The sequence below is a fragment of the Paenibacillus sp. JJ1683 genome, from assembly GCF_053006485.1.
Window position 1 is genome coordinate 519,044 of sequence record NZ_CM129820.1, and the last position, 57,671, is coordinate 576,714.

Below are 57,671 nucleotides of genomic sequence, written 5' to 3' on the forward strand. Positions count from 1 at the left end.
AATGCTGGCAACCTTCACACATATGCTTGAGGGCACGCCTTATATTTATCAGGGTGAAGAGATTGGGATGACGAATATTGCCTTCCCTTCGATTGATGATTACCGGGACGTAGAAACATTGAATTATTATGAGCAGCAACGAAAGATCGGTGAGCCGGAGGAGCAGATTATGGCCGCGATCTGGCGAAAAAGTCGGGATAATGCCCGCACTCCCATGCAGTGGAATGCCGGACCTGCAGCCGGATTTACCGATGGAGAGCCGTGGATGAAAATTAATGATAACTACACGCACATTAATGCAGAGGCGGAAAGAAATAATCCGAACTCGATTTATCACTATTATCGCAAGTTGATTGCTCTGCGCAAACAACATGAGGTCATAGTCTATGGCGAATACAAGCTGTTGTTGCCACTTGATACAGAACTGTATGTATTTGCGCGCATGCTGGGACAAGAGCGTTTGCTAGTCATTCTGAATTTTTTTGACCGTGATCCAGTGTTCCACTGGCCCGACGGTGAGGAGTTTCCTATCGCCAAGGCGGAGTTGCTTCTCTCCAACTATGAACCGGTAAAAGGAGAAAATTTGCACGCTTTGAAGCTGCGCCCTTATGAAGCTAGAGTGTATAAGCTAACCTTAAAATAAATGTTTGTCATCCTTAAGATGCTAAAAAGAAGGGGAGGCTCATAGAGGAGCCTCCCCTTCCTTAGCGTTGGACTACACAGTTACTGTTTCAGCCAATTCGCGTATTTTGACGATAATCCGTTCTTCTTGATTTTCCCCCTCATTAGGAATAGATTCAGTCGCGTAGGCAGCCAGTTCAGCATGATGATGAATCATGACGGCATGGTGTGCCTCTTTGAACATTGGAATATCATTCGCATCATTACCAAAGGCGATAAATTGACGAGGCTGCACACCTAGCTTCTGAAGCGCGTTCCATTTATGGATATTCTGTGGGCTAATGTCCAGTACCTGTTCATTGCGGTGTTGATGAATGACCACACCCAGCGGTAGAAGCTTAGCAGCCAAGCCTTCCATATCGTCAGCAGTTAAAATGAGTATTTTTACAATAGATTTCAGGGCCGCCAAAGGCAGCTTTTGCGCCAACTTGCTAACATCCACATTGTTGAGTATGGGATGATCAGCTGGGCCTGTATACGCATAATCCCACTCACTGTCAATCAAGTAGGTAGCTTGGTGTTCCTCCAGCAGTGGGAGCAGAGCATTCTGTACTTCCGGAAGAAAGGACTCTACGTATTTTACACTGCCATTTTGGGAGATCATTGAGCCGTTACCGCCAATCAGGGTATAGTTGTGAAAGCGTTCAGGAAGTAGAGGCAGCATGTCGCGGATTGGTCGTGCCGAGGCAAAAATGACTTCATGTCCCGCTTGAGTTAACTGTTCCAAACAGCCTGCAATCTTATCCGACACACACTGCCCCTTGAAGCAGATCGTCCCATCCAAATCAAATACAAAGTGCATAATTTATGTACCTCCAAAAAAGTGCTCTCCAAATCGTTTCTTACGTCATTATATCCATGACCTTCCTTATTCGTAAACTAAAAAGCCCGATTCACACTGTCTGCTAGAGCAGATGTGGATCGGGCTGATGACGGTATTAAGTCATTAAGTTAGAGCTATTTTTAGTGATAATGCTTAACTTTAAGGTCATCCAGGCTTTTGAACTCATATCCTTGCTTACGAGCCTCGTCAATGATCGAGCCAAGTGCCTCGGCATTATCCTTGGATACAGAATGGAGTAAAATGACCGCTCCAGGGTGGAGCTGCTGCATGACTTGGCGATAGGCATAGTCCGTTCCTCGCTGAATATTCGTGTCCCAATCCTTGTAGGCTACCGACCAGAACACACTCGTATATCCGGCTTCTCGACAGGATGCCAATGCTTTTTCATTAAAAATGCCGCGTGGTGGCCGGACATATTTCATTTCCTTTTGCCCGGTCAGCTCTGCAGATGCAGTTCGTACCCGATCCAGCTCAGATCGAATCTCTGCCGAAGAGATGGTGCTCATATCAGGATGGCTCCATGAATGGTTTCCGATGATATGGCCTTCACTCGCCATGCGGCGCATCAAATCTGGTTGGTCTTTTACAAAATGCCCAGTAACAAAGAAGGCGGCCGGAACCTTTTTTGCTTTCAATACATCCAGTACCTTGGGAGTATATCCATTTTCGTAACCGTTGTCGAAAGTAAGAAATAATTCTTTCTTAGTCGTATCCCCCAAAAAGATGCCGCCTTGTCTTTCAATCAGGTGCATAAAGCCTTCTTGTGCGATGGAGGGCAGCTCGCCGCCCTTGCTTTTTTTAAACCCAAAATGATACGGTTGTCCGTCCACAGCTTGGGTAGCTGATGCCGATTCTCCCATAACTGTGGACATTCCCATCATTGCAATGCATAGCCACAAGGTCAATATTCGCTTCATCTATGTTCCTCCGCTTCCGCCCCGGTTCGGGCAAGATGTGTATACTTCGGCATATTCCATACCATCTGCAATATCATGTTCATTTATGCAAAGAAAGAAATGCTTGCACCAAACTGTTAAACACATATTGACATCAATATAAAATCGAAGTAGTATACTCTATAAAACTTACTAAAATACTCGGATTTAATTCGAGTATTCATGCCATAGGAAAGAAATCAACTCAGAGAGATCTTACATACTTGATGGAGCGGAAGGAGTTAGGAGCTATGATTGAACTTAGGAATGTATCCAAAACCTATGTAAGAAAAGGCTTAAGCATTCAAGCGTTAAAGAATATAAATATCACAGTAGATAAAGGAGATATCTTTGGTTTTATCGGATTTAGTGGTGCAGGGAAAAGTACGCTTATCCGTTTGGTCAATCGTCTGGAGAAAGTAACGACTGGTGAGGTTCTTGTCGAAGGGGAGAGCTTAAATGCCTACTCGACCTCCGGGCTGCGAAAAGTAAGGAAAAAGATCGGAATGATTTTTCAGCATTTTAATCTGCTGGAATCGAAAACAGTATTCGAAAACATTGCCATTCCATTGGTGTTGCTCAAGCGCAACAAGCGGGAAATTGAGAGGCGTGTAACAGAGTTGCTGGCATTCACAGGATTATCGGATAAGGCAAATAGCTATCCCAGCGAGCTTTCCGGCGGGCAAAAGCAGCGTGTCGGGATTGCGCGGGCGCTTGCGAGCAACCCGTCCATTTTGCTCTGTGATGAGGCAACCTCGGCACTTGATCCGCAGACCACGCAGTCTATTCTTGATTTGCTTCGCAAAATCAACAAGGAATACAAGATCACCATCTTGATCATTACCCATGAAATGTCGGTGATTCAGCGGATTTGCAATAAGGTGGCCGTCATGGAAAAGGGAGAAATCATTGAGCAGGGCAACGTGCTGGAGGTATTCGGACAGCCGAAGCATCCAACGACGCAAAGCTTTGTACGCACAGTTATTCATGATCAAGTGCCGGATAGTGTGCTGCAAACGTTCGAGCAACAAGAATCGCAACGCATTTACAAGCTGGAATTTATCGGACAGGCAGCTTCCGACCCAGTGGTTCATGAATTGATTCGGAAGCACGATATCCATGTGAACATTTTGTTTGCCAACATGACGGAGATTCAAGAAACGACGATTGGCTATATGACACTCCAATTGCGCGGTGAGCAGCATGCCGTTCAGCAGGCTGTTGATTTTATCAAGAGCAAAGGAGTTCATATTCAGGAGGTGGAGAGTCTATGATGATTACAGGTACCACGATAACTTGGGATCAACTGTGGGAAGCTTTGTATGAATCCGTGCTCATGGTCAGCATATCATTATTTATTGGCGCTCTAATTGGTATCCCTATCGGTATTTTACTCGTCGTCACCCGTCCAGGCGGAATTTTGGAGAACAAATGGCTATACAGTATTTTGAATCCGATCATTAACATTGTTCGTTCCTTACCGTTTATTATTTTGCTAATCGCGATCATTCCGTTAACCCGTCTAATTGTGCATACATCCATTGGGACCAGTGCGGCAATTGTCCCCTTAATTATTTATATAGCACCTTATATCGGTAGGTTGGTCGAAAATTCGCTGTTGGAGGTCAATCCGGGGATATTGGAGGCAGCAGATGCGATGGGAGCGACTCCGTTTCAGGTCATTCGATACTTTTTGCTGCCCGAGGCATTCAGTTCTCTGATTTTGTCGTTAACGACAGCCGCCATTGGACTGATTGGTGCAACGGCTATGGCTGGTGCGGTCGGCGGCGGCGGCATTGGCGATCTGGCGATAGCGTATGGCTATCAACGTTTTGATACGTTAGTTATGCTCATAACCGTCGTCATTCTAGTCGTGTTTGTACAAGGGGTTCAATCCTTGGGCAACCTGCTCTCTCGCAAAGCACGCAGGGGTTAATGAACAAAACGGATATTCAACATATGTAGTTGGCATGTTAGGTTTTAGCATTATTCCATTATCCAAGAGCATCCTCGCTCACTATGAGCAAATTGCAAATATTTAGATTTCACCTCCTCATTTCTGATCAAGAACGCCCTATATCAATGGATAGGGCGTTCTTGTCATTTCTTATATTAGAACGGTCATAGTCATTTTCTACCGCCTCACCCATCCTCGCTAGTTCTGTCTAAATAACCATTCGCAGCAATAAATTAAATGAATACAAGCAGATTAGGCCATGTGTAGTTAGCTCCAAGTCAAGCAATATTCTACGAAACACGTTGTATAGGTCTAATTGTTCAGAATCGGTTCAGTGGGATTTCATATAATTCTTTTAGCATAGTTCCTTGGTTGCATAAATCGTAGAACTAAACATGACTAAAGCCTTTGATATAACAGGATATATGCCAATAAATAGCGTCTAGGAGTGAAAATATTGAAACTTGTAAATCGAAATAAATGGATTGCATCTGCAATGGTGCTGGGGATTGCTTCAGGCTCCATTGTATCTCTGCCTTGGATGGGTGGCGCCCAGACTGCTTATGCAGCGACAGCAGATACGCAAAGTGAAACTGGATTTGTAGCACAAGCTCGCACTTTGGGTTTGATGACAGGTGGTAATCAGGGCGATTTTATGGCACAAAAGAATTTGACCCGCGCCGAAGCGGCTAAGATTTTGTGCAGTCTGTTCCAGTTGGAAGTTAACAATCAGCCGCAAACTTCTTTTATGGACGTATCCTCGGATGCATGGGGTGCTCCCTATATTGAGGCTGTACGTGCAGCCGGGTATATGACAGGCAACGGAGAACTGTTCCGTCCGGGGGATGCCATTACCAAGGAAGAACTGATCGTATCGCTAGTACGCGCAATGGACTTGCAGGATGCAGGTAATGCGGACGCACAGCAAAATGCAGTTCAGGTAGCTCGCAATTATGGTCTATTATCAGAGGATGCTTCTGCAACAGATTTGAAAAATCCGTTGAACCGGGAGAGTGGTGCGGAAGTATTTGTTAGCCTGTTGGATCATCCAGTAGGGGAAGTGAAATCAGAGGGCAATACGGTTCGAATCGGAAATATCCCTTACCAGCTGGAAGGATCTTTGCAAGGTTTGTTCGGTGAAAATAATAAAGCGGTATTAAAAGGGGCAAAAATCGATCTTAACCGTAATTTGCGTACACTCACAGGTGTAAATAAGCTGGAAATTAACGCAGACGGTGGCGTATTTGACGGTAAGGGTGTGTCTTTTGATGGACGCCTAATCGTCAATGGTTCGGTAACCTTGAAAAACATGTCCTCCACAGGCGTATTAGAAATCAAAGGCTCAGGTACCCAGCCGGTATCAGCCATTTTGGAAAATACGACATGGTCTGGTGTTGAGCTTGGCTCTCAAGATGCACAATTGACAGCAACCGGGACGACAAAGATTGACAACTTGACGCTGAAAAATGATGCATCGATCGTGACCGAAGGTAATGCCGCGATTAGTCGTGTTTCATTGCAACAGGGACTTGGCAAGCTGTTGGTTAACGGTAGTATTGGTTTGCTGGATGCATCTCAATATGTGGGCGTTCCTTTTATTACGTTGGCTAAGGGAGCAGCAATCAGCCAGGTTAACCTGCCGGAACAAAAACAGCCACAGGATGTTATTATCAACTATAATGCGATGAAAGAAGCTGTTAGTCTCGTGAATGGTACGACGAAATCGTCCTCTACTGGAGCGGTTGTCACGGATACAGACAGCAAAGATAAGAAAAAACACAACAGTGACATTATCAGCGTAGACCGCAGTCGGCTGGAGACAGAAGTCCATGCAGCCAAAGAACTGCTGGAGCGTGCAGGCGAGGGTGGAACGGATCAAGCACTTTACCCAGCCGGAGCGAAGGAAAACCTGTCCATAGCCATCCATCAAGCTATGCTGGTACTAAACAATACAGCAGCTACACAAGTAGAAGTAGATCAAGCGCTCAGCACATTGAAACAGGACGTTTCTGTGTACACAGCCTCAGCCACAGAACCGATGATTGGAACACAGGAATTAACTAGACTGATTCAGTTAGCTTCGACTACCCTTGAACAAAACCGAATGATTGGTGACGAATTTCCGCCTCTCTGGGATGACTCACTAAGTCAAGCGATTCGATTTGGCAACAATGTGTTGGAAGGGAATGCGCCTCAGAATATTGTGGATCGGGAAGTAGAAAGCTTGGGTCGAGTAATCAAGGTATACAAAACATCAGTAAAACTCAGAGATGCCTATCTGCATTTTCTCGATGTAACGGATCGTGTGGAGAATTTGAAAACGGACAAAGCGCGTTACAAGTCCATAGTGAGGGAAGGATCAAAAGTATATCTGAATCCATTATCTACAACTGAGCAGTTGGAGGAATGGACACAAAAAATAGAAGGTGCCACAGAATCATTCCTGGCACTGCAAGCAGCGGACTTCTCAGTGCTTAAAAATACTTTACAAGAAGCGCAGGTTATCTACGATCAGAGTGGTTCTCAAAATACTGAACTAGACAACCTCATTCAGGAATATACAGAGAAGATGCACACCGCTATGACGCAGCTGGATGTATTGAACTTGAATATGGAGCTGAGTCAAAGGCTTGCGGAATTCACTGCGCCAGTGCCTGCTACAACTCGGGAAAAACTGCAGCAGCTGGTTCAAGATGTTCAACTCAAACTGCTGTCTGACCCTGTGGCTCGTAATTACTTGAATACGGAAATGATGCTTTTAGATCAACAAACAGTACAAGCCCACTTTGCACTCATTATGCCGTTTACTCCTGAGGAACAATTGGTGATCTCTTATAATCAATTAAGTCAGGCTAAAGGGACCTATATTGAAAAATATAACGAGAAAAGACTACAATTGAGAGATAAAGTCATAGAAATGCAGACAGCGATCAATGGAATTTTGATGCAAAATTCAGGCGCATTAAGCGCTGAGGCTCAGCAAGCCTTGTCTTCTGCTTCAGAGCATGCCTCCATCTTCTTGGGGTTGCCCAACTTTGAATTGCAAGACGTTGTCCCTGTATATGAGGAGTTGCAACAGGTACAGAGCCAGTATACTGCACCTATAGCGGTGGATACTATGTTGTTGAATTACAATATCAATTTGGCTAGTAACGAAGTTTTGACGTACGGCCGTCATTATACCGAGCAAGATAACGAAGAACTTCAAGGGCAAATTAATCTGGCAAACCTTGTGCTTAATAATCCGGATAGCACACAGCTGCAGGTAGACCAGGCTAACACAGATTTGATTACAGCGTTTGTGAACTACCAATCCAAATGGATCGTAACTGATCTTGATATCAATGAGATCAAGAACATTGCGAACAATCTGCTTACAGTAAATGGTACAGATCCTACGACGGTCTACTTTCACAGAGTAGTGGATGCATTCAATCGTCTGGACCCGTATTATCCTATGCCGGAAGTTAAGAAAAATTATATGAATCTGGAAGATGCGATTCAGGAGTATAAAGATTTTATAGACAGCCAGCAACAAAGTAGTGGTGGAGCAACGCCGCCAAGCGATAGCAGCGGAACAGGAAGCGGCGACAGTAGCGGTGGAGCAACGCCGCCGAGCGATAACAGCGGAACAGGAAGCGACGACAGCAGCGGTGGAGCAACGCCGCCGAGCGATAACAGCGGAACAGGAAGCGACGACAGCAATGGTAGAGCAACGCCGCCAAGCGATAGCAGCGGAACAGGAAGCGGCGAGAGCAGCGATGGAGCAACACCACCAAGCGATAACGGCGGAACAGGAAGCGACGACAGTAGCGGTGGAGCAACACCGCCAAGCGATAGCAGCGGAACAAGCAGCGACGACAGCAATGGTGGAGCAACATCGCCAAGCGATAGCAGCGGAACAGGCAGCGGCGACGGTTCAGGGTCGATTCCTGGCGGTGGCAATGATGACGGTTTGATTCCTTAATAGGAAAAGTTAGGAACTACAAGGATGTATAGAAGGGGACGATTCCGCACAGATTTTATCTGCGGCGGGCGTCCCTTTTTGTATGGACAACGCTTCTAATGTAGCTGGATAGAATAACCGATACAAAAAGATAGACGTTATTGAAAAGAGCGGGGGATTTATGAAAAAACAGGGTGTTTTATTTTTTATTATACTTCTGCTTGCGGTTGCGTTGCCGGTGTATCCGTTAGTGTCGGGTGTATTATCCGGAAACAGTCATTGGAAAGCTCACAACGGTGTTATTGATTTGCGTAATTGGGACCCCGACAAGGAAGGCGCTGTACAGTTGGGAGGAGAGTGGGAGTTTTATCCTAATCAACTTTTGCAGCCTTCATCTTTTCAGGAGACGCGAGATCAGGATTGGGAAAATCGTCGAAACTCCTCCAAATTGGGATCAGGCACCGGATCTTCCGCCAAAATTGTGGATGTGCCTGGTAGATGGAATCAGTGGATGCCTGGGGGACAGGCGACTGGATATGGAACCTATCATGTTCATGTACTGTTACCTGAAAAAGTGGAGAATCTGTACGGCATCCATATGCAAAATATTCGCAACTCTAGCCGAGTATGGATTGATGGAGCAGAGGTGGGGGCAAGCGGTATTCCCTCTGTTTCGGCCGAAAAAGGCAAACAGGGCAACGCCCCCTTTGTTGGATTTGCTGCAGTAGATGGACATGCGGCTGATATTACCGTGCATGTGGCTAATTACAGCTATTCCTCCGGCGGGATCATTTATCCGCTGCTGTTTGGGGATTATGCCAGTATTACGCATAGCCGGGAAGTAGCGATGGCGGAGGACACCGTACTGGTCGCTGGATTTTTTATCCCTACTGTATTTTTTATCATGCTGTACCTTTTGCGTAAAAAAGAGAAGGCCTTGCTTTACTTAGCATGCTTTTGCGTCGCGGCAATATTTTACATTCTGACACATGGAGAGAAGCTGCTAGTCTGGGGAATGCCGGATTTGCCTTATGAATGGATATTGAAAATTCAATCGTTCTCTTCGACGCTGTTCTACTATTTTCTGATTCGGTATGTTCATCTTACGACACAGATTGTTATGAATCGGATCGTGCTGCGTCTCTATAGTATTACAACCGCACTGATGCTGGGTATGGGGCTATTGTTGCCTACACTGGTACTCTCATCCTTTGAAACGTTTATCCTTCTTTTTGGTGTAGTCAGTGTGGGATATGTATTACTGATCCTGATTCGTGGACTTGTTCAACGTACGGACGATGCTGCACTGCTAGTCATTAGTATTATGAGCATTCTTATGATTGTGGTGACCAGTTTTGTGTATGTTCTGGGATGGGGAGATGTACGTGGGGTAACAGCCTATGAAATGCTCATATTCGTATTGGCTCAAACGCTGTTGCTGGCCAAACGTTTTGTACATTCGTTCATGGAGGTTGAGAACCTGTCACGACGTTTGCTAACCTTGGATGGGTTAAAGGACGAATTTCTGGCGAACACGTCACATGAGCTGCGTACTCCTCTACATGGAATTATTAATATCGCTCAATCCATGCTAGACCGCTATGGGACACAATTCAATGAGCCGCAAAAGCACAATTTGGCCTTGATTGCGAATGTAGGGCGCAGGCTTTCCTATTTGATTAACGATATTTTGGATTTTTCTAATTTGAAAAATGGAAGATTAGCCTTAAACCGCCGGCCTGTAAACGTACAAGCTGCAGTGAACTCTGTGCTGGAGGTATTGGGTCATTCGGTAGGTAAGAAAAAGCTCCAATTCGTCAAAGAATGGCCTAATTCGTTGCCTAAGGTGGATGCAGATGAACATCGCCTGAATCAGATCTTATACAATTTATTGGGGAATGCGATGAAGTTTACGGAGGAAGGCGAAATCGTAATCTCTGCCAAGACCAGGAACCGCGAAATGGAAATTAGTGTGAAGGATACCGGACCAGGTATTGCCCCAGACCATCTTTTGCACATCTTTGAACCTTTTAACCGAGGGGCGAATGCTGAGGACGAAGGATATAGTGGAACTGGGCTTGGGTTAGGCATAACCCGTCGTCTGGTGGAGCTGCATGGAGGCCATATCCGAGTAGAGTCCAGATTGGGTAAAGGTTCGACCTTTTATTTTACACTGCCCTTAGCGGAGACTGGTACGTCGGCACATGAAGCTCAAAAAAATGTTTTGTCTGAGGTTATATTGCAGCCTGGTGTGACCTCGAGTCAGGATGTGAATCCGCTTGAAGAAGATGGATTGGAGCAAGTGAGGAATGTTCCTTACAGAGTGCTGGCTGTAGATGATGATGAAGTTAACCTTCGGGTGTTGAAGGAGCTGTTATACACCACAGGTTGTAGTGTGGTGGCTGTGGAACATGCTGAGGAGGCGCTTCAGCTGCTGAATAGCCGTACCCGATTTGACCTAGTCATTACGGACTGGATGATGCCAGAAATGTCCGGTATTGAGCTGTGCCGACGGATTCGCGAACGGTATTCTCTCTCCGAACTACCCGTGTTGCTGCTGACGGCACGCGACCTGCCCGGCGATATCCGTGCAGGCTTCATGGCTGGAGCCAATGACTTTCTACGTAAGCCTGTTGATGCTGAGGAATTAAAGGCGCGTGTGCGCACCCTGCTGAACATGCGCCATTCGGCAGAGGAAGCGGTGCGTTCGGAAATGGCCTTTTTACAGGCACAAATCAAGCCGCACTTTCTGTACAATGCATTAAATGTCATTGTTTCGACCGTAGCGGTAGACCCGGACAAAGCAGCGGAGCTGCTTATGGAGCTGAGTCAGTATTTGCGGGGAAGCTTTGATTTTCAGAACAGGGAGAATACAGTTCCGCTATGCAAGGAACTGGAATTGGTAGAATCGTATGTGGCATTGGAAAAAGCCCGTTTTGAAGAACGTTTGCAGGTGACTATAGAGGTAGGGAGGAACATCCGGTCGCTGATCCCGCCATTAAGCATTCAGCCCATTGTGGAAAATGCAATACGACATGGTGTAATGCAGCGGGCCACAGGTGGAACGGTGCGGGTGATTGTACAAGAGGCTGGAGCCGATTTGGTGGTCAGCGTGACCGATGACGGCGTAGGGATTCCGCCAGAGCGACTGCGACACTTACTGTCGGAGGAGCATGTATCCTCCAGTGTGGGGCTGCGTAATATCCATCGCCGTCTGATCCATATGTATGGAGAAGGATTGCAGATTGAAAGCAATCCTATGCAAGGGACGACAGTAAGCTTCCGTGTGCCGGAAATGACCTTATCTCGCCCTAGTGAATGAATAAAAAATACAGTGCATCTGCCGAAAAAAGCTAATGTCGCGCCCGAGTTTATACGATATATAAAATATAAGAAATTAAAAATCGGATGGTAAAGCAGACAGCTTGGTCATGGAGCATTGTAATGGATGGTTGCAGCAGGAAGGGAGCGCGGACACAGATGAAGGCGATATTGATTGATGATGAGAGGTCGGCACTAACCTACTTGGAACGGTTGCTGGAGGCGGACGGACGATTAACGGTCATGGGCAAATATACGTCTGCACAAGCCGGGCTGGATCATCTGGCGGCAGAACGTGTGGATATTGTTTTTATAGATATCGGAATGCCGGAGATGAACGGACTGGAGGCCGCCGAGTGGATTCAACAGCTGGACTCGCATATTCATATCGTCTTTGTGACTGCGTACTCGGAATATGCTATTGAAGCATTCGAACTGCAAGCACTGGATTACTTGTTAAAACCTGTTCATGCCCGGCGGCTTAATAAAACGTTGGATCGGATTGTAGCCACGCTGGCAGATTCCCGTCCTTCCAGCTCGGTCGTCGCAGCAGAGCAATTACCCAAAGTGCGTTGTTTTCAAAGGCTTGAAATTTTGGAGGATGGACAAGGAGCTGTGGGAGCAAAGCCATTCAAATGGCGTACATTAAAGTCGCAGGAGCTATTCTCCTTTTTACTACACCATGAAGGGGAATGGGTTAGCAAGGAGCAATTGCTGGATGCGCTGTGGCCCGAATATCATTTGGACAAGGCTGTTGTTCATCTACACACGTCCATTTACCAAATTCGCAAGGCGCTGAAAGAACGGATGCAAGATACGAAGCTGGAGTACAATCTGGATCGCTATCGTTTGAACCGTAATGGCTGGGTTACAGATGTGGAGCTATTCGAGCGGGGAATTTCCGAGTGGGCGGCGTCTGGTAGCGGCGGTACGCCGCGTATCGAGAGCCTGTTGGCTCTGTACCGTGGCAATTATCTGGAGGAGCACGATTACCCATGGGCGTATGCAAAAAGAGAAAAGCTGCGCAATATGTATCTGGCATGTGCTTCAGAACTGGCTAGAGAAGAGCTCCGTTCAGGTCGTGCCCGGCAGTCCGTCCAACGCTTGCTCAACCTACAGCAGCGTGAACCTTATTCAGATGATATCTGCGGTTTGCTGCTGACTGCTTATGCCCAGCTGGGAGAGTATATAGCTGCTCAAAAGCATTATGAAAGTTTCGTCAGCTTACTGGAAGATGAGTTGGGTATTGAGCCGCAGCAGGTGACACACCAGTTGTACGTGCAATTGAAAACACAGACGCTACCTGCCTAGACTGCTGTACTGGCTCAGGTAGCCGCTCAAAAACCGCTTCAAAAGGTAATTCATTTGAAGCGGTTTTTTTGTGTGGATAAAATCATTTTAATCGCCTCTTTTCGCTATGATCGAATATTCGCCGAGACCTGTTTTCTTCAGCGGCATATGCATATAGCATATCTCTTCACAGTTAGGTCATATTGAGAGGTTTATAAAGCCACGAAGACTTAAGGAGGCCATGGCATTGGGAAAAAGGAGACGAACGGGCTTTAAGGGCAAAAGAATTAGGGTGGATGTTAGACAATCTTCATCAGCTCACACAGGACAAGGCGGTAACCCCATTTCGATCAATGCTTCGGATGTTGGGGTAGTAAGAACAGATGTCAAAAATAAATAATCAGCTTGTGCAAAAGCTACATCCTCGACGTAAAAAGATCGCCGGCAACAAATTATCTAACTTGTTCCCGGCGATCTCGTTTTTTGCCATAGTCGGCAGGTGCTTTCATCAGCATCCGCGCCTACATAACTTATGCCTTTCTTCTCGTCTTCACACCACCATCTTAAGCAGGTTTTACTGACCGGGCAGGTGCTGCCTTCAGCACAGCGTATCCGTAGGGTGGAAGCTCGACATGCAGCCCCTCCGGTCCTACGGACCACTGGCTTTCGCCAAAGGCTACCTCCCATTCCTGCTCTGGAATAGACAGTTCAAAAGTGTGATGCTCATCGGAACGGTTGAATAGCACAAGCAGCACTTCTTCGTCGCTGCGGCGCTCGTAGGCGAGTGAAGCGCCTTCCGGCTGTGCCTCCAGGAAAGTGATGCTTCCTTGATCACGAAGGACAGGGTGTGCCTTGCGAAGAGCGATCAGCTCACGATAAAAGTCGAACAGCTCGTGGTCCTGCTTATCGGTGTCCCACTCCATGCACTGGCGGCAGCCTGGATCAGCATCTCCATCCAGACCGACCTCATCGCCGTAAAAAATGCAGGGCGCACCCATGTACGTGAACTGGAACAAAGCAGCCAGCCGCATCAGTCGCTTGTCGCCCCCGCACAGTGTCAACAGGCGCGGTGTATCATGACTATCCAGCAGATTGAAGGCAACCTCGGATGCCTGTTGTGGATAGCGGGCAAGCTGTCGCCCAATGGCAAAGGCAAAGCTCTGGGCATCGGTCACTTTTTTGACGAAAAAATCATTTACCGCATAGGTGAACGGATAATTCATCGTCGCGTCGAATTGGTCGCCCTGAAGCCATTCAGACGATTCATTCCACATTTCACCCAAAATATATGCATCCGGGTTAGCCTGCTTGACTGTCGTACGGAATTCACGCCAAAAGGCGTGATCCACCTCGTCTGCCACGTCCAGCCTCCAGCCGTCGATACCGATCTCTTCAATCCAATGTTTTGCCACATTCAGTAGGTACTCTTTTACCTCAGGATGCTCTGTGTTCAGCTTGGGCATCATCGGTTCCAGCCCGAATGTATCGTAGGTCGGTGTGCCATCGTTCACTTCCAGTGGAAAGCTATGGACATGGAACCAGTCCTTATAAGGAGAGGCTTCACCTTTCTCCAGTACGTCAACGAATGGCTTAAAAGTACGCCCCGAGTGGTTGAACACCGCATCGAGCAGGACCCTGATTCCCCGCTCATGGCAGGCCTCGACCAGTTTTTTTAATATCTCCTTGTCCCCAAAGTGCGGATCTACCTCCATGTAATCCTCAGTATCGTATTTATGATTGGTCGTCGCCTTGAAGACAGGGGTCATATATATGGCGTTAATCCCCAACTCGCTCAGATGATCCAGATGATCCAGAATTCCTTGTAAATCACCACCGAAAAAATTGTCCTTTTGCGGTGTGCCCCCCCAGGGTTCAGCACCTTCCGGGCTAATGGAGGGGTCACCATTGGCAAAACGTTCCGGGAAAATCTGATAAAAAACAGCATCCTTCACCCATGCAGGTGGCTTCAATATATCAATCGGATTTAGAAACGGGTATTGAAACAGACTGTCTGCATTTTGGGGTTCCTCGGTGGTGAAATCGTTCTCGTTCATCCAAATTCGTTCCTCGCCATCTTCCAGCAAAAATCCATATTTCAGCCGACGGTGAGTAGGCTTTACAGTACATTCGTAGTAATCGAACCTGCCATCGGTGGCAAATTTAGACATCGGAATAAGCTGCCGAGTACGATCCCAGTCGTACTTATCTACGGTAAGAACGTGAACAGCAGTCAGGTCATTTTTCTTTGTACGGAGCCGTAAAATTATCGTTTCATCATCATAACCAAAAGCCCAATTACGTTTCGGGTGGTGGTATATCGCTTCCAGCAGCATCAGATAGGCCTCCTTGTTCACCTGCATTCAAATTTGAAATTGTGAAGCGTATGTCGTATAAGGTAGTTATTAACCTTTTTAAGTGGGTTATGTACCATAACTGCTATAATGCCCATTACATAAAAGAAAAACGATAAGTAGGTGTCTATTATGAAAACAAATGTGCTATACATCGAAGATGATCAAGATATTGGTGCTTGGACGCATCAGTATTTGGAAGAGCGGAATTACGCTGTAACCTGGCTTCGCAGTGGGGATGGAGCTGTGGAAGCAGCTCGCGCGTGCCGACTCGTGATTTTGGATGTGATGTTACCCGGCCTGGATGGGTTCACCATTGGGAAGCGGCTCAAGAAAGAGTACCCGGAGCTTCCCATCCTCATGTTGTCTGCCCGTACGTCCATTGATGATAAGTTACAAGGACTGGATTTTGCTGACGATTATGTGACAAAGCCCTTTCACCCCGACGAACTCATAGCACGTATGGAGATTTTGCTGCGGCGATCAGGAAGCGTGTCCGAAGAATCTTTACAACTGGGGCATCTGTCTGTGTTTCCTCCAGATAATCGTATTGTGAATCGTGATACCGGGGAGGAAATTACGCTGACAGGAAAGCAGTATCATATTTTTGCTTATTTGCTGCGGCATTTGGGCCAGATTATGACGAAGGAACAAATGTATGAGGCAGTCTGGGGAGATCCGTATATCGACGGAGACAAAACTTTAATGGTCCACATTCGGCACTTACGGGAAAAGCTGGAGATTGATCCTGCGGCACCCCGCATCATTGAGACGATCCGTGGTGTAGGTTATCGGGTGAAAGCATAATGAACGGTATGCGTAAGAGGTGGGTATGGTGGCGTCGCAGTTCCCGTCCAGCCCAGAGAGGGCGGTTTCGTAATTCACTGTTGTTCCGCTATTTGGTCATTATTGTGTTGGCTATGATGTTGTTGCCCATTGTATTGCCTGTTACAACCTTGATATATAGCATACTGTTGAATTTGCAGACGGATATCAAGCCTAAGAATCCTTACTATCCCTCTACGACCCAAACTGAACATAGCTGGCATCGAGAAGCTATCGCCTTGAAGGGAGCTAGTCCAGAGCAAATTTCAGCCCATCTGCGCAAAATACAGCAGGATATGTTTCCAGATTCACAAATATTTTGGGTCGATACCGCAGGGTTAACCAGACTGGAGCTACCGACACAACCTACCATTCCAAAACAATGGAGTGCGGCGCAAGCTATAGCTTTTATGAAGCAAGCCAGCTCTGAGGGACCGTTTACAGTCGTGGCCTTTATTGGCGGGGGCAAGGATGATGTGAATCAGGGCTATATGGTGTTAAAAGTACCCCGTTCGTTCTTTGAAAAGTCGTCTAATGAAAATGGCATGTTGATGTACTATCTTCTTTTTATTTTATTGGTTCTGGGGGCTTTTATATTCGTATCGCTTCTGTTTTTTGGAGGCATTCGGCGGAGACTGCTGCGGCTTCAGGCCGCCATGTCACAGCGAGGAGAGGATGGATTGCCCATCCTCGTTGCTACCGGACGCCCGGATGAAATCGGCAAACTGGAAGAGTCGTTTAATCGGATGGTTGAACAGTTGGCAGAGAGTCGAGGACGTGAGCGTCAGGAGGAGGAACTGCGGAAGAGACTAGTCGCCGATCTGTCACACGATATTCGAACACCACTTACGGTTGTGCGCAGCCATCTGTATACCCTGGATGCGGAAAATCTCAGCAGCAAAGGGAAGCAGTCGATTACACTGATGGAAAATAAGTTAAAGGACCTTGGGAGTCTGATCGACAACTTGCTAACCTATAATCTGCTATCCAGTGGCAAATACACCATGAATAACGAGCCGCGTGATATCTTGCGGCTGGTGCGCGAGTGTGCAGCCAGCTGGTACCCAGTGTGGGAAAAGGAAGGCTTTGAAGTGAATATCGACCTGCCTGAGCATAGTTTGGTATGGAATGTCGATGAGCAAGGCTTCCGCCGTCTGCTGGACAATCTTTTTCAAAATGTAGTTCGGCATGCCGCCTCCGGTCGATATATCGGTATTCAAGTACAGAAGGATAACGGAAGAGAGGCATTGGTCATCACAGATAAAGGCCCGGGAATGGAGCAGCAATCCAGTGAAAAAGGAGCTGGAATTGGCCTGGCGATTACAGAGCTTTTGGCGCGCGAAATGAATTTGGAGAGGGAGATTTCTAGTTCATCAGCCGGGACGCAAATCCGTTTTTTAAACAAAACTTAAACTCAGAGTTCCCTTGGCTTTAAACTTGGCACGTTACGATAGGTGTCGAGGTGAGGAACTTGAACGAAACAATTATTGAAACGAACAGTCTCAGCAAAATATACAAAGGCCGCGCCGCGGTTAATCAGCTGGACCTGAAAATAGCACGGGGAGATATTTACGGATTTCTCGGTCCCAATGGAGCAGGGAAAACGACAACAATCCGCATGCTGCTTGGGCTTATTCGCCCAACTCGAGGAACGATCCGTATATTCGGCAAAGATATCCGCAGACATAGACTCGATATTTTGCGTAAAGTCGGTTCGTTGGTAGAGTATCCTTCATATTATGGTCATTTGAACGCCATCGAAAATCTGGAGGCTATCCGTCGTATTTTGAATGTGCCGAAAGAGAACATTGCGGAAGTATTGGAGGTCGTTCGCCTGACCAAGCACGCCAAACGCTCGGTTAAAGGCTACTCGCTGGGCATGAAGCAGAGACTTGGTATCGCAGCAGCCCTGCTCGGCAATCCCGAAGTGCTAATTCTGGACGAGCCCACGAATGGCTTGGACCCCGAGGGCATTCAAGAAATGCGCGAATTGATACAGGCGATGCCCAAGCAGCGGGGGATCACTGTACTGGTATCCAGCCATCTGCTGAGTGAGGTAGAGCATATGGCTAATACCGTCGGCATTATCCGTGAAGGACAGCTGGTCTTCCAAAATACAATTCACAATCTCCGACAAGAGTCCGCAGGGGGGATTCGGATCGTAGTATCGGAGCCGGAAGCAGCCCAATTCATTGCACGTGAGCAGGGCTACCATTCAGTGATGAACGGGGCAGCGCTGGATTTTGACAACATGAATGACGCGGCTGTTGCGCTGCTGGTCAGAAGATTGGTGGAAAACACACATGCTGTATATCGTGTGGAGGAACGCCGCAAATCGCTGGAGGATATGTTCATGCAGGTGGTGGGCAAAGGAGGGGGCTCCTTATGATGCTGCGAGCGCTGACAGCGGATCTGCTCAAAGCACGCAGAAAGGGAATATGGTTCCTGGTATTCCTCGGTCCCCTTGGGCTGGTGGCCATGCAGGGACTGAATTTCGGACTCCGCTATGATTATCTGATTCCGCGATACAAGGGTCGCTTATGGGAAAGCTTGATGGATAACATCGCGTTGTTTGTCCCCCTTGCGCTGGTGCTTGGAGCTACGATGGTCGCTTCCATGTTGGCGAATGTGGAGCATACATCTAACTCCTGGAAGCAGCTGCTGGCTTTGCCTATTTCCAAATTTAGTGTTTATATGGCAAAGCTAACATTAGCCATTGGAATGCTGTGCGTGTCCTGCCTACTTTTGACAATTGGGACTTGGACATTAGGAATGCTTCTTGGCTTTGGGGGAGAGCCTGCACCGATAGGGGAGCTACTGCGGCTCGGATTTTGGCCCTTGGGCGGCACGCTGCCTATACTCGTATTGTTGTTGTGGCTAACGGTCACGTTCCATAATCAAGCGCTACCTGTAACACTGGGCATTACGTTAGGCATTGGGAGCTTGTTTGCTTCCCAGTTGTCCGAATGGTTTCCGCTGGCTTGGCCGCAATTCGCATGGGTTGCGCCACAAGCGTGGATATTTGCGTCCATCGGATGCGGAACAGGTGCAATTCTCAGCCTGCTGACTGCAGCTCATTTTAGTCGAAAGGATGTGGCGTAATGCTTGGAGGATACGTGCGGCTACTTTCTGTCGAACGCATGAAAATAGCAAAATCGCCCGTCTGGCTGCTCGCGCTCGTCAGTCCAGCGATTGCCGTCCTGATTGGTTTGCTGGCGAATCCGGGAGGAAACTGGCTGTTGCTGCTGGCTGCTATGCTTACAATACATGCGATGCTGTTTCTGCCGATGCTGACCGCCGTGTTTGGGTCTCTTGTCTGTCGTTTTGAGCATGGAGGTGGCGGCTGGAAGCAACTGATGTCGTTGCCGTTGTCTCGCACGGGGTTGTACGCAGCCAAGCTGACCATCATCATGGCTATGGTCGGACTGACTCAGCTGCTGTTTGGAGGAGCGCTGCTGGGTGTTGGAGCTGTGCAGGGGATGAACGGACCGATCCCTTGGGCCGTGATCGCCCAAAGCCTGCTTGCAGGCTGGGTTGCTTGTCTGCCGCTGGCTGCCCTGCAGCTGATGGTGTCCTTTTTGTGGTCTAGCTTTGCTGCACCGCTTGCTTTGAATTTCGTCTTCACCGTGCCCAATATGCTGGTCGCCAACTCTCAGACCTATGGTCCATACTATCCATGGACACAGCCTCTATTGGCGATGATGCCGAGTGGGGGAGACAATTTCGGGGCGTTCATGGTGCCAACGGATACACTGTTGATGGTGGTACTGGGTAGCTTTGTCGTGTTTGCGTTTGCTGGCCTGATGATATTTCGTTATAAAGAGATATAAGACGAAATGTGGAAACTGCAAAAGCTCCTTATCCTAAAAAGAGGGTAAGGAGCTTTTTTGCTGTGCTGCAGGTTCGTGTTCTGAATAAGACACTTACTCTATGGGCTTACACTAAGCCTGAAATAGCACGAATATTATCGCTGATCAGACGGCAAGAGGCGTCAAACTTGGCTTGTTCTTCTGGACTCAGCTCAAGCTCGATGACCTCCTGAATTCCTCTACTGCCGATGATTGCTGGAACGCCCGTGCAGACATCAGTGTGACCGTACTCGCCGTCCAATACGGCAGAGATCGCTATAATTTTACCATCGTCATTCAAAATGGAACGGGTAATGTACGCCAGCGCATTGGCAATACCAAAATAAGTGGCACCTTTGCGGGTGAAAATCTCCCAACCGGCATCCCTTGTTTTACGGGCGATGTCATCCAGATCAACGTGTCTGAATCGTTCCTTATGCTGACGCAAAATGTGCAAGAGCGGCTTGCCGCCAATCGTAACGTGAGACCAGGCCACGAATTGCGATTCGCCATGCTCGCCCAAGGCATACCCCTGTACACTGCGTGGATCTATGGAAAACACCTCAGAAAGCAACGTCTTGAGCCGGGATGAGTCGATAGAGGTGCCCGTGCCGATCACCTTGTTGCGCGGCAGACCGGATATACTCTGCACCAGATAAGTAACAATGTCGACAGGATTAGCGGCAATAACGAAAATACCGTCGAAACCGCCCTCCATAATAGCTGTTACAATCTCTCTGGTGATATGCACGGCATCGTCCAATACAGATAGGCGGTCTTGACCCGGTTTAGGATTGGACCCAGCCGTTATAATCACAACATCCATATCCGTGCAGTCTGCATATGTGCCTGCACGGACCTTGGTGCGTGTAGACGTAAAATCCATACAATGGGACAGATCCAGTGCATGGGCCAAAGCCCGGTCATACGTGCGGTCAATCATCATGATTTCGTCACAAATGGACTGATTGACCATTGAGTAGGCACAGCTCGAACCGACCATTCCCGCGCCGACGATCGCTACTTTCCTTGCCTTCCCCTTCATTTATGTTTCCTCCTCGTTCCAACGAACGTTAATATGCTACAAATTATGCCTGAAATCCATTTTACGTTACATAACATAACATATTGCTGATCTTTTGAAAATATCCATTTTTTTGTCCTCATTCCGATAAATTAAAAAAGAACGGTGAATAGGGGGAGCAATTTAGGATTAATCAAAGAATAAGTGTAGATTATCCATATTCTTTTATTGGAAGACAGGATGTAAGGTATCTATTTATTTATAAGTGGTTTCCGTATAAATCATAACATGAGCCATATTCATGGAAGAAAAGTTTACGTAATAATATTGGGAGTATGACATTTATGTGACGTTTCTTAACGAGTCTCAAGAGTATACAGTGCAGGAGCATTCTTAGCGATGTCGCTTCTTGTATGTTTTTAAATTATTCGTTTATGACAAAGGTTCTTAGCAGTCTGCAATATTAGAACTATTTTGCCAAAGGATTTCCAATGGTTTCCGCGAATCCTACATATACAAGCTTTTTCTTTCCATACCATCCGGGGAGGTAATGATTAAATGGAAGAAAGCAAGTCGACGACGGAAGCAGCAAAGCAACTGGGAATCGGGGCGAGTACCCTTCGTAAATATGCAGCGGCGCTGGAGGAACAGGGATATGTGTTTCAGCGTTCCGCTAATCAGTCAAGAATGTTCAGTTCAGAGGATGTTGAGTGCTTGAAGGTGATGCGGAGAGCGTTGCGTGAGCAGCATATGACGATGGAGCAATCCGTTCAGGTGGTACTTGAGAGAATAACCGCTCCCTTCCAACTGGAGGATGAAGAATTCCGCTTGCCACCCATCTCGGATGCTGAGTCACTGACTGCAACCTGGCAAGAAATAATGGCGGCGGCTGAGGGTAGAGAAGAGACGGTCATACAGGAGCAAGCTGCTGCTATGGTTGAGCTGACAGAGTTACAGGATGAAATGAATGTTCCGGAGCTATCAGAGGAACCCATGCAGTCGCAGGAACAGTTCCAGACTTTGACCCCAACCATGGAGTATAGATTGGAGCAAGCACCTGTATCCGTACAAACGCAGGAGTCCATAGAGCCACAAGAACTGGCGCAGATGCAGGATATGGTGCAAACCGCTTTGTTGGAAATGCGGAGCCGTTTGGAGGAACTGGAAGCAGAGCACAGCCGTTTGGTGGAGAAGAATGTTAGCTTATCTAACCAACTAGAGGACCATAAACGTTGGATGAAAGAAAGGGTCGAGGAAGAACGGGATCGGCAGTTAATCACTAATCTACGTACCTATCAGGGCCGGCAACGCAAAACGCGCAGTTCGCTGTTGTCCTGGCTCGGTCTGACACCACGTAGCCGCAGAGAGGCATAACGATCATTATCTTGTCTAATAAGACCATCAGACCTACCCGGCTCTGATGGTCTTTTGGCGTGGATGATATAATAACGGAATACAAGAATACGAGGACAAGTCGCATAGGAAACGTGGCTGCGGCATGTATAGGAAAGGATCTAAGTATGTTTGCTTGGTTGAGGAACATTTATGAATCATGGATAGATTATCCCAAACAGCCTGGTGATTTGCTGAGCGGACGTTATTGTGTTCGTTCGCTTTTAGGCATGGGTAGCTATGGTCTAACCTACCTCTGTCTGGATCGGCACAGCGGACAGGAGGTGGCGGTAAAACTGCCCAGACCGAGCAAACGAGCGCAGGCAGTTCAGCTATTGCAGCGCGAGGCTCACATTATACGAAAGATGGAGCACCCTTATATTCCAAAGTTGCTTGAAATTGACCAACATTCGGACGGAATGTATATGGTCATGGAATACGTCTCCGGTATGACCTTGGAAGAGCTTATCTTTGAACAGGAGCGTTCCTTTACGGAACAGGAATGTATCGTCTACATTTTAGAGTTAATGGAGCGAGTTCTGCATGTGCATGAACGGGGATACATCCATCGCGATATCCGTATTCCTAACGTAATTCACCGCGAAGGGAAGCCGTACCTAATCGACTTTGGGCTTGCTTTGGCCGTGGGAGAACGACAGGAGGATGTATTCACCGAAGCCATGCTGGAAAAGCGCGCACCTGAGCGACAAGATGTCGCCTTCTACAGCGATTTGTATGATGTCGGGCATTTCATGCTTTTTATGCTGTATAGCAATTATGAGCCTCAGCCGGATCAACCCCCTGGAAGCTGGCAGGAAGAATTAATGCTGAGTCAACCTGTGCGTCATATACTGGAGCGGCTTTTTCAAATTCGTCCACGTTATGAACATAGTCGACAGTTTATGCAGGAGTTGGAGGAAGCATTGTTGCAGTTAGAGGTTAATCCATAACTTTAATCCCTAAAAATAAACAGGCATTCGCCGCAAAAATGGGGGAATGCCCCTTACGCATTTGACTAGGTCTACATACAATGATCCTGAAATGAGCGAAGGGAGTGTTGTAAATGAGTCATATGTGTGGAGTAGGCGGTATGGGTTGCGGCGTAGGAGCCTGGACCTCTGTAGGAGCGATTCTGGTACTGTTTATTTTGTTGGTGATTATCTCTAAAACCCTATTTCTGTAATTTCGGTTATAGCCGATTTCCTGTAAAATGCACTGATGTTGCTCTGCGTAACGAAGGGCGCACAACAATAAAGCGAAGGCCCTTGATGAGAAGGGGCTTCGCTTTATAAGCTTAAGGAGCCTGTGGCTTGCTTCTTGTGTTACGTTGTACTCCGCCACTGCTTTTTGTTGTGTGGCTAGGAACTGGAGTAGTGACGGCGTTTATCCTTGTAATATCGGTGACCGTTATGACTGTTCTTGTATCCGTCTGATGAAGAATGGCGTCTACGGTCGTAATAACGCTCTGAGCTGCTGTATCGCCGCTTATGGGAATGAGAGGTGGAATGTAGCAGGCGGTGCAGTAATTTTTTGAGCATCGTCTAATCCTCCTTCTTATCCTATCCAACTGACATAGACAGGTCTTATAAAACGATAATACGCAACAGTGTTAGAACAGGTTCCATTAATTTAAGACTGTAGGGACTTGGCCTGAAATTCTGCAATATCCTTGAACTCTTCTTCAAATTTACGTGAAATGCGAATATAGATCGGCAGTAAATCGCGATAGATATCTACGTGCTCTGCCGCAGGTTTATGCTGATGAGTGGTGCCGATCATACCGGATACTGCATCTAGCGAATCAATTCGTCCTAACGCGTACAAGCCTAGAATAGCTGCACCTAGACATGAGCTTTCCAGACTTTCGGGAATAATGACTTCCTGATCAAAAATATCCGCCATGAGTTGTCTCCACAGCTCCGAGCGTGCAAATCCACCCGTGGCATGAATGACAGACGGTCTGTCGATGACTTCCTCCATAGCGAGCATGACTGTATACAGATTGAACAGTACACCTTCCAGTGCGGCGCGAATCATATGCTCTTTTTTGTGCCGCAGGGACAGGCCGAAGAAAGAGCCACGCGCATTTGGGTCCCACAGAGGAGCGCGTTCGCCAGATAGATACGGAAGGAAAAGCAGACCGTCCGAGCCTGGACGTACCTGTTCTGCGATTTGGGTCAGCACATGATACGGATCAATTCCTAAGCGTTTGGCAGTTTCCACCTCAGAGGCTGCAAATTCATCCCGTATCCAGCGGAACACGATACCGCCGTTGTTCACCGGGCCGCCGATGACCCACAGCTTTTCGGTCAAGGCATAACAGAAAAAGCGCCCCTTCGCATCTGTGAGAGGCTTATCAACTACAGTACGGATGGCTCCGCTGGTGCCGATGGTAACAGCGACAACTCCAGGTTTGATTGCATTCACACCGAGGTTGGACAAGACACCGTCACTGGCTCCGAGCACAAAAGGGGTCGTCTCCAGCAGGCCCATGTCATGTGCATAGGCTGCGTCCAGTCCTTTTAGCACATGAGTTGTCGGCACCAGCTCGGACAACTGCTCCTTCGTCACACCTGCAATAGTGAGCGCTTCCTCGTCCCAATCCAGCTGCTTCAAATTCATGAGTCCGGTAGCAGAGGCGATCGAGTGATCCACGACATATTGGTGGAATAACCGGGCAAAGACATATTCCTTTATAGAAATGAACTTGTACGTCTGGGCCGCAACATCCGGTAAATCTCGTGTAATCCACATCAGTTTTGTCAGCGGTGACATGGGGTGAATGGGCGTTCCCGTGCGTAAGTAAATATCGTGTCCATTGTATTTATGTTTGAGCGCTTCAGCCCATTTGGCACTACGATTATCTGCCCACGTGATGGAGGCGGTCAGTGGTTTACCGTTCTTGTCCACCGCCAGTACGCTGTGCATAGCCGAACTAAAGGAGACGAACAGCACATGTTCGGCGGGTACTCCGCTTTGTGTCATGACCTCTTGCACCGTCTCTACGACAGCTTTGAGAATATCTTCAGGGTCCTGTTCTGCCGCATCTGGCTCAGGTGTATGGAGTAGATAGCCCACATGATGCTGCGCGGCAATATTGCCGTTTTCTTCAAAAAGCACTGCCTTGGTACTGGTCGTGCCAATATCGACGCCGATCATATATCGGGTTTCAGTCATATTCATTCTCTCCTTCACTTACCTTATTAGCTATTATCGTTAAATTAACACATCCAGCAGTATAATCAAACCGAATGCGACTAGGGAGAGGATGGTTCCATAACATTCAAAGAGTAAAGGTGCTAATATGTATAGTTAATTGTATACTTGTCGACAATCCAGTCTGAAAAGAGAACCGCGTCAGTTCGAGTGGGCATAAAGACGCGATACATTTGGCTCTTTGTCGGGTATGTTCCGGCTAGGATAATGTTCTTCTATAGGGGGACAAAACGCTATCGTTAACCGCGTTGCGAGTGTCTCGGTAATGTTCCTCAATGACTCGGGATAATTCTTGATCATTTCCTTGTTTTAAAGCATTTGCAAAGGTGCGGTGCTTGTGAATCGTGACTTGAGATTCTTCGATGTTAGACGCAAAACGTTGTTCTGTCGCAGCCAGCATAACCGTCAGGATCAACTGTCTCATGCCATTCCAGGTATGGAGAATACGGGTATGGCCTGCTTCCAGAACCAGAGCTTCATGAAAATTAAAATCCTGAAGAGAAAATTCAGCGATATCTCTGTGCTTGAGAGCGACTTCCATTTTGTCGATCATCTGATTTAAAGTGTTTACCAATATGGTATTATCCCTATGTACATACCTTTGAACAACAAAATGCTCAATCAGCATTCGTACGTCGAATAGCTCCTCCATATCATCGGGTGTCATGCCGATCACAACCGCCCCCATGCGCTCCAAGCGGATAAGTCCTTCGCTTGAGAGCACTTTCATGGCTTCACGCACAGGAGAACGGCTGGTACCAAAATCGGTAGCAATCTGATTTTCAGATAGAACAGTGCCGGGTGTCTGCATACCACGTATAATCTGAAGTCGGAGTTCGCAAGCAATCCTCTCTCCAAGCGATGCGCCCTGTAACCAGGTTGTTGGATATTTCATAGAATACTCCTATCTTGCAAATAATTTTGCATACTTGTATACAAATTATGGAGTATTATAAACCCCGTTTAAGCCCTTGTAAACGGTATCAATTGACATCGGTTCCATTTCACTGCTTTTAGCGTTACAATAGAAGCAGAAAAAAGAAGCAGTGAAAAGTGGAACGAACATGGATAAGAAGGAGAACATTTAATGATTATCATTAAAACCAAAGAACAAATTGAAAATATGAAAAAAGCTGGCGAAATTTTGGCTGCTTGCCACCGGGAAATTGCTAAAATGATTAAGCCAGGTATTACGACACTGGAAATTGACGCCTTTGCAGAATCATTTATGAAGAAGCATGGCGCAACGCCGGAGCAAAAGGGTTATAACGGCTACCAGTTTGCAACTTGTGGTTCCCCTAATGATGTGATTTGCCACGGTTTTCCGAACAAAACACCATTGAAGGACGGCGACATCGTGACGATCGACATGGTTGTGAACCTGAATGGCTGGCTGGCAGATTCCGCTTGGTCATATGCGGTGGGGAATGTGTCTGAGCAGGCCCAAAAGCTGTTGGACGTTACCAAAGAGTCTCTGTATAAAGGGATTGAGCAAGCTGTTGTTGGTAATCGGATCGGGGATATTTCCCATGCGATCCAAACTTACGCGGAAGCGGAAGGCTTCTCGGTCGTACGCGAATTTATTGGGCATGGCATCGGGGAAGAAATGCATGAGCAACCGCAGGTTCCGCATTACGGACCTCCGCACCGTGGACCACGCTTGAAAGAGGGCATGGTCATTACAATTGAGCCGATGCTCAACACAGGCACATACCGCAGTAAAATTGATGCGGACGGCTGGACCGCACGTACGTTGGACGGTGGTTTGTCGGCACAATACGAGCATACGCTGGCAATTACAGCAGACGGTCCTATCATCTTGACCCAGCAATAAAAGCAGGCATCCATCAGTAACCTACAGACTAGCGAACTAAATGAGTTAGACCTATTACAGAAAAGAGGCTGTCCAGAGGACAGTCTCTTTTGCCACGTGCATTCTAAAAAGAATTTTCTGACGCGGATTTGATTCTGTTAATGGCCCCATATCCCCGTTTCTGCATGTAGTGAGGATGACCGGACTGACAGCCTATAGAAGAAGGTCGTTTTTCTGATGAAGAAAAGACGAACCTGGCACTGAGGTACGGGGGATATAGGGAAATGCTGACGGTGATGGGAAAGCGTATATGTGAAATGTAAAGGATTCTTTTTTGGGGTAAGTAATTTTAAAAAGCACCAAGCCGCCATCAATCGTTAACGTAGATCCAATTATATAGGAAGTTTCGTCAGAGAGAAGCCAAGCGATACCTTTTGCAACTGTTAAAATCGCCAGATGGCTTCAATTGGTACAAATACAGCATAACTGCTAGCACTCCTTGATATTCAACTGCCCTATTAGGGTGTCGTGGAGCTACAGGATTGATACGAATGCCTTGACTTGCATAATCAAGCGCAGTTGCATTGGTAAGACTTTGAATTGCATGTTTTGATGCCACGTAAGCACCGTATGCCAGAAATGCTTTCAGACCAACTATTGAAGAAACGTTGACAATTGATTCTCTGTAAGCATTTGTTGGATCTCAATTTTCATGTTTCAATATACACCTGAATGCATTAATTTTTATGGTACTCAAAAAGGAAGGTCATTACCCTGACTTTAGCTAATGCTGCTTGCTCTAAAGCACCGCCTACATTATTGATCGCCCACTCTAGGAGCCCGTAATATACCTAATCGCTATGCGTGAAAAGCATTTTTCAAGTGCAATAGATCCAGTCAAATACTCACGATAATTATAATGAAGAAAAACAAATTCAAAAGTTTGATGGATACAGTAGTAGAGCCGACTTTCAAAAATCAGTTAGCGGTATTTAATTGGTATTTTTTACATGTTGTAATCAGTAAAGCAAAGTGGTATATTATTTGAGCTGACAATAAAACAGCCGTTTCAAAAGAGAATAAGCAGGGTGAAATGATCTTCGAAAAAAGAAAAAAATAACCCTTGCATTTTTGAAATGAACATGATATGATCTTATAGCTGCTGAAAAACGCAGTGAAAAGAATTTGATCTTTGAAAACTGAACAACGAGTGAGTAAGTTGATTTTGTTCGCAAAATCAAACAAAGAGATATTTTATCTCGTCAGTTTCAAAATGAGCTAATCGCTCTTTCTATAACCAACTTCGGTTGGTATTTAATGGAGAGTTTGATCCTGGCTCAGGACGAACGCTGGCGGCGTGCCTAATACATGCAAGTCGAGCGGGGTCAGTTAGAAGCTTGCTTCTAACTGACCCAGCGGCGGACGGGTGAGTAACACGTAGGCAACCTGCCCACAAGACAGGGATAACTACCGGAAACGGTAGCTAATACCCGATACATCCTTTTCCTGCATGGGAGAAGGAGGAAAGGCGGAGCAATCTGTCACTTGTGGATGGGCCTGCGGCGCATTAGCTAGTTGGTGGGGTAATGGCCTACCAAGGCGACGATGCGTAGCCGACCTGAGAGGGTGATCGGCCACACTGGGACTGAGACACGGCCCAGACTCCTACGGGAGGCAGCAGTAGGGAATCTTCCGCAATGGGCGAAAGCCTGACGGAGCAACGCCGCGTGAGTGATGAAGGTTTTCGGATCGTAAAGCTCTGTTGCCAGGGAAGAACGTCTTATAGAGTAACTGCTATAAGAGTGACGGTACCTGAGAAGAAAGCCCCGGCTAACTACGTGCCAGCAGCCGCGGTAATACGTAGGGGGCAAGCGTTGTCCGGAATTATTGGGCGTAAAGCGCGCGCAGGCGGCTCTTTAAGTCTGGTGTTTAATCCCGAGGCTCAACTTCGGGTCGCACTGGAAACTGGGGAGCTTGAGTGCAGAAGAGGAGAGTGGAATTCCACGTGTAGCGGTGAAATGCGTAGAGATGTGGAGGAACACCAGTGGCGAAGGCGACTCTCTGGGCTGTAACTGACGCTGAGGCGCGAAAGCGTGGGGAGCAAACAGGATTAGATACCCTGGTAGTCCACGCCGTAAACGATGAATGCTAGGTGTTAGGGGTTTCGATACCCTTGGTGCCGAAGTTAACACATTAAGCATTCCGCCTGGGGAGTACGGTCGCAAGACTGAAACTCAAAGGAATTGACGGGGACCCGCACAAGCAGTGGAGTATGTGGTTTAATTCGAAGCAACGCGAAGAACCTTACCAGGTCTTGACATCCCTTTGACCGGTCTAGAGATAGACTTTTCCTTCGGGACAGAGGAGACAGGTGGTGCATGGTTGTCGTCAGCTCGTGTCGTGAGATGTTGGGTTAAGTCCCGCAACGAGCGCAACCCTTATGCTTAGTTGCCAGCAGGTCAAGCTGGGCACTCTAAGCAGACTGCCGGTGACAAACCGGAGGAAGGTGGGGATGACGTCAAATCATCATGCCCCTTATGACCTGGGCTACACACGTACTACAATGGCCGGTACAACGGGAAGCGAAGGAGCGATCTGGAGCCAATCCTAGAAAAGCCGGTCTCAGTTCGGATTGTAGGCTGCAACTCGCCTACATGAAGTCGGAATTGCTAGTAATCGCGGATCAGCATGCCGCGGTGAATACGTTCCCGGGTCTTGTACACACCGCCCGTCACACCACGAGAGTTTACAACACCCGAAGTCGGTGAGGTAACCGCAAGGAGCCAGCCGCCGAAGGTGGGGTAGATGATTGGGGTGAAGTCGTAACAAGGTAGCCGTATCGGAAGGTGCGGCTGGATCACCTCCTTTCTATGGAGAATCGTTTCCTGCGATGGAAACATTCAAATCAGCAGGTACACGTACCTGTGACTGGATATTCGATTTGGTTCATCACGTTCGTGTGAATGAAATGGATATCCTGAACTTACTCACTCGTTGCTCAGTTTTGAGAGTTCAAACTCTCAAGTTTCGACGAATGTTTCATTCACACATCGTGTGGAAACGAAATATTCATCGGGCTTCGCTTCGACGAAGCGAATTGCACCTTGAAAACTGGATACCGAAACGAAATTGCGTTTTAGAATATTCCTTTAAGCTGATCTTGTGTAAACAAGTGAAATAAAGGTAGCTGCCTTGAATTTCATTCACACGTAAGTGTTGAACCGAAATCCAAAGCAAATCGTATTTACGATGTAAATACTAGGTTAAGCTACAAAGAGCACACGGAGGATGCCTAGGCGCCAGGAGCCGACGAAGGACGTGGCGAACAACGATAAGGCCTCGGGGAGCTGTAAGCAAGCTTTGATCCGGGGATGTCCGAATGGGGAAACCCGGCTGTCTTCATCGACAGTCACTACTCACTGAATACATAGGTGAGTGAGAGGCAGACCAGGGGAACTGAAACATCTAAGTACCCTGAGGAAGAGAAAACAATAGTGATTCCGTCAGTAGCGGCGAGCGAACGCGGATTAGCCCAAACCAAGGAGCTTGCTCCTTGGGGTTGTGGGACGTCTCACATGGAGTTACAAAGGAACCGGTTAGATGAAGAGGTCTGGAAAGGCCCGCCAGAGAAGGTAAAAGCCCTGTAGTTCAAAACCCGTTCCCTCCGAGACGGATCCCGAGTAGTGCGGGGCACGTGAAACCCCGTATGAATCCGGCAGGACCATCTGCCAAGGCTAAATACTCCCTGGCGACCGATAGTGAAGCAGTACCGTGAGGGAAAGGTGAAAAGCACCCCGGAAGGGGAGTGAAATAGATCCTGAAACCGTGTGCTTACAAGAAGTCAGAGCCCAATTTAGGGGTGATGGCGTGCCTTTTGTAGAATGAACCGGCGAGTTACGTTCCCGTGCAAGGTTAAGGTGAAGAGCTGAAGCCGCAGCGAAAGCGAGTCTGAATAGGGCGAATGAGTACGTGGACGTAGACCCGAAACCGGGTGATCTACCCCTGTCCAGGGTGAAGGTGCGGTAACACGCACTGGAGGCCCGAACCCACGCATGTTGAAAAATGCGGGGATGAGGTGGGGGTAGCGGAGAAATTCCAATCGAACCCGGAGATAGCTGGTTCTCCCCGAAATAGCTTTAGGGCTAGCCTCGGAAAGAAGAATCGTGGAGGTAGAGCACTGATTGGGTGCGGGGCCCGCAAGGGTTACCAAGCTCAGTCAAACTCCGAATGCCATAGATTTAGTTCCGGGAGTCAGACAGTGAGTGCTAAGATCCATTGTCGAAAGGGAAACAGCCCAGACCATCAGCTAAGGTCCCCAAGTGTGTGTTAAGTGGGAAAGGATGTGGAGTTGCACAGACAACCAGGATGTTGGCTTAGAAGCAGCCACCATTGAAAGAGTGCGTAATAGCTCACTGGTCGAGTGACTCTGCGCCGAAAATGTAACGGGGCTAAACACACCACCGAAGCTATGGCTTGATGCTTGCATCAGGGGTAGGGGAGCGTTGAATGCGGGTTGAAGGTGTACCGGAAGGAGCGCTGGACTGCATTCAAGTGAGAATGCCGGTATGAGTAACGAAAAGATCTGTGAGAATCAGATCCGCCGAAAGCCTAAGGGTTCCTGAGGAAGGTTCGTCCGCTCAGGGTAAGTCGGGACCTAAGGCGAGGCCGATAGGCGTAGTCGAAGGACAACAGGTCGAAATTCCTGTACCACCGTAATCCGCCATGAGCGATGGGGTGACGCAGTAGGGTAGTGACGCGGACTGATGGATGTCCGTCTAAGCAGTGAGGCTGATGTGTAGGCAAATCCGCACATCGTAAGGCTGGGCTGTGATGGGGAGCGAAAATTATAGTAGCGAAGGTCATGATCTCAGACTGCCAAGAAAAGCCTCTAGCCAGGAGAAGGTGCCCGTACCGCAAACCGACACAGGTAGGCGAGAAGAGAATTCTAAGGCGCGCGGAAGAACTCTCGTTAAGGAACTCGGCAAAATGACCCCGTAACTTCGGGAGAAGGGGTGCCTCGGTAGGGTGAATAGCCCGAGGGGGCCGCAGTGAAAAGGCCCAAGCGACTGTTTAGCAAAAACACAGGTCTGTGCGAAGCCGCAAGGCGAAGTATACGGGCTGACGCCTGCCCGGTGCTGGAAGGTTAAGGGGAGTGGTAAGCCTTCGGGCGAAGCTATGAACCGAAGCCCCAGTAAACGGCGGCCGTAACTATAACGGTCCTAAGGTAGCGAAATTCCTTGTCAGGTAAATTCTGACCCGCACGAATGGCGTAACGACTTGGGCGCTGTCTCAACGAGAGATCCGGTGAAATTTTAATACCTGTGAAGATGCAGGTTACCCGCGACAAGACGGAAAGACCCCATGGAGCTTTACTGCAGCTTGATATTGAATTTGGGTACGATCTGTACAGGATAGGTGGGAGCCGTTGAACCTTGAGCGCCAGCTTGAGGGGAGGCATCCTTGGGATACCACCCTGATCGTATCTAGGTTCTAACTTGGTACCGTGATCCGGTACGAGGACAGTGTCAGGTGGGCAGTTTGACTGGGGCGGTCGCCTCCTAAAGAGTAACGGAGGCGCCCCAAGGTTCCCTCAGAATGGTTGGAAATCATTCGAAGAGTGCAAAGGCAGAAGGGAGCTTGACTGCGAGACCTACAAGTCGAGCAGGGACGAAAGTCGGGCTTAGTGATCCGGTGGTACCGCATGGAAGGGCCATCGCTCAACGGATAAAAGCTACCCTGGGGATAACAGGCTTATCTCCCCCAAGAGTCCACATCGACGGGGAGGTTTGGCACCTCGATGTCGGCTCATCGCATCCTGGGGCTGAAGTAGGTCCCAAGGGTTGGGCTGTTCGCCCATTAAAGCGGTACGCGAGCTGGGTTCAGAACGTCGTGAGACAGTTCGGTCCCTATCTGTCGTGGGCGTAGGAAATTTGAGAGGAGCTGTCCTTAGTACGAGAGGACCGGGATGGACGTACCGCTGGTGTACCAGTTGTTCCGCCAGGAGCACCGCTGGGTAGCTATGTACGGAAGGGATAAGCGCTGAAAGCATCTAAGCGTGAAGCCCCCCTCAAGATGAGATTTCCCAGTATGTAAGACCCCTTGAAGACGACGAGGTAGATAGGTTGGGGGTGGAAGTGCAGTAATGCATGGAGCTGACCAATACTAATCGGTCGAGGGCTTATCCTAAGATAAGACGCAATGAGTTTCGGATCCAGTTTTCAGGGTGTAACCTTGAAGGTATGTAGAAGTACATACGACAAGCGTATGGCTATTCATTCACACAATCCGTGATGAACCGAATAACCTTACGGAAGAATTTGCGAGGCAAATTCATGTTTGGTGGCGATAGCGGAGGGGTTCCACACGTACCCATCCCGAACACGACCGTTAAGCCCTCCAGCGCCGATGGTACTTGGACCGCAGGGTCCTGGGAGAGTAGGACGCCGCCAAGCATAAGCCCCTTCTCTGGGGATTTTTTTTCGCCTGTAAGACTGACCTCTATATAGTCAGAATTAAGTGTTATGTCTAAGATGGGGCTATAGCTCAGCTGGGAGAGCGCCTGCCTTGCACGCAGGAGGTCAGGGGTTCGATCCCCCTTGGCTCCACCAATATTCCCTGATAGCTCAGTTGGTAGAGCACTCGACTGTTAATCGAGTTGTCACAGGTTCGAGTCCTGTTCGGGGAGCCATATGGAGAGGTGTCCGAGTTGGCCGAAGGAGCACGATTGGAAATCGTGTAGGCGCCAAAAGCGTCTCGAGGGTTCGAATCCCTCTCTCTCCGCCAGCTCTTATAATAGATATGTGGCCCGTTGGTCAAGGGGTTAAGACACCTCCCTTTCACGGAGGTAACAGGGGTTCGAATCCCCTACGGGTCATAGTAGTATGGAGGCTTAGCTCAGCTGGGAGAGCATCTGCCTTACAAGCAGAGGGTCGGGGGTTCGATCCCCTCAGCCTCCACCATTAATAGTATTAAGAAATACCTTTGATGTCGCGGGGTGGAGCAGTTCGGTAGCTCGTCGGGCTCATAACCCGAAGGTCGTAGGTTCAAATCCTGCCCCCGCAATTAATTTCCTGTTGGAAATGCCTCTGGAACTGTGGTGTAGAGGCCTAACATGCCTGCCTGTCACGCAGGAGATCGCGGGTTCGAATCCCGTCAGTTCCGCCATTTAATTTAATATGCCGGTGTAGCTCAACTGGTAGAGCAACTGACTTGTAATCAGTAGGTTGGGGGTTCAAGTCCTCTCGCCGGCACCATTTTGGAGGATTAGCGAAGTGGCCAAACGCATCAGACTGTAAATCTGCTCCCTTACGGGTTCGGTGGTTCGAATCCATCATCCTCCACCAGTTTTATTGCCATGGTGGTCGTGACGAATGGGTTAACGTACTGAATTGTGGCTATGGCATTTGTGGGTGCAAGTCCCATCAATCGCCCTGTTGAATACATAATGGGGATTAGCCAAGCGGTAAGGCAACGGACTTTGACTCCGTCATGCATAGGTTCAAATCCTATATCCCCAGCCATTAAGAGCCATTAGCTCAGTTGGTAGAGCACCTGACTTTTAATCAGGGTGTCGAAGGTTCGAGTCCTTCATGGCTCACCATTATCATTGTATGCGCGTGTGGCGGAATTGGCAGACGCACTAGACTTAGGATCTAGCGTCTTTGACGTGGGGGTTCAAGTCCCTCCACGCGCATACCTGTTTTTGCGGACGTGGCTCAGCGGTAGAGCATCGCCTTGCCAAGGCGAGGGTCGCGGGTTCGATTCCCGTCGTCCGCTCCATATTTGCGCCCTTAGCTCAGCTGGATAGAGCGTTTGACTACGAATCAAAAGGCCGGGAGTTCGAATCTCTCAGGGCGCGCCATTAATTTCATAAGCCGGTGTGGCGGAATTGGCAGACGCGCGCGACTCAAAATCGTGAGGGAAACCGTGGAGGTTCGAGTCCTCTCACCGGCATCTATTTCGGGATGTAGCTCAGCTTGGTAGAGCACCTGGTTTGGGACCAGGGGGTCGCATGTTCAAATCGTGTCATCCCGACCACTTTTTTTGCGGGTGTAGTTCAATGGTAGAACTCCAGCCTTCCAAGCTGGTAGCGTGGGTTCGATTCCCATCACCCGCTTTATATAGATGAAAGAAGAGATGGCTTATGCCATCTCTTCTTTTTGTATTTATTAAGCTATCGTTTCCCGTTAGATTACGACCGCTTATAATAGCTCTTCTTATTAATCCAGTTAATGCACGGGGCGGACCTTGGTTAATATTTATTTTTTGCTCTAAAAGGTTTGTAGAAGGCACGAATGTCCTGAGCTAAAAGCTCAGGCTCTTCCATGGCAGTAAAATGCCCTCCGCGAGCGATTGAAGTCCAGCGAGTTACATTTAGGTTGCGCACGCCCATTCTTTAGGCGTTAACAATATATCTGCTAGGAATAGTGCAATTCCGGTTGGCACTTTTATGTAGCTCAATGGCGGCAAAGAATGTGAATTTTCATAATACATACGTGTAGTAGGTGGCTTCATGGTCTTATGCGAAAAATAAGGGTCATAAAATGAGTTCAATGTACGATATCTTTGTTCAGCATCTGAAGCAGTCAGGAGTGTCCGATAGGAGCGTATTGGATGGATAAGAAAACAAAGACTATATAGCAGCTTAGAAAAATCAGCGAGACAAGAAGAATTCAGAAAACAGTCAAAGAAATCCTAATTACGATACTGGGTGTTGCTAAAACGGCGGGGATAAGCCCCCCGGATAATCCGGGGGAAAATAGCAAGGAATTAGTTCCTTCCTGATAACTCTGTTCAATGATTATCTTATTACCCTAGTTAATCTAGACACCTTCTGTAGGCTTTTTATACAGATAGCGAACTTTTTATCTTGTATCTTTTTTGATTAGTCCGTTATATAGAGTATCAAGAAGGCTATCTACTTTACAGTTTGTGAGACTGGTTGGGTAGAGCTGAACAATCGGCCAAAGCGGCGCATCAATCCTTCAAGCGGACCAACAGCACGCTGAGCAATCAATAATCCCAGCAGTAGTGTTGCAACTGCGATCATTACGTTGCCGAAAGGAATTCCATCCAGACTGTGCCCAATCTTTGTCAGATCAAGAATCCACACCACTACAAACTGAAAGGCATACATGGTCAGGGCGACACGTCCGACTGCTGCGAAAGGCATTAATACAGCGGAAGTTTTTTTGGATACGAGGCACGTAACTCCCATTACCAAAAATGAAATTCCTAATCCTATCATCGTCTGGAATGTCGAAGCGGTGTGCGGAGCCGTTCCCAAAAGGAGCTGCCACATCGGTGATTCCGTATTAAGAGGCCAAATTGCGTATTCATCCGGCTGTACAGGAGCAGTTCCTTGCACACTTATCAGCCATTGTTCAAAGTGAAGATTCCAATTCGGAAGCACAAAAGCGGCCATTACTTTGCCAATAACAAGCATAACGATACCGCTGCCTGCGAGTGAGAGGGCTGTACGTAATCTGGTGAGGTCAACGCGGCCAATGGCCATACCAGCAACAAATGCAGGAGTCAAGGCGAGGGCAGACATCGGACCTCCCGCGATATCACCAAGAAGATAAGCTTTTGAGAAAATGCTTGATCCAAGAATCATTAGCGGCGGGGCCGTTACGAGCAAAACTATTGCTGTTGTAACAATGGTGCGGGTCGAACGACGAAATAACATGAGGGCCAACACAAACATAGCTGCATAGGCAGGCAAAATGATGCCGTATGAAGTGTTCAGCATAATAAGCAAATAACCAATAATATCAACAAACACCGCACGGGCCAGCATTCGTGCACGAAAAGCGGTCGCCTCTGCTCCCCGATCCATCATACGCTGTCCCATAATAGAATAGGAGATACCGCCGCACAACACAAATAATAGGGTGGTATTTCCGGAAACAATTGCAGAAACGCTTGGATTTGATCCGAAATGCTGCAAATACATTCCCAGCACGGCCAGTCCGCGCGCAGCATCAAGCGCAACGAGACGTCCTTTGATGCTGTGTGTCTTTCTCCGTGGCTCTGTCACAGAGCTTTGGGGGAGATTATCGGTTTCTGTACTGTCGTGAGATGAGGTGGTCCCTGATGTGTCCACTGCTTTATTATCCATGTTATTAGCAACCGGATCTTCAATCTTTGTGTCCCCCTCATATTTTCTGACAGATCTGCTTGTCAGTTTGATGCTACTTAGCAAATTACATTCCTCCCTAAAATATTGAATTCATACATTCCATAAATCCCTGTTGTGAACAGGATTCATTTCACGTTCTAATCCAAATATAGCCTTCAGATGTCGCTAAAATTTGATCAAGTTGTAAACAAAATGTCACAGAGGACAATAACCCTTATCACAAAGACAACCTTACTCACGGCTGATAACCGGAATAAGGTTGTTTGCAAAATCATTCAGGGTTTGCTGGGAACGGCATTGAAAATCGAATTGGCCAGTAGTCGGAATTGATGCTGCGGATGAGCGCCATTGGTTAGATCGTTGGAGAAAACTGTGATATTCTTTTTGTTTTCCATATAGGTGAAGGCCATGATCTTTCCTCTTGCAGCATCGTGACCTGGCCACCAACCTGCTTTGAAGAAGTTTTCTTTATTGCTAATGGTTGCAAGAACTTTTGCGGCTTTAGGTAGCTTCGTAATGTAAGAACCTGTAACGGTGTAGAAATATTCTTCGTTATCGTAAGGGGCTGTAATCACATGATCCTGTTGGACATTCGCCAGGAAGACCCCTTCGTATCTTTCCCATGTCGGTCCAGCAAACGCAAATTGAGGAATCCAGTTTTTCACGTTACCCATCCCCATATTCCCATAAGCAATGTATGGCTTTCCTTTCTCAACAAGTTTGTCGGAATCGAATGTATTCACGAGCACATCGGCAAGCTGCTGATCATCGGTCACTTTAAAGCCGAGATTTTTGAGCACATAAGCTGGTTCGCCGAGAGCGGCTACCGTAGAAGGTTTAAGAACTTTGCCAACGGGTTTGTTATTGCCGAATGCCGTGACATCAAGATAGTATTTTGACACCAGCGGATGCAGATCATCATAGGCCACTGCAAAGTCACCCGCTTCATATCCTGTTCCGCTTTTGGATAGCATCGTAACCACTTTGCCGGATTTAAGTAATTCATTGACCGTTTTGATGGCATCGTTATTGGTGTTTCGGATTAAAACATAGGCAGAATCATTCGGCAATGATGTGGCCGGAATCGATACGGAAGTCACCGGAGTCGTTTTGCCCGCAAACACGCCGGCTTCTCTAATCACATCACGTTCAAATCCTCGCATGACGGGAAAGTCCTGCACAATCTCGCCAGCTACGGAAGCATAATCTGAGACGTTAATACCGTCATATAAAACCATGTTTGCAATGCCGTGTTTAGCCTGATGCATATTTATGATAAATGAACCCGCAGGGTAGGTCTTGCCAGCAGTACTTACAGTCTCTGTCGAGCGTTCAACCGTTACTCCATTGCGGATAAGATACTCAATCATCCGATAGGCTTCCAGCGGATTTTTTTGAAGACTTTTATCGATCGGCAAAACGTAATACTCAGGAAAAAAATTCTCATTACCGTGACGGGGGCGACCAATGACTTGATTTTTTGCATTGACTAGATACCGATCTACGGATCGATCATCGATATTGTTGATTCCACGTTCATATACTTTTAGCTGGTTCAAAAATAACTTTTCTTTCTTTTGCATAACAAAATCAGTTGCTGCAGCGACACTATAATACAATGCTTTGGTCGACTCTTCATTCGATTCAGGTGTTTCCAGCGTATGTCCCATTGCACCATGGTGCATGGCGAAGACAGCTGTATAGGCTGGAGACGCATCGTCCCATCCTGAAGAAGTCCCCTTGGAAACATATTTAGGATTTTCAACTGTTTTACGATGTTCTTCATAAGGAATATGGTAGTAATCATACTTCGTGTTTGCTATACCTGCTTCACCCATCGCTTTGGCCTGTTCTACCATGTTATCCATAAGTAGATCGTACTCAATATTCGGATCGTGAGGCGGTGTGGTAGGCTCGATCAGAAAATTCTTATCAAACCCATGCAGATCTAAGAAAGAAATCGGCGACCACTTGGCGATTTGCTCTGTGATACTGCGTGTTTCAGGCTGGGTTTGATATGAATTATCCCGATTTAAGTCAAAAAATTCAGCATTATAACGTTCGGTATGAACCCTTCCATCTGGATTTTCTGTATACAGGAACAGGAAAAACACATGTTCAAGCGCATCATCCATATTGAGAGTTACCGTACTCGATTTTCCATTGGACAAGGTGGTCTTGTACGTAACATTTTTATCGAGTGCCATAGTCTTAAAATAATTGATAATCGCATCAAAGCCTGGCGCTTCATTCGGATGAATATTGTTGATCCAGATGGGCACTTGATAATCTCCGAATGCGCCGGATTGAATATCGTTCTCCAGCTTTGCAGGATCATTTAGCATGGCAGGGTGAGTTACATTCTGATATTTGTCAATCGTTGCTTGATCTTTGGCAACCATAGTCATAAAAATATCGCGGCCTTCAACGGATTTGCCGATCGACAACGTTTTAATGTATCTGTCGTTTTTTTGAGCTGCCTGTGCCGTAATCGCATCAATCTCCGGCTTCAGCTCATCATAGGTACGGAAGCTGTCGTACGGGACCAACTTAATAGGTGCTTGGGCAACGGTTTTGCCGTTGACTACTGCAGCCAGTTCATAGGTTCCCATCAATGATGCGTACAGTGGACGCTGCAGACTCGGCTCGGCAAGATTCTCCGTACCATAGGTAAGACCGAAATTGATACTGGCAGTGACTTCTGCGTGTTCGGCTTTGACCTGAGTAACGGTGATAAAGGGGGCGCCATTATAACCGCGATTCTTGTACGATTTCCATTCCGATAATGGCTTACCACCATAGGTCCAGCTTATTTTCTTTATATCGGTACCCTTCGGAAGCTTAAATCTAGCCTTAATGGTTCTTTTCTTCGTCATGGATGCCACATGGCTATCCAATTTTAGTGTCGGGGTATTTTTAACCTGCGTTGAAATTATTTTTGTTGGTTCACTCTTATCGTTCAACAACGTGCTTTTTGCACGTTGCGCAGCATCAGCCATAGCCATGTGCGGAGCAGTGATCTCCAGAAGCATGGCGGCGGATATAGTTAATGCCAAGCAGAACCTTACGATCTGTTTTGTACCCATTCTTTTTCCCCCTATAGATAACCGGAAGATCATGTTATGCTCTTCTTTATTCACAAAGAGCATTTAACAGACTATTGTCCGGCAAATAAGATCTAATATATTGTCTAACCCTATTCAAAATCTGTTTTCTGCTTCTGCCCTAAAGAATTGTCTGTAATCGAATGAGAAGCGTCGGAGTTTAGGATGCTTTGCACAAATTGCTTCAAATCCGTTCGACTTTTTACATCCAGAACAGCCGCCTTGCCCACATAAGTTTCTTTTAATAGCTTCATTGGCGGTATTTGTTCATTTCCGTTTAATGTACTTTGGTACCCTACTGAAGCCAAATTCCACATATCAGAGACTGACAAATTGGTATCGATATACGGACTGATTTCCTCAAGAATAGAAGGGAATTTCATAATGGAAGTCGTTGTTTTTACCTTCTCGGCTAATGCCGTAATAAATTGCCGTTGTCTTTTTGTTCTGGAATAATCGGACATAGCATCATGACGAAAACGGACATATTGAAGCGCCGTTTTGCCGTCGAAATGCTGCTGTCCCTGTTTTAAATTAATATCATACTCATGCAGATCGGCCTTGCTTTCATAGTACATATCCTTCTCGACATAAAAATCGAGTCCGCCTACAGCATCTACGAGTTTAATAAACCCCTGGAAATCCGTGTATACATAAAAATGAACTGGCACTCCCAGCAATTCGCTGACTGCTTTCATCGCCGTATCGGGTCCATGCGTAACAGCGGTATTAATTCGATTTTTGCCGTGCCCAGGAATATCCGTATAAGTGTCTCGAAGAATCGAAAACACATGAATACGCTTATCGGTAGGATTCAACGAAACGACCATCATGCTATCGGATCGGGGTACACTGCCCTTGTTGTTCTCGCGAGTATCCACGCCCATCAGCAAAATATTTACAGGTTCGGTTCCCTCCCATTCCGGTGCTTTTAGTGCTTCGACTTTATCAGTGCTCACTTTAACAAATGGGGAGTTTTCCGGGGTTTTACTAAGTCCTTCTAACCCTTTGTAAATGGAAAAGAAATAATAAAAGATAAAGCTTACAGCAGCGACCCCAAGTAACAACGTTACAATCAATATCCTCTTTTTCCTCTGTGTCATGTCATTCTTCCTTTCCAGATTTGTAGACGCGCAGGCCCCTTTCTGTATTAAGATTTTTGCAAGGCTGCTACGAGGAGTGAAGTGTAATATCGGCTACCATCTGGTTTTAAATGGACACCATCTTTATAAAAGTATTCGTCTTTGCCTACACTGGCCGAATACCAGTCCACCACATTGACGTTGCTAAACTCATCGGCGACCTGTGCAATCGTGTCATTCACCGTGTCCTGCCATCCTTTCGGAACCCGGGTGGTGACCAAGATTACCTGTTTGGCTCCGGAAAGAGATTGCAGTACGTCGTGCAGTTGGTTTTTGCTAAACGGACCATTGGTGCCAAGTTCGATAATGACCTGGTCTCCCAGTTTGCCTTGGGCGGCCAATTCATTAATGACTTTTACAGCTTGAGACATCTGCCGGCCAACCTTACCGTCAACCGTCATCTTCGGAAGCTGCTCTTTTAAATAAGGCTCAATTCCGACCGTAACCGAATCTCCAATCATCGTGACGCCCTCGCCGTTTAAGGAAGCAGATGATTGAGCTTGTTCCCCGCTGGTGCTAGAAGCCGCACGCTTTTGTGCAGCAGTCTGCATCTTATCAAGATTGTATAGAGAAGAGTCCTTGCTGCGGGATTCGTGATCATCTGAATTTTGCTTTGCGTGCATATGGAGAACTATGGCACCTAAAAAGATAAGGATAATCATAAATCCCCATAATCCTCTTACCATCCATCCATTTTTTTTGTTCATAGCTAGTTCATCCTTTCCTTTAACATGCTAGTAGGTTTTATCTTGTTTGATAGCATCAATTAACAACGAGGCATAATACTGAGCGCCTTCTGGTTTCAGGTGGACACCATCACCATAAAATAGATCGTCCCGGTTTTCGCTGGCTGAATACCAGTCGATAAGCTGGACATTTTGAAATTCACCAGCAATTTCACGCAGATTGTCATTTACGGTATTCTGCCAACCTCTTGGTACTCTAGTTGTTATCAGATAAATTTGCTGGGAGTCCTGCAGTGAAGCCAGCAAGGACTTCAGTTGACTCTGGTTAAAAACGCCGTTGGTGCCGAGTTCAATAATGATTTTATGGCCAAGTTTACCCTGTTCCCGCAGGCCATCAAGCACATCACCTGCCTGTGACATTTGACGTCCCACCTTGCCATCAATGATTATACCGGGGAGCTGCTTTTCCAGAAACGGGGCGGCATCCAGAATAACCGAATCTCCGATCGCAGTGATCCCCGCTCCTTCTGCGGAGTGGCTTGTATTTTCAGCGGGATGATTTTCATCGGAACAGCTGCATTGTAGTTGTTCTGTCTGGACGGGGTCCCGGTTTACGGCTGCTGGTGCATCAGGTACAGGATCTGGAGCCGGTGAATTCGTCTTCCATGATGCCAGGACGAGAATGATGGCGATAACAATGACGACAAGGCCTAGCTGGCTGCCAGCGCCTGATCTGCGGAGTGATTGCAGGCCAGTCCAAAAGGTCCCACGGCGGATGGGCTCTTCGATGTATTTGTAGGAAAGACCCGCCATTATGAAACTGGCCGTCACCTGCAGAGCCATGCGCATATAGCTGGCATCATCGGTATTTACCACGGGACTTGATAAAATAATGATTGGATAATGCCATATATACAGACTGTAAGATCGCTTACCGATCCAGCTTAGAGGCCGGCAGCCGAGTAATCGTTCCAGTCGGTTGGCTGGATGAACCAGTACAGCGATAACAACCGCAGTAATGAGTGATAAATAAAGAAAACCGCCGCGATACAGCGAATCATCATACTCGTTGGTCTGAGCAATCAGGATAAACAGCATTACAATGCCCAGCACGCCAGTCATATCCAGCATGGTGCGGGATGAAGAAGATACATTGTTGCTCAGTCTCCAACTGGGCCAGACAACCGCCAGAGCCGCTCCGATCAAAATAGCAGACGCCCGCGTGTCCGTCCCGTAATACACCCTGCTCGGGTCTGTTCCGGGTTCGTATATAACGGCCATGGCTATGGCGGATACGAAGGCGCAACCCAGAATGTATAACATCAGTCTGCCTCGTCGCGGTGCAAGGCACAGACCAATCAGTAGAACGAGCGGCCAGATGACGTAAAACTGTTCCTCAATGGAAAGCGACCAGAGGTGCCCGATAGGTGAAGTCGGACCAAAGCTCTCAAAATATGAAACATGATGAAAAATGAGATACCAGTTGTTTACGTAAAAAAGCGAGGATACAAAATGGCCTTCTAATGCTTGCAGTCTGGAAAAATCGGTAATTAAAAGCCACAATGCCACTGCAGTCAGCATAAAGAGCATTGCCGGCAGTAGTCTGCGCATTCGTCTGATCCAGAACCGCACAATGGAAAAACCGTTGCGTGTCCTCCATTCATAAAGGATCTGATCCGTAATCAGATAGCCTGACAGGACGAAGAAAATCTCCACTCCTAGCAGCCCACCCTCTGCCCATCTAAGATGAAGATGATAAGCAATAACAGCAAGCACAGAGATGGCCCTTAGCCCATCCAGACCGGTCATATAACGTTTTATGGGTTGATTTAGGTGCAGATTCGGATTTTCATTCACTATGGTCCATTCCTTGTCCTTATAGGCTAATGATCTTGCTTCATTTACTATAGAAAAAAGATGTCGCGAAAGTTTGATCAACATGTAAACAAATTGTCACAACGGTTGCAAAAAGAAAAACCTTATTCCGGCTGAACAACCGAAGTAAGGTTTTTGACATCCACAAATATAGAAATCCTAATCGCTATTTCAACTCAATGATCAATGACTCCTTACTAGGAGAATCCGTTGGCGCAGTCTGCGAGGAATCCAACTGTTTTTGTCCTTGAAGTAGTACACTTTTATTGTTCGGATTCCAATACATATGCGTTGGCACAATTCCGCGATACACCGGTTCGTTGTACAGTATATTTCTTCCCTGCACCTTGGCTACGTAAGTGACATTTTGATCATACACGGTGTATGCGATATTTTTCCTGTCAGGCGAAAATTCAAAATCAAGCACTTTTTCCAAAATGACAGAGAGCTCGCCGTTTCGCTGATCATATTCGTACAATGAATTATCCGTTCCGAGAAACACAAACTGGTCGTTATTCATCCAGGCTACTGAATCTCCACCAATCTGACGCTCGTATTGAAATTCAATATTCTTTCCTGAAATCTTCCCCAGGGTTAGCACCTTTTTCTGACCTTGTTTTGCACCAAATAACTGTAGCAGTACGCTGCGGCCATCATTTGCAAGGTTAACACTCAAAAGTGTGTCTTCCTTTAGGATCCCTTTTAACTGATATTTGCTGGAAGTTTGAGACCCAACATCGTAGATGTATAGGCTATCAGCTCCATGATCAACCAGGTTTTCTACCAGGTAGCTGATATACGAACTGTTGGACGACCAGGAAACATATTGTACATAAGATTCGTTCCTGGTGCTGATCCTGTCTATTTCCTTTTCCTTGCCATCCTGCAAGGAAATAAGCTTTAAGGTTGTCTCCGAGGAAGAAGGGGAAACTTCGCAAATATATTTCCCATCGGGGGAAAGTATTGTATTGGAAGTTACCTTGTCTATTTCGGATATGACCTTGCTTTGCTCATACGGATAAGTTAAACGTTCCAGCGTGCCTCGCTTCAGTATGGTCATGGCCCCGAACGATGCGATGATGGCATCTCCAGACGACCAGCCCAGCAGCTGGCCCCGATTTGCAAAACGATCCGGAAGCCGATATATTTTTTGGACCTGAAACGGACGAGAGCTTTGATCGGTACTGGAAACTTCATTGCTGTCGGTGATGACGACAGTCTCTGTTTTTGGTTCTGAACCGCATCCTGACAGCAGTAATATCACGAGAGATACGACCAGCGGCATTACAACATATTTATATTTATTGCCCATTATTCATTCTCCGTTCCCCGCGGTTTCCAGCGCTTTAAATTCCACCGTAACGATAGTTTCATTATGCTCATTTGTAATTAAGATGGAACCGGCAAGTTCTTCAACAATAGATTTCACAATGCTGAGTCCCAATCCTACACTGCCTTCTTCGGCGCTGTCGGAATGAGCCGGATAAAACGGCTGTAATAGGCGTGACAGATGTTCTGCTTCAATTGGATCGCTTGGATTGCTGAAGATCAAGCGAATCTTTTCTTCTGCCCGCACCGCTTTTACCGATACTGCCGAAAAAGGCAAACTGTATTTAATCGCATTATCTATCAAATTGATGAACATCTGTCTGATTCTGTCCCGATCGGCCAACATGATCAATTCCTCATTAATCTCATATTCAATGTTTTTTTTATAGCGCTGAGAGCGGATCATCATTGATTCACACACATCCTGCAGGATCAGCCCGATATCCACCCGTTCAAGCTCTTGGAGCATGATATTTTTGCGTGAAACTTCCAGTAGTTTTAGCACCATCGCATGCAGGCGCCTGCTCTCCTCGATAATATGATTCATTCCTTTATCAAAAAAAGCACGGTCTTTCTCACCGTTAAGCCTGATCAGCTCCGCATATCCCAAAATGGAGGTTAACGGCGTTTTCAGTTCGTGAGTAATATTGTCAAAAAAGCGCTTTTCCTGCTGGTGAAGCTGCTTTAAATGGTCCCGATCCTTCTCAATAATATGAATTTGTCTGCTAATTTGACCAATCATATCGTTAAAATTCTCAGCCAGTCGGCCAATTTCATCCCTGCGTTTAAAATGTAGGCGGATATCCAGATTTCCGTTTTTTACCTCGGTGGAGGCCTGCGTCAGTCTGGTCAGCGGGATGGTAATATGCCTGGAAAGAATATAGGAAAACAGAAAGGCTGCCGCAAAAATCGCTAGGGCAATATAGAGGGTAATCTGTCGAATCTGTCCGGTTTGTTCGTAAAGTGAGCTGAAATCTTTGTAAAAACGCAGGATGCCCACCTTTGAACCGTCTATAACAACCGGATAGGAGAAAAGAACAGTCGTCTTATTACGATCATAAGTAATGCTGTACGCTGTATTGCCATCAATCGCTTGCTGCAGATCGCTTTGCATTTGCTGCTGAAATATGGAGCTGTCTGGGGCATAAAGCAATTTGCCTTCCACCGTATACACGCCAATACTGCTGTCCGTGGTATGGTTCAGATTAGTGGCTATCTCCCTGGCGATTTCTCCAAAATACAGCTCATTGCTGCTGAAATGGTTAATCAGGAAAGCCTGGCGTACATACACATTGCTATTATTTTTCAGTCCGACGAGTTCGGAGGTAACCAGATTCTGATTGCTTGTCTGGATAAATTCCTTGACTGTCTGATTAAGCACGACAAAAGAAAGCGAGAAAATCAGAAAAAAACCGATCAGAAATTTGATGCTGATTTTACGTATCATGCTTAACCACCCATTTTTTAAAATTTGTATCCGGCTCCGAGGACGGTAGTAATGCATCCCGTGGTCCGTACAAAAGCAAGTCGGTAATCGGAGCATCATTTTCAATAATAAGAATCTTTGCTTTATTCATCGTAATCCTCATCTCTAATTTTAATACGGCAGGTTCATAACATCGTCCATTATATTAATCATTCAGGAGAAAACAATCAAATGTATAAAGAGAGAACCGACAGCCCTCGATAGACTAAAAAGACCAAAAAGACACGGTTCCTGTGGGGAGAACGTGTCTTTTTGGTCTACACAGCAACATGCGAGTGTGCACGTTAAATATCCGTTGGTCAGATGCGGACTTCCGTCTCGTCCGGAACGAACTGACGATATTGAAAATACATACGAAGCCGCCAGTGTAACAAGGTCCCGAAGGCTAGGATGAAAAATAGCCCTGCTGTTTGCGGAATGGTAATGTAATGCTGAATAAATTCATGCAGCAGCAATCGGACGATCAGTAGGCTGATCAGGATAAAAAAGAAGGTGCGTGAGCGTTGCACGAAAACCAGCCCTTCTTGCAACTCAAATTTAGTGCTGCGGATCAACGGGTAGGAAAAAATAAACCAGCCGACCAGAAAAGCGCCCAGCGCCCAAAGCCAGGGAACCCGTACTTCCGGTACCACAAACATCATAAAACCGGTGCTCATCCCGAGCGGAGGAATGATGATTTTTTTGGCATTAATCGGGCGATGACCTGTCTTCATACGGATGAAAATAGCCGATATAGCGATTAAGATCATACCGAAAGTTGCGCCATATTGCAGCAATGGGGTGCTGATATGAAACATGGACTGGCCCCCTCTATAAGGAATATAAGCGTTATTGGACAGACTGCAAACCTTTTACATTATAGCACATATGCAATGGATATATTTAGTTACAGTCTTTCCTCCGGCAAGCGGATTATACGCCTCTTGGTGGTAACCGGCCCTATAATCGGGGCTCTTTCATCTTATGCGAGTTCTTGTGCTTGTACCTCTCCAGCAGCAGATTTTTTCTCTTGGCGCATGACATAACCCATCGCTACAATAATAAGGATAAAAGCAATGAGTGCAAGCAAAGGAATGGTGATGAAATCCAGCCAGTTCAGATAATCCTGTTCACAGGATACTCTACCGCAAGCCGTTGAAGTTTGCGTGGCTGCTTTGGCGGCTGCATGGATACGCTGAATGATAAAATGATAGGCCGAAATCGCACCTCCAATGATAGCTAACGGCATAACGTAAATCCGTATTTTTGTGTCACCTCGGAAATATGCGATTCCGAGTAGAAGGGTCAGGGGATACATCAGAATACGCTGAAACCAGCACAGTTTACAAGGTTCATATCCCAAGATCTCGCTGAGATACAGACTGCCCAATGTCGCCACACAAGCTACTACCCAGGCGGCAAATAAAGCAATATCCGTTTTTTTAAACGATCCGATCATAGTAACGCTCCTTTTTAAATTCAAATGAGAACAGTATGAACTCATCGTGTCTTGTCCCATCGGCAGGCATTTGCCGATATGCATGTCTTTATCCGTATTGTACTGTATTTTGAGTGCGGGGTCATACTTAAACATATTGACATCATTCACTATCATTTTTATAATTGCAGTAGTTTGGGAAGTTAATGAAGATTCAAGATATATATTAAGAAATTAGGAGTGTGCCCAGAATGTCGAGCAGCCGGAAAAATGAAACCTTATCTGTTATTAGTGAAAGACACGCGGTAAAAAGCTATGTAAAGGATTTTAAAATGCCAGAGGAAGATCTGGAAGCAATCTTGACTGCCGCGGTAGAAGCTCCTTCCGCATGGAACCTTCAACATTGGAAATTCCTCGTTATCGAAAGCGAAGCAGACAAACAAAAATTGTTGCCTATCGCCTACAACCAAGGTCAAGTAGCAGAGAGCTCTGTTACGATTGCCGTACTGGGTGATCTGGAAGCGAACCGTAATGCTGTCATTTATGATCAAGCGGTAGAAGCAGGAGCATTGCCAGCGGAAATCCGTGACGCATTGGTAGGACAAATCAATGGCGCGTACCAAAACCCGCAGGTAGCTCGCGATGCAGCGATTCTGAACTCTGCTCTTGCAGCACAAAACATTATGCTGGCTGCTAAATCTTTGGGCTACGATACTTGCGCAATGGGTGGATTTATTCCAGCACAATTGATCGAGCAATTCAATATTCCGGCACGTTACCTGCCAACCATGCTTATTAGTGTAGGTAAAGCACAAGTACCAGCACGTCCATCAGGACGTTTCCCACTGTCTGACGTTGTTGTAAAAGGCAGCTTCTAAGACGAATAGTGAATATAAAAGGGTGTTCCTGCAACCATTGTGGCGAGGAACACCCTTTTTTACGTCGTTTTGAACTGTCAAAATCCTTTTATTTCGTACCTCGTTTAGTCTGAGCGTTTGGACACGAGATACACCAGTTCCAGCGTCAGGATCGGTAGAAAAACAGAAGCTGGATAGGCTAGATAGCGCGGCTCCCACTGCGGCTTGAACTTATCCTTGAAGCGTCGGAGCCCCTGGAAGCCGTAAAAATGTCCCCCGTATTGAAAAACAAGTCGAGCCAGCTTTTCCTCGCGCAGTGCCTTTTCGCTTTGTCCTACCTGGGACAGCGGTGCCATGCCCAGATTAAATGTCGTATATCCACTCTCCTTGGCCCACTCAATGACCCGTGTGAATAAGTAATCCATCGTTCCATTGGGTGTGTCAGGCAGGTGACGCATCAGATCGATAGAGACCGTCTGCCCATGATCATAGGCAGGGGCCATCGTGGCGAAAGCAATAACCTTCCCTTCAGAGTCTTTCAGCAATGCAATTGGAGCCAACTGAAGGTAAGGTTCTTTGAACCAGCCGAGTGAATATCCCTTCTCCTTGCGCCCGTCCAGCCAAATATCCGAAATATGACGCATCTCCTCAATCAATGACGCCTCTAGAGGAGGCTGGATCATTTCGAATGAATAGCCTTCGCGGTCAAAGCGATTTTTGGCGCTTCGCAGCGCCTGATTGCTTTTGCCCGTTAGTGTAAAGGACTCCAGCGGCACGAGCGCTTCCTCGCCCAATTTAAAAAAGCGATAGCCGTTCTCGTGATAGATGGACAAATATTCCGGTGATGCTTGATAAAATACAGCCGTCAAAGCATAGCGATCTGCGAACCGTTGGAATTCCTGAATGGCTTCACTCACACGTTCCTTTGGACCGAGGGGGTCACCTAATACAATTAGTTTGTCCCGACTGCGAGCATAGGGGAGAACTACCTGTTCGTCCTTGGTCCAATACAGATATTTATCGCCGAGAAAAAGCATATGAGAAACGAGATTACCACCCTGTCGTTCCAAAAATTCTTTTAGCTTAACCAGTTCCTGTGCGTCGGGTAGATTGCTGATGCTACGTTGAGGACGAAGAAAGAAATACACCGTCAAGAATACCCATGCCAAAATCAAACTAAATACGGCTGTAACTCCGTAATCGCTGCGGTTCATAAAAAAGTCCAGGTGGACCTTGGCATGCAAATGACGCATAAATGGAGTATTGGAGCCTGCCCCGATTATAAAATAAGCACCCGTTACGAGTAGAGATAATCCGCCCCATATTAAAATGTTGTGCCGATTCAGCGGCGCACTGACCCGATAAAATCGTGAACGCGAAATCCACAGCATTAATGCCACGAACAGCAGGAATAAGGCTTCTTCAAAATCCAGACCTTTCGTGAAGGTGAAAATGGCTCCTGTCAGCAGCAGTATCAATGTTAGCCGCAATGCTCTGCGAATACGCAGAGAAATTCCGTGGGACAAAACGACAAGCATAATTCCGATGATGACCGAGATTTCATGCGATAAGCGCATAACGGGTAGAGTGAGCAAATGTTCAGCAAAACGGAGCCGATACAGTAGACCAGGCGTAGCGGCCGACAACAGAAGCACTACGCCGGAGATGAGTACCAGCTTGCCAAGCGCCCACACCCCCAGATCGGCTAAAAACCGAAATTGACCAGGCCAGCCCCATACCTTCTGCCAGGCATTCAGGGAGTAATCCCAGCCTGTCTCAGCGAGCTGGCTCAGGCGCTCGTTACGCGGGATCATTTCCAGCGCGGCTAATACCAGGCCGATGAGCCACGGAATGATGAAATAAAAGACGCGAAAGACCAGCAGCACAGCCAGCGCCCGGTCCGAGTTGGCTCCTGCCATTTGCAGCCCAAGCAAGGCAATAATATCGAATGCGCCGACGCCTCCGGGTGCAAGACTGATTAACCCTGCAATTGCGGCTATCACATAGATACCGAACACAGCATGGAGCGGCAGCTCATGGAGCAAGTGCGAGCCAATCCATGCAAAGGTAAGACCAGCCAGAAGCCATTCCAGCAGAGAGGCGCCAATGGAGGCAGAGATGGTGAACCAGGAGAGCTGTCCTTCTCCCTTGTTGAACCATGTGGCATACTTTTTGGAGCGCTGCATGATCAGAAATAGAGGCAGGTATAGTGCCATACCCCACAGTGCCCAATGAAGCCATGGGTGAGCATCCAGCACAGGCTGCACTGGATACAGATGGACAATAGCACCCCAAGCCAGCAAAGATAGTCCGGTAATAACGACAGGCGAAAGAAATACGACCGCCGAGGTGATAACACCCAATGGCACACCGCTCTTTTTATACAGCACAGTGCGCAGTCCAGCTCCTGTAAAGCCGGCGAAGCCGAAGACATTATTGAAGGTATTGGAGATCCAGGCGTACCGGAATGTCGTTCCAGGCTTAACCTGAAGCTTATAATGATGCCTGATTACATAATCGTAAGCACTCATAGCTGCCACGGCTGCTAGGGAGAATAAGCCAATTTCGATGAGAAATGCGGCATCCATTCGCCGCAGCTCATGAAGCATCCGTGCAAGATTAAAGTCTTTTAGCTCTCGTCCAGCCTCCCATATAATAAAAGCCAGTACAGCCAGCGGTAGCAAAATACGCGTTAATCGCTGCCTATAGATGGTCATGATGTACTGTACGATTTTAAAGGATTGGATCGGTTTGTGATTTGACTTCATAGATTCACCTGCTTGAAAAAGGATAAGATTGAGACTGATAATGCGCGAAAAATTTTCTGCCCAAATAAAAGGCTTCGTTATATTATACCTGTAATAATAGCTTGAATAACAACAGAAGGGTTACGAAATGGGAGTTCAGATTGATTGCTGTAAATAATTCCAATATAATGATGGAAAACCTAGTAAATTGCTTGGCATTGGAGCTGACTGGATATGAGTATATGGGATCGTAATCTTTTTATACGTCGATTGGAGCTATTATGGCCTCCAGATGCTGACAGGAGCCAATACCCTTTTAACTTAAAGGCTCTTCAACAGTGGAATGAACTCAAATTCCATCCTTTCGTTACCTATATTGTTGGAGAAAACGGTGTAGGTAAATCGACGCTTATGGAGGCAATCGCGGTCGCGTGGGGATTTAATCCGGAGGGTGGCACTAAAAATTTTAACTTTTCTACACAAGCCACGCATTCCGCGCTACATGAGCATATTCGGTTGGTGAGAGGGATCGAAAAGCCGAGAGACGGCTTCTTTTTCCGGGCGGAGAGCTACTATAATGTGGCGACTCATATCGACGAGCTGGATCGAGAAGGAGGAGGGCGACCCATTCGAGATTCGTATGGGGGGAAGTCGCTACATGAGCAGTCGCATGGCGAGTCTTTTTTTGCTGCATTTGTGCATCGGTTTGGAGGACAAGGATTGTATATTTTGGATGAGCCAGAGGCAGCACTCTCGCCCTTACGCCAGATGGCCATGCTTGCACGGATTCATGAGCTTGTGCAGCAGGGATCGCAGTTTATCATTTCTACACATTCCCCCATCTTGATGTCTTATCCAGATTCGGTCCTGTATCATCTGACACATGAAGGGATCGACACACGGACGCTAGAGGAAACCGATCATTACATCATCACCAAACAATTTCTGAATAACAAGGAAAAGTTGTTGCAGGAGCTATTCGAAGATTCACCATAAGGATATAGGAAGTTTGGTAGTATCCATTTGATGAGGAGGAAACCGTATGAGTTCAAATCTCGATGTAGTTATTCAGCGGATAGCGGCTTTCAAGGTAGCAGCGCTGACTGCGCAAGCCCCTTTTGCAGAATTGGGTGATGAGGTGCGCAGACAGTGGCAACAAGTGCAACAGAACGTTCCAGAGAACCACTCAGGTCGTTTGGACGCAGATATAGGCTATGTGTTAACTCCCCAATGGACAGTTGTTGAAGAGAATGGAAGTACGGCGGTCAAGGTGGGCGTTAAAGTGTTCTCGTGGAATGAAGTGCCGGATAGTCTTGAACGCATTGAGGTGCCTGAAGGAGAGTATGCGGTGACCCGTTTTCAGGGAGATCGGGAACGATTAAATACGATTTATGATGACCTATTTGCCTGGTTGGATCGTAATGGCTATGAGCGTAATACGACAGAGGGGGTATATTGGATCGAGTCCAATCGACTGAAGCCGGTGAACCCTTTTGATATTCCATCCGCAGAAATTCAGAAATTTGATTATGATATTGCGATCGCTATTGTACAAAAATAAAGGATGGTGAAACGTTATAAGAGGGACAACCTCATGATTTAGTGGTTGTTCCTTTTTGCTACCTTGTCAAAGGTAACATTCAGGGTTATCGGAAGTATTTTATGATTGTTATTTGCCTCCCGCTCTATTAATATAATGAAGAGTTTTGCGGAAATAGTTGCAAAATAAGAAATTCGTATACGAAATAAAGAACCTGAGGAGGACAAAACGCAACATGTCGGATTCACAACAGTTGAAAATGGGGCCGCTCGTCATTTTGATGATTAATATGTTTATTGCCATGCTGGGGATTGGACTCATTATTCCGATCCTCCCCAAGTTCATGGGTTCCTTGGGAGGCAGTGGTGAAACGGGAGGCTATCTGGTTGCCGTGTTTGGCTTGACCCAGTTTATGTTTTCGCCGTTAGCTGGGGAATGGTCCGATAAATACGGACGTAAAAAAATGATTATTATTGGTTTGGTCATCATGACGGTGTCTTCTGTATTGTTTGCGATTGGACACTCGTTGACGATGCTGTATATTTCCCGTTTGCTCGGGGGTGCAGGAGCGGCATTTATGATCCCTCCAATGATGGCTTATATTGCCGACATCACAACAGTCCATAACCGAGGCAGAGGAATGGGGCTGTTGGGGGCCGCTATGTCGCTTGGTTTTGTGATCGGTCCTGGTGTAGGCGGTTTGCTGGCAGATATCTCGCTTCGTACACCCTTATACGTTTCGGCGGCGGTATCCGGTTTAGCGGCACTGATTTCATTGATTTTACTGCCCGAAACCCTGTCGTTGGAGAAGCAGTTGAAGTTTCGAAATGTTAAGGTGAAAAGAGACAATGTGATTAAACAGTTTGCGCTGTCTTTCCGCAAGCCGTACTTTATGTTGCTGATTATGATATTCACGTTAACTTTTGGCCTGACGCATTTTGAAACGATGTTTCCGTTCTTTGTAACAGGCAAGTTTCATTACAATGAACGTGATATTGCTATCATTATTACGGTAGGTGCATTGGTCGGGACCGTGATTCAAGCTGCGGTCATTAGTCCGATGTTGAACCGTTTTGGTGAAAAAGGTGTGATTATCGGTTCTTTTCTGTTTTCCGCGATTTCCCTTGTGCTTATGCTGCTCTCAGGGAACTTTTATTATGTACTCGGAGTATCACTTATCTTCTTTACCGCTACATCGTTGCTGCGACCAGCCATTAATACGGCCTTATCCAAAATGGCAGGAGATGAGCAGGGAGTTGCAGCCGGGATGAACAATGCTTATATGAGTATTGGTAATATTCTGGGACCTGCGCTTGCGGGTACATTGTTTGAGGTGCATATCAATTTGCCGTACATTTTTGGGGCGGTCATTCTCATGCTTAGTTTGGGGCTGGCTGTAAAATGGAAAAGTAGAGATACGAAATCCACAGCGGTTTAACGTTATTTTCTCTGTAAACATAGTCTCTTTTGGTGTGAACTGTGACGTTCTTATGAACCACAGATTGCAGCGAAAGAGGCTATTTTTTTGCATACATAGCCACTTGTTAATGAAACGGCAGAATCTTGGGTAATAATGCATGATAAGTTTATAACCAGATAAAAAGTAGAACTTAAAAGTCGGATAACTTGTGAGTAATACGCTAAAAGGAGCTGAGATCAGATGGAAGAGCGGAATGAGCAGTTGTTTTATATAGGAACTTATGCGTCTCGTGAGGAAAGAGGAATTTATATAGGCTCTTTGCATACGGACAATGGTGATTTGCGTATGGTTGGAGGTGTGGAAGGAATCGAGAGACCTTCTTTTCTGGCACTGCATCCGAATGGGGCGAAGTTGTATGCTGCCAGTGAAACAGACCAAGGCGAACTGTACACATATCAGGTGAACACCCAGACGGGGGAATTGCATCCTTTGGATCGAAAAGGAACGGAGGGAGCACATACTTGCTATGTATCCGTAACAACAGATGGACGCTATGTGCTGGCTTCTAACTATTCTGGGGGCAATGCCGTTGTATTCCCTGCAACAGAAGCTGGAGGGTTGGGAGACATGTCGGGGCAGGTTCAGCATACGGGGTCAGGGATTCGCCAGGACCGCCAGGATGCGCCACATCCACACTCGATTATTCCTGATCCTTCAGGACAGTATGCTATGGTATGTGATCTGGGGCTGGATCAGATTATAGGTTATCGTTTGACAGAGGATGGGAAATTGGTAACCCACCGTGAGACAGATTTGCCACCTGGTTCCGGCCCACGTCATCTGGTTTTTCATCCCTCGGGTCGATATGCCTTTGTCGCCAATGAATTGAATAATACCGTCGCTGTGTTTGGTTATAACGAACGTAATTGTAAGCTTACCTTGCTGCAAAGTCTGTCCACACTGCCAGAAGGCATTATCGATGTAGAAAATACAGCAGCGGATATTCGGATTACACCCTGTGGACGTTTTCTGTATGTATCCAATAGAGGACATGATAGCATCGTACTCTACCATGTCGATCTAGACAGCGGGAAGCTGAAGACGATTGAATGGGTCGAGAGTTTCGGCAGTACGCCGCGTAACTTCAACATCTTGTCTGGTTATTTGCTAGTGGCGAATCAGGAGGGAAACAACATTGTATCCTTTGCTATCCATGAGGATGATGGACGGCTGACCCGAACGGGATATGTATTGGAGGTTCCTTCACCGATATGTATTGAACCTGTACGTTAATTACACAGCGCATGGCAAAAAAGGGTCGAAGGACCAGTAAAAGAGGATAAAGTAAAACACGGCGCTTTGTCTCCCAAGAAAGGCATGGGCAAAACGCCGTGTTCAGGTTTTGAAGGAGTCTAATGATTACTTGCTGCTCTCGCCAGCTTCTACCGTTGCTGTTTTGGTATGGTTTTCCGCAGGTTTGTAGTACAAACGGAACAGGATATCCTGGTTATAGTTACCGAATCCGGTACCGAACAGGGTTACCCCTCCAATATGCTGGGCATCATCCAAAATAGCGATACGGAATTTCCATTGCTTCTGGTCAATCAGCACGTCGCTTAGAGTCACATCGGATATCTGCTTGCCATCCATAAAGGTGCCTTCAGACGTAACGCGAAGTCTCTTAAGTAGGCCATACTGATTGATAAAATCAGGCCACCATGAAGGTGTATATTTACCACGATTATCCCCAAAATCCCCTGGACTGGTCCAAGTGCCCAAATTCACATCATTTAGGAAAAATGTGATGTCTGAAGGCCAATTATCATTGGTAAATGGGGCTTCTGATGATAATTCCATTGAAATTTCCAGTTCCTCAGCTTTTTGACTGGACAATAGGAAATTCGGCACTTTATAATCCATATACCCTTGGCTAAACCACAGAATTTTGGAATTGAAGCGCTCAGGGTCCAAGAATGAACGAGGCTCATCAAATTCTCCGATAATCTTTTCGACGGTGGCTAGACCGCAGGTGGACTGAATCTCAAAATCTGTAAAGTGTCCGACGGAAATCTCCGTCTGATGAAATTGCCGTACATCCTGCTGATAGCGTGGCATGGCGATTTCAATTTTGTCCGTAGCCAATGAGCATACTTTCTGAACCCCGCCTCGTCCGGGCAGCATTTTAGTCGAAATAATGGATGCCCTTTCCAGTTTCTTAACATGCATTGTCATAATCGCACTACTGAGTCCCAGCGCTTCCGCTAGCTCACGTATATTCATCGGTTTCTCCGCAAGCAGAACAATCATATTCAGCCGAACCTCACTGGCCAGCGCTTCATAAACGGGAAGTGATTTTTCAGAAATGTCCAGTTGCATAATTCCTCCAATTCTAACGCACATCATAAATTGATGGTAGTTTAACATATATGGATTTTTTTCAATATTCATACATATAAAACGATATGATTTACATTTATATAAACA

General features: G+C 46.9%; 40 protein-coding genes, 17 tRNA genes and 3 rRNA genes (1 of these 60 cut by a window edge). 40 read left to right on the forward strand and 20 right to left on the reverse strand.

The genetic code is table 11. The annotated features are described in order from the left end of the window. On the forward strand, positions 1-643 hold the end of the coding sequence (locus ACUC6J_RS02280) for a glycoside hydrolase family 13 protein (RefSeq protein ID WP_330708305.1). 1,058 nt of this gene lie to the left of the window's left edge; 643 of the gene's 1,701 nt are visible here — the last part of the coding sequence; its start codon lies beyond the left edge, outside the window; its stop codon occupies positions 641-643. Positions 644-715: 72 nt separating this feature from the next. On the opposite strand, the gene ACUC6J_RS02285 is transcribed toward ACUC6J_RS02280, so the two are convergent. Together ACUC6J_RS02285 and pdaA are read right to left on the reverse strand one after the other, a co-directional pair. Further along, positions 716-1,483 (reverse strand): HAD-IIB family hydrolase, encoded by a 768-nt coding sequence (locus ACUC6J_RS02285; RefSeq protein ID WP_447249690.1) that lies wholly within the window; start codon positions 1,481-1,483, stop codon positions 716-718. Positions 1,484-1,644: 161 nt separating this feature from the next. Next, positions 1,645-2,442 (reverse strand): delta-lactam-biosynthetic de-N-acetylase, encoded by a 798-nt coding sequence (gene pdaA / locus ACUC6J_RS02290; protein WP_016818827.1) that lies wholly within the window; start codon positions 2,440-2,442, stop codon positions 1,645-1,647. 269 nt (positions 2,443-2,711) lie between these two features. Between pdaA and ACUC6J_RS02295 the strand changes: the two genes are divergently transcribed. The 5 genes from ACUC6J_RS02295 to ACUC6J_RS02315 all read left to right on the forward strand — a co-directional run bounded on the left by ACUC6J_RS02295 (position 2,712) and on the right by ACUC6J_RS02315 (position 12,995). After that, positions 2,712-3,734: a methionine ABC transporter ATP-binding protein gene (locus tag ACUC6J_RS02295; protein WP_016818826.1), complete on the forward strand. Its 1,023-nt coding sequence runs from the start codon at positions 2,712-2,714 to the stop codon at positions 3,732-3,734. Then, positions 3,731-4,396 (forward strand): methionine ABC transporter permease, encoded by a 666-nt coding sequence (locus ACUC6J_RS02300; protein ID WP_016818825.1) that lies wholly within the window; start codon positions 3,731-3,733, stop codon positions 4,394-4,396. The genes ACUC6J_RS02295 and ACUC6J_RS02300 overlap by 4 nt, the downstream gene beginning before the upstream one ends. A 478-nt stretch (positions 4,397-4,874) precedes the next feature. Then, positions 4,875-8,384: an S-layer homology domain-containing protein gene (locus tag ACUC6J_RS02305; protein ID WP_447249691.1), complete on the forward strand. Its 3,510-nt coding sequence runs from the start codon at positions 4,875-4,877 to the stop codon at positions 8,382-8,384. Between the two features lie 160 nt (positions 8,385-8,544). Continuing rightward, positions 8,545-11,685 carry an ATP-binding protein gene (locus tag ACUC6J_RS02310; protein ID WP_447249692.1) on the forward strand — a complete coding sequence of 1,047 codons (3,141 nt, stop codon included), beginning with the start codon at positions 8,545-8,547 and terminating at the stop codon, positions 11,683-11,685. Positions 11,686-11,843: 158 nt separating this feature from the next. Then, positions 11,844-12,995, forward strand: a complete 1,152-nt coding sequence (locus ACUC6J_RS02315; RefSeq protein ID WP_017427207.1) for a response regulator — start codon at positions 11,844-11,846, stop codon at positions 12,993-12,995. A gap of 542 nt (positions 12,996-13,537) precedes the next feature. Here ACUC6J_RS02315 and ACUC6J_RS02320 read toward each other — a convergent pair. Then, positions 13,538-15,307, reverse strand: coding sequence for an alpha-glycosidase (locus tag ACUC6J_RS02320; protein WP_447249693.1), 1,770 nt, complete (start codon positions 15,305-15,307; stop codon positions 13,538-13,540). A gap of 150 nt (positions 15,308-15,457) precedes the next feature. Here ACUC6J_RS02320 and ACUC6J_RS02325 point away from each other — a divergent pair, with 150 nt between their 5' ends. Genes ACUC6J_RS02325 through ACUC6J_RS02345 form a run of 5 tightly spaced genes read left to right on the forward strand, consistent with a single transcriptional unit; the run spans position 15,458 to position 19,980 of the window. After that, positions 15,458-16,132: a response regulator transcription factor gene (locus tag ACUC6J_RS02325; RefSeq protein WP_017427209.1), complete on the forward strand. Its 675-nt coding sequence runs from the start codon at positions 15,458-15,460 to the stop codon at positions 16,130-16,132. Next, positions 16,132-17,562 carry a sensor histidine kinase gene (locus ACUC6J_RS02330; protein ID WP_447249694.1) on the forward strand — a complete coding sequence of 477 codons (1,431 nt, stop codon included), beginning with the start codon at positions 16,132-16,134 and terminating at the stop codon, positions 17,560-17,562. Before ACUC6J_RS02325 ends, ACUC6J_RS02330 begins: the two co-directional genes overlap by 1 nt. A 59-nt stretch (positions 17,563-17,621) precedes the next feature. Then, on the forward strand, positions 17,622-18,539 hold the full coding sequence (locus tag ACUC6J_RS02335; RefSeq protein WP_153794591.1) for an ABC transporter ATP-binding protein: 918 nt from the start codon (positions 17,622-17,624) through the stop codon (positions 18,537-18,539). Further along, complete coding sequence (locus ACUC6J_RS02340; RefSeq protein WP_031462713.1) at positions 18,536-19,252, forward strand: ABC transporter permease; 717 nt, start codon at positions 18,536-18,538, stop codon at positions 19,250-19,252. The genes ACUC6J_RS02335 and ACUC6J_RS02340 overlap by 4 nt, the downstream gene beginning before the upstream one ends. After that, complete coding sequence (locus ACUC6J_RS02345; protein WP_017427211.1) at positions 19,252-19,980, forward strand: ABC transporter permease; 729 nt, start codon at positions 19,252-19,254, stop codon at positions 19,978-19,980. The genes ACUC6J_RS02340 and ACUC6J_RS02345 overlap by 1 nt, the downstream gene beginning before the upstream one ends. A 106-nt stretch (positions 19,981-20,086) precedes the next feature. On the opposite strand, the gene ACUC6J_RS02350 is transcribed toward ACUC6J_RS02345, so the two are convergent. Continuing rightward, positions 20,087-21,043 carry an L-lactate dehydrogenase gene (locus ACUC6J_RS02350; RefSeq protein ID WP_016818814.1) on the reverse strand — a complete coding sequence of 319 codons (957 nt, stop codon included), beginning with the start codon at positions 21,041-21,043 and terminating at the stop codon, positions 20,087-20,089. Between the two features lie 537 nt (positions 21,044-21,580). Here ACUC6J_RS02350 and ACUC6J_RS02355 point away from each other — a divergent pair. The 3 genes from ACUC6J_RS02355 to ACUC6J_RS02365 all read left to right on the forward strand — a co-directional run bounded on the left by ACUC6J_RS02355 (position 21,581) and on the right by ACUC6J_RS02365 (position 23,597). Beyond that, a complete protein-coding gene (locus ACUC6J_RS02355; RefSeq protein WP_153794589.1) occupies positions 21,581-22,396 on the forward strand; it encodes a MerR family transcriptional regulator in 816 nt (271 codons plus the stop codon). Positions 22,397-22,542: 146 nt separating this feature from the next. Beyond that, complete coding sequence (locus ACUC6J_RS02360; RefSeq protein ID WP_153794588.1) at positions 22,543-23,364, forward strand: serine/threonine protein kinase; 822 nt, start codon at positions 22,543-22,545, stop codon at positions 23,362-23,364. Positions 23,365-23,477: 113 nt separating this feature from the next. Then, entirely contained in the window at positions 23,478-23,597 is a 120-nt protein-coding gene (locus ACUC6J_RS02365) for a hypothetical protein (RefSeq protein ID WP_013369112.1), read from the forward strand. Positions 23,598-23,772: 175 nt separating this feature from the next. Here the strand turns inward: ACUC6J_RS02365 and ACUC6J_RS02370 are convergent, their stop codons facing one another. The 3 genes from ACUC6J_RS02370 to ACUC6J_RS02380 all read right to left on the reverse strand — a co-directional run bounded on the left by ACUC6J_RS02370 (position 23,773) and on the right by ACUC6J_RS02380 (position 26,525). Continuing rightward, on the reverse strand, positions 23,773-23,952 hold the full coding sequence (locus ACUC6J_RS02370; protein WP_153794587.1) for a hypothetical protein: 180 nt from the start codon (positions 23,950-23,952) through the stop codon (positions 23,773-23,775). Between the two features lie 91 nt (positions 23,953-24,043). Then, positions 24,044-25,591 carry a gluconokinase gene (gntK, locus tag ACUC6J_RS02375; protein WP_167438703.1) on the reverse strand — a complete coding sequence of 516 codons (1,548 nt, stop codon included), beginning with the start codon at positions 25,589-25,591 and terminating at the stop codon, positions 24,044-24,046. A gap of 238 nt (positions 25,592-25,829) precedes the next feature. Continuing rightward, positions 25,830-26,525, reverse strand: coding sequence for a GntR family transcriptional regulator (locus ACUC6J_RS02380; RefSeq protein WP_031462717.1), 696 nt, complete (start codon positions 26,523-26,525; stop codon positions 25,830-25,832). Between the two features lie 192 nt (positions 26,526-26,717). On the opposite strand from ACUC6J_RS02380, the gene map reads away from it, so the two are divergent. Next, entirely contained in the window at positions 26,718-27,464 is a 747-nt protein-coding gene (gene map / locus ACUC6J_RS02385; RefSeq protein ID WP_013369117.1) for a type I methionyl aminopeptidase, read from the forward strand. A gap of 388 nt (positions 27,465-27,852) precedes the next feature. Here the strand turns inward: map and ACUC6J_RS02390 are convergent, their stop codons facing one another. Next, positions 27,853-28,119: an SDR family NAD(P)-dependent oxidoreductase gene (locus ACUC6J_RS02390; RefSeq protein ID WP_397308267.1), complete on the reverse strand. Its 267-nt coding sequence runs from the start codon at positions 28,117-28,119 to the stop codon at positions 27,853-27,855. A gap of 638 nt (positions 28,120-28,757) precedes the next feature. Here ACUC6J_RS02390 and ACUC6J_RS02395 point away from each other — a divergent pair. From ACUC6J_RS02395 to ACUC6J_RS02490, 20 genes are all read left to right on the forward strand, one after another. Then, positions 28,758-30,311: ribosomal RNA gene (locus ACUC6J_RS02395) — 16S ribosomal RNA — on the forward strand. A gap of 393 nt (positions 30,312-30,704) precedes the next feature. After that, a 23S ribosomal RNA gene (locus ACUC6J_RS02400) occupies positions 30,705-33,629 on the forward strand. A 149-nt stretch (positions 33,630-33,778) separates the two neighbouring features. After that, positions 33,779-33,895, forward strand: a 5S ribosomal RNA gene (rrf, locus tag ACUC6J_RS02405). Together the 16S, 23S and 5S rRNA genes with 17 tRNA genes alongside form the textbook arrangement of a ribosomal RNA operon. 80 nt (positions 33,896-33,975) lie before the next feature. Continuing rightward, positions 33,976-34,051: transfer RNA gene (locus ACUC6J_RS02410), tRNA-Ala, on the forward strand. A gap of 4 nt (positions 34,052-34,055) precedes the next feature. Beyond that, positions 34,056-34,131: transfer RNA gene (locus ACUC6J_RS02415), tRNA-Asn, on the forward strand. A gap of 3 nt (positions 34,132-34,134) precedes the next feature. Further along, a tRNA-Ser gene (locus ACUC6J_RS02420) sits at positions 34,135-34,226 on the forward strand. A 19-nt stretch (positions 34,227-34,245) separates the two neighbouring features. Next, positions 34,246-34,317 (forward strand) — tRNA-Glu (locus ACUC6J_RS02425). A 9-nt stretch (positions 34,318-34,326) separates the two neighbouring features. Then, a tRNA-Val gene (locus tag ACUC6J_RS02430) sits at positions 34,327-34,402 on the forward strand. Between the two features lie 29 nt (positions 34,403-34,431). Beyond that, positions 34,432-34,505 (forward strand) — tRNA-Met (locus ACUC6J_RS02435). Between the two features lie 25 nt (positions 34,506-34,530). Then, positions 34,531-34,607 (forward strand) — tRNA-Asp (locus ACUC6J_RS02440). Positions 34,608-34,620: 13 nt separating this feature from the next. Next, a tRNA-Thr gene (locus ACUC6J_RS02445) sits at positions 34,621-34,696 on the forward strand. A gap of 4 nt (positions 34,697-34,700) precedes the next feature. Beyond that, positions 34,701-34,786 (forward strand) — tRNA-Tyr (locus ACUC6J_RS02450). 102 nt (positions 34,787-34,888) lie between these two features. After that, positions 34,889-34,963, forward strand: a tRNA-Gln gene (locus tag ACUC6J_RS02455). 4 nt (positions 34,964-34,967) lie between these two features. Beyond that, positions 34,968-35,043: transfer RNA gene (locus ACUC6J_RS02460), tRNA-Lys, on the forward strand. Between the two features lie 12 nt (positions 35,044-35,055). Continuing rightward, positions 35,056-35,136: transfer RNA gene (locus ACUC6J_RS02465), tRNA-Leu, on the forward strand. Between the two features lie 11 nt (positions 35,137-35,147). Further along, positions 35,148-35,222 (forward strand) — tRNA-Gly (locus ACUC6J_RS02470). 5 nt (positions 35,223-35,227) lie between these two features. Further along, a tRNA-Arg gene (locus ACUC6J_RS02475) sits at positions 35,228-35,304 on the forward strand. A gap of 12 nt (positions 35,305-35,316) precedes the next feature. Next, positions 35,317-35,396, forward strand: a tRNA-Leu gene (locus ACUC6J_RS02480). A 7-nt stretch (positions 35,397-35,403) separates the two neighbouring features. Further along, positions 35,404-35,480, forward strand: a tRNA-Pro gene (locus ACUC6J_RS02485). An 8-nt stretch (positions 35,481-35,488) separates the two neighbouring features. Beyond that, positions 35,489-35,559 (forward strand) — tRNA-Gly (locus ACUC6J_RS02490). Positions 35,560-36,360: 801 nt separating this feature from the next. On the opposite strand, the gene ACUC6J_RS02495 is transcribed toward ACUC6J_RS02490, so the two are convergent. The 10 genes from ACUC6J_RS02495 to ACUC6J_RS02540 form a co-directional block, all read right to left on the reverse strand. Then, entirely contained in the window at positions 36,361-37,647 is a 1,287-nt protein-coding gene (locus ACUC6J_RS02495; RefSeq protein ID WP_447249695.1) for a DUF418 domain-containing protein, read from the reverse strand. 212 nt (positions 37,648-37,859) lie between these two features. Continuing rightward, on the reverse strand, positions 37,860-40,670 hold the full coding sequence (locus ACUC6J_RS02500) for a M14 family metallopeptidase (RefSeq protein ID WP_447249696.1): 2,811 nt from the start codon (positions 40,668-40,670) through the stop codon (positions 37,860-37,862). A gap of 110 nt (positions 40,671-40,780) precedes the next feature. Beyond that, positions 40,781-41,791 (reverse strand): LCP family protein, encoded by a 1,011-nt coding sequence (locus ACUC6J_RS02505; protein WP_250248597.1) that lies wholly within the window; start codon positions 41,789-41,791, stop codon positions 40,781-40,783. A 47-nt stretch (positions 41,792-41,838) separates the two neighbouring features. Continuing rightward, positions 41,839-42,537, reverse strand: coding sequence for an SGNH/GDSL hydrolase family protein (locus tag ACUC6J_RS02510; protein WP_031462720.1), 699 nt, complete (start codon positions 42,535-42,537; stop codon positions 41,839-41,841). Between the two features lie 27 nt (positions 42,538-42,564). Next, on the reverse strand, positions 42,565-44,373 hold the full coding sequence (locus ACUC6J_RS02515; RefSeq protein ID WP_447249697.1) for an acyltransferase family protein: 1,809 nt from the start codon (positions 44,371-44,373) through the stop codon (positions 42,565-42,567). Between the two features lie 184 nt (positions 44,374-44,557). Next, positions 44,558-45,703 carry a hypothetical protein gene (locus ACUC6J_RS02520; protein ID WP_193191407.1) on the reverse strand — a complete coding sequence of 382 codons (1,146 nt, stop codon included), beginning with the start codon at positions 45,701-45,703 and terminating at the stop codon, positions 44,558-44,560. Between the two features lie 3 nt (positions 45,704-45,706). Further along, positions 45,707-47,167, reverse strand: coding sequence for a sensor histidine kinase (locus ACUC6J_RS02525; protein WP_222821970.1), 1,461 nt, complete (start codon positions 47,165-47,167; stop codon positions 45,707-45,709). Next, positions 47,157-47,297: a hypothetical protein gene (locus tag ACUC6J_RS02530; protein WP_447249698.1), complete on the reverse strand. Its 141-nt coding sequence runs from the start codon at positions 47,295-47,297 to the stop codon at positions 47,157-47,159. Before ACUC6J_RS02530 ends, ACUC6J_RS02525 begins: the two co-directional genes overlap by 11 nt. 208 nt (positions 47,298-47,505) lie before the next feature. After that, the gene (locus tag ACUC6J_RS02535; RefSeq protein ID WP_016819434.1) at positions 47,506-48,003 is read right to left on the reverse strand and encodes a CcdC family protein; all 498 of its coding nucleotides are present in this window, start codon (positions 48,001-48,003) and stop codon (positions 47,506-47,508) included. Positions 48,004-48,167: 164 nt separating this feature from the next. Then, a complete protein-coding gene (locus ACUC6J_RS02540) occupies positions 48,168-48,644 on the reverse strand; it encodes a disulfide oxidoreductase (RefSeq protein WP_045245092.1) in 477 nt (158 codons plus the stop codon). Positions 48,645-48,874: 230 nt separating this feature from the next. Between ACUC6J_RS02540 and ACUC6J_RS02545 the strand changes: the two genes are divergently transcribed. After that, positions 48,875-49,501: a nitroreductase family protein gene (locus tag ACUC6J_RS02545; protein WP_013369121.1), complete on the forward strand. Its 627-nt coding sequence runs from the start codon at positions 48,875-48,877 to the stop codon at positions 49,499-49,501. Positions 49,502-49,605: 104 nt separating this feature from the next. Here the strand turns inward: ACUC6J_RS02545 and mprF are convergent, their stop codons facing one another. Next, complete coding sequence (gene mprF / locus ACUC6J_RS02550; protein ID WP_447249699.1) at positions 49,606-52,248, reverse strand: bifunctional lysylphosphatidylglycerol flippase/synthetase MprF; 2,643 nt, start codon at positions 52,246-52,248, stop codon at positions 49,606-49,608. Positions 52,249-52,461: 213 nt separating this feature from the next. Here mprF and ACUC6J_RS02555 point away from each other — a divergent pair, with 213 nt between their 5' ends. The 4 genes from ACUC6J_RS02555 to ACUC6J_RS02570 all read left to right on the forward strand — a co-directional run bounded on the left by ACUC6J_RS02555 (position 52,462) and on the right by ACUC6J_RS02570 (position 56,480). After that, positions 52,462-53,223, forward strand: coding sequence for an AAA family ATPase (locus tag ACUC6J_RS02555; RefSeq protein ID WP_117290669.1), 762 nt, complete (start codon positions 52,462-52,464; stop codon positions 53,221-53,223). A 46-nt stretch (positions 53,224-53,269) separates the two neighbouring features. Continuing rightward, positions 53,270-53,788 carry a GyrI-like domain-containing protein gene (locus tag ACUC6J_RS02560; protein ID WP_025363855.1) on the forward strand — a complete coding sequence of 173 codons (519 nt, stop codon included), beginning with the start codon at positions 53,270-53,272 and terminating at the stop codon, positions 53,786-53,788. A 214-nt stretch (positions 53,789-54,002) separates the two neighbouring features. Beyond that, positions 54,003-55,205, forward strand: coding sequence for an MFS transporter (locus tag ACUC6J_RS02565; protein WP_447249700.1), 1,203 nt, complete (start codon positions 54,003-54,005; stop codon positions 55,203-55,205). A gap of 222 nt (positions 55,206-55,427) precedes the next feature. Next, positions 55,428-56,480, forward strand: a complete 1,053-nt coding sequence (locus ACUC6J_RS02570; RefSeq protein ID WP_447249701.1) for a lactonase family protein — start codon at positions 55,428-55,430, stop codon at positions 56,478-56,480. Between the two features lie 126 nt (positions 56,481-56,606). Here ACUC6J_RS02570 and ACUC6J_RS02575 read toward each other — a convergent pair whose 3' ends face one another. Further along, entirely contained in the window at positions 56,607-57,563 is a 957-nt protein-coding gene (locus ACUC6J_RS02575; protein WP_016819441.1) for an ArsR/SmtB family transcription factor, read from the reverse strand. Positions 57,564-57,671: the final 108 nt, after the last annotated feature.

Excerpts from the sequence above, each read along its gene's own strand:
- ACUC6J_RS02285 (WP_447249690.1), bottom strand. The coding sequence starts at position 1,483 with ATGCACTTTGTATTTGATTTGGATGGGACGATCTGCTTCAAGGGGCAG.
- pdaA (WP_016818827.1), bottom strand. The coding sequence starts at position 2,442 with ATGAAGCGAATATTGACCTTGTGGCTATGCATTGCAATGATGGGAATG.
- ACUC6J_RS02295 (WP_016818826.1), top strand. The coding sequence starts at position 2,712 with ATGATTGAACTTAGGAATGTATCCAAAACCTATGTAAGAAAAGGCTTA.
- ACUC6J_RS02300 (WP_016818825.1), top strand. The coding sequence starts at position 3,731 with ATGATGATTACAGGTACCACGATAACTTGGGATCAACTGTGGGAAGCT.
- ACUC6J_RS02310 (WP_447249692.1), top strand. The coding sequence starts at position 8,545 with ATGAAAAAACAGGGTGTTTTATTTTTTATTATACTTCTGCTTGCGGTT.
- ACUC6J_RS02315 (WP_017427207.1), top strand. The coding sequence starts at position 11,844 with ATGAAGGCGATATTGATTGATGATGAGAGGTCGGCACTAACCTACTTG.
- ACUC6J_RS02320 (WP_447249693.1), bottom strand. The coding sequence starts at position 15,307 with ATGCTGCTGGAAGCGATATACCACCACCCGAAACGTAATTGGGCTTTT.
- ACUC6J_RS02325 (WP_017427209.1), top strand. The coding sequence starts at position 15,458 with ATGAAAACAAATGTGCTATACATCGAAGATGATCAAGATATTGGTGCT.
- ACUC6J_RS02330 (WP_447249694.1), top strand. The coding sequence starts at position 16,132 with ATGAACGGTATGCGTAAGAGGTGGGTATGGTGGCGTCGCAGTTCCCGT.
- ACUC6J_RS02340 (WP_031462713.1), top strand. The coding sequence starts at position 18,536 with ATGATGCTGCGAGCGCTGACAGCGGATCTGCTCAAAGCACGCAGAAAG.
- ACUC6J_RS02345 (WP_017427211.1), top strand. The coding sequence starts at position 19,252 with ATGCTTGGAGGATACGTGCGGCTACTTTCTGTCGAACGCATGAAAATA.
- ACUC6J_RS02350 (WP_016818814.1), bottom strand. The coding sequence starts at position 21,043 with ATGAAGGGGAAGGCAAGGAAAGTAGCGATCGTCGGCGCGGGAATGGTC.
- ACUC6J_RS02355 (WP_153794589.1), top strand. The coding sequence starts at position 21,581 with ATGGAAGAAAGCAAGTCGACGACGGAAGCAGCAAAGCAACTGGGAATC.
- ACUC6J_RS02360 (WP_153794588.1), top strand. The coding sequence starts at position 22,543 with ATGTTTGCTTGGTTGAGGAACATTTATGAATCATGGATAGATTATCCC.
- ACUC6J_RS02365 (WP_013369112.1), top strand. The coding sequence starts at position 23,478 with ATGAGTCATATGTGTGGAGTAGGCGGTATGGGTTGCGGCGTAGGAGCC.
- ACUC6J_RS02370 (WP_153794587.1), bottom strand. The coding sequence starts at position 23,952 with ATGCTCAAAAAATTACTGCACCGCCTGCTACATTCCACCTCTCATTCC.
- gntK (WP_167438703.1), bottom strand. The coding sequence starts at position 25,591 with ATGACTGAAACCCGATATATGATCGGCGTCGATATTGGCACGACCAGT.
- ACUC6J_RS02380 (WP_031462717.1), bottom strand. The coding sequence starts at position 26,525 with ATGAAATATCCAACAACCTGGTTACAGGGCGCATCGCTTGGAGAGAGG.
- map (WP_013369117.1), top strand. The coding sequence starts at position 26,718 with ATGATTATCATTAAAACCAAAGAACAAATTGAAAATATGAAAAAAGCT.
- ACUC6J_RS02500 (WP_447249696.1), bottom strand. The coding sequence starts at position 40,670 with ATGGGTACAAAACAGATCGTAAGGTTCTGCTTGGCATTAACTATATCC.
- ACUC6J_RS02505 (WP_250248597.1), bottom strand. The coding sequence starts at position 41,791 with ATGACACAGAGGAAAAAGAGGATATTGATTGTAACGTTGTTACTTGGG.
- ACUC6J_RS02510 (WP_031462720.1), bottom strand. The coding sequence starts at position 42,537 with ATGAACAAAAAAAATGGATGGATGGTAAGAGGATTATGGGGATTTATG.
- ACUC6J_RS02520 (WP_193191407.1), bottom strand. The coding sequence starts at position 45,703 with ATGGGCAATAAATATAAATATGTTGTAATGCCGCTGGTCGTATCTCTC.
- ACUC6J_RS02525 (WP_222821970.1), bottom strand. The coding sequence starts at position 47,167 with ATGATACGTAAAATCAGCATCAAATTTCTGATCGGTTTTTTTCTGATT.
- ACUC6J_RS02530 (WP_447249698.1), bottom strand. The coding sequence starts at position 47,297 with ATGAATAAAGCAAAGATTCTTATTATTGAAAATGATGCTCCGATTACC.
- ACUC6J_RS02535 (WP_016819434.1), bottom strand. The coding sequence starts at position 48,003 with ATGTTTCATATCAGCACCCCATTGCTGCAATATGGCGCAACTTTCGGT.
- ACUC6J_RS02540 (WP_045245092.1), bottom strand. The coding sequence starts at position 48,644 with ATGATCGGATCGTTTAAAAAAACGGATATTGCTTTATTTGCCGCCTGG.
- ACUC6J_RS02545 (WP_013369121.1), top strand. The coding sequence starts at position 48,875 with ATGTCGAGCAGCCGGAAAAATGAAACCTTATCTGTTATTAGTGAAAGA.
- mprF (WP_447249699.1), bottom strand. The coding sequence starts at position 52,248 with ATGAAGTCAAATCACAAACCGATCCAATCCTTTAAAATCGTACAGTAC.
- ACUC6J_RS02555 (WP_117290669.1), top strand. The coding sequence starts at position 52,462 with ATGAGTATATGGGATCGTAATCTTTTTATACGTCGATTGGAGCTATTA.
- ACUC6J_RS02560 (WP_025363855.1), top strand. The coding sequence starts at position 53,270 with ATGAGTTCAAATCTCGATGTAGTTATTCAGCGGATAGCGGCTTTCAAG.
- ACUC6J_RS02565 (WP_447249700.1), top strand. The coding sequence starts at position 54,003 with ATGTCGGATTCACAACAGTTGAAAATGGGGCCGCTCGTCATTTTGATG.
- ACUC6J_RS02570 (WP_447249701.1), top strand. The coding sequence starts at position 55,428 with ATGGAAGAGCGGAATGAGCAGTTGTTTTATATAGGAACTTATGCGTCT.
- ACUC6J_RS02575 (WP_016819441.1), bottom strand. The coding sequence starts at position 57,563 with ATGCAACTGGACATTTCTGAAAAATCACTTCCCGTTTATGAAGCGCTG.